The following is a 41616-nucleotide window of genomic DNA, read 5'->3' as shown; positions in this document are numbered from 1 at the left end:
TAAGTAAAAGAAAAAAGGATATCTTATGATTTCAGCTGCGATTGTTGGTGGTACGGGCTATACAGGTATTGAGCTTATTCGCTTATTATCTGCCCATCCAAAAGTATCTATCGATTTGCTAACATCACGTAGTGAAGCGGGTACACGAGCTGATGAGATATTTCCAAGCTTACGTGGTATATCTGACATTGTATTTAGTGATTTAGGTGACAAGACTCTTGCTACGCTACAGCAGTGCGATGTGGTGTTTTTTGCGACGCCGCATGGCGTTGCTATGAAGCAAGCGGAAGCATTGACGCAAGCGGGTGTAAAGGTCATTGATTTGGCTGCTGATTTTCGGTTGCAATCATTGAACGACTTTGAGCACTGGTATAAACAGTCTCATGCTTGCCCTGAGTTGTTAAAGACTGCTGTTTATGGCTTACCTGAAGTCAATCGCGATAAGCTTGCTGATGCTTTGGTAGTAGGTAACCCTGGTTGTTATCCAACCACGGCTATTTTAGGTTTGAAGCCAATAATTGAAGCGCAAAATAAGCAAGCAGAAAGACTGGTTGAGTCTCGTATTGTCATTGATGCAAAGTCAGGCGTTTCAGGCGCAGGTCGTCAAGCAAAGCTTGCGCTTAACTATGCTGAGTCGACTGATAATTTTAAGGCTTATAGTGTCGAGGGGCATCGTCACCTGCCTGAGATTGAGCAGGGTGTTGCACAGTTATTAGACAGTCAATTTACCCATCGTATTCGTTTTTTACCGCATCTGGTGCCAATGATACGCGGTATGCTGAGTTCTATTCATCTAGAGCTTACTGATGCTGGTGCAGCTATTGATTGGCAGCAAGTTTTTGAGACGGTATACGCATCAGAGACATTCATTGATGTGATGCCAAAAGGTATTTATCCAGATACACGTAGCGTGCGTGCTAGTAACCGCTTACGCATTGCCGTGCATCAAGACAATGATCGTGCTGAGTTGACGGTTATCGTGGTGCAAGATAATTTGGTCAAAGGAGCCGCAGGTCAGGCGGTACAAAACATGAACGTGATGTTTGGCTTTGATGAGACAATGGGGCTGAATTTTGCTCCTATTGTTCCTTAATGTAGTTTGTCCTCGCCAAACGGCGCACATTCATGTTGCTAGGTATTGCCTATAAATTCCGTTATAATAAAAAGCCTTTATTATTAAGAGATACTGTTTAAATGCGTGCCAAGTCCGTATTACGTTTTTACTCACAGTTAGCACGTCTATTGTGCAAAAATTCTATTTGTCATAATGATGAGTGTGAACTCCTTTTTATTACAAATAAAAACAGCTTGATTAAAAGTGTGGGTGGTACTCAACAAGGTGCATGCTGAGACCTTAAGTGGTAAGGGTGGCATGCCATTACAGGTATTAGGCGCCAATATTAATCCATTGCCTGAAAATGCTTTTGAATACAAGTTCGATATTGGCATGCTGGCAAATGATGGCAGATCAAAACTTTTGACGCCAACGCTGATATTGCTTAATGATGATAACTTTGTAGAGGTGCCGCTGGATCATCCAGTTGATATGATAGAAGGTATTGTCCGTATTCGTGGCCGTTTTATCATGCCATCAAACTTTAAACCATTACAAGTTAAACTCAGTTTAGAAGCTGATGGACAAGAGGTAGAGCAGCTTTATGATTGGAAGAATGGTGCTCGAGTTAATAATATGCCGCTATCACTTTTAGAGTTACCAGAAGTCGATGATAGTCCAATCGAGCCGTAGCTGTATGCTTATTATCATGTCTGCTAATCTTTCTTATTTCTATTATAAACATACTTATTAATTTGCATTCTAATTATGATAAAACAAATGATATTACAGACCATGCCACTTGTTGCTGACTGGCACTTTCCCCATATGCCAGATGTTCGTGCGCAAGATGGTAATACAGACGATGATACCTCACCACAAGCGGATGTACTAGTAGCAGAGCCTGAAGTGGCTAAACCGCCCATGTATGCAGTTGTGATGTATAATGATAATTATACACCGATGGAATTCGTTGTTTATATTTTGCAGTCAGAATTTCGTCATAGCATGGATTCAGCCGTTGAGATTATGTTGACAATCCACAATAGCAGCAAAGGTATTGCAGGTATTTATCCAAAAGATATTGCTGAGACTAAAGCCAAAAAAGTAAATAGTTTGGCACATCGTGAAGGATATCCATTATTGACTCAGATAGAGCCACATCAAGGCGAATAGAAATATTTTTCAATGTTCAAAAAATGCTAGTATTTGCAACTTTCTCAAAGCTCTCAATTGTCATAACTATTATGAATAACTCGCTTTTATAGTGAGTTTGGTATATGTCCTACATCCCCACATATCGTATCCTTCATGATCAATTCAAAAAGTACACGCACCTATATCAAACACGTTTAGCTTGTACATCGTACGTATGCTCTTTTTTCCACTATGTTTTTTTGGATGTTATCAGCTGACTGCTTTAATAAACTCTAAGTAATGTTTTTACATCCTATCACCCTCTTTTATTATCCTCTCATTTTTTTATCTATGTCATTCTCTACATTTTTATCGCTATTGATGTATAGTCAAAAAAGTCTAAAATAGTTACAAGTCAGCTAAGTTCAGAGTGTGCCAGATAGTATATTTAGAGAGGGTAACGCTGTAGCCATTGCGTGGTTCTCTGACTATAGACTATGCTTTGATACATTTTAATCGATGTTAATAGATTGACTCTCGCTGAGTATCGTGTTGAGATAAAGAACAGCGAATATGCGTTATCAAAAACCTTAATTGATGATAGGTAGGCAATACCGTTATTTATATAGTGTTTTACCAATGCCATTTGGTAAGATGTCTTAATAATACAAACATTACCCTTGAACAATCCATCTATCGCCCTGATTTACTTACTAACTCATTTATAAAGCTATCAATTATAAAGATAGGTATAACCGTAGGAAGTTGTTATGTTAAGTCGTCATCTTGAAGTTTCTTTGCGTTTAGCAATGACACTTGCGCGTCAAAAATCGCATGAGTATCTTACTGTTGAACACTTACTACTGGCATTGTTAGAAAATACACATGCTGCTAATACATTGACTGCTTGCAATGCAAATGTCTCAACGCTGCGTACTGAGCTAGAAGCTTATATTAATAAGCACACGCCAACGATAGATGCAGATACAGAGCAGTCACCACAGCCAACCCAAAGTTTTGATCGTATCCTGCAGCGTGCTATTTTTCATGTGCAATCTATCGGTGGTGGACGTTTGGTAGAAGGTTCGGATATTTTGGTGTCTATGTTCTCAGAGCATGATACGTATGCTGTTTATTTGCTCAAAAAGCAAGGCATCAGTCGCCTTGAGCTGACTCAATACTTGTCACATGGTCAAGATAAAGAAGAGCCATCTGAGCCGCGTGCTTCGATGACTGGTGAGCGCCGTAATGCCTCAGAGAAGACTAGCAAAGACCCATTGGTTGAATTCGCGACCAATTTAAATCAACGTGCTGCGGAAGGTAAAACAGATCCATTGATTGGACGCACCTCTGAGATTGAGCGCGCTGCGCAAGTATTGTGTCGTCGCCGCAAAAATAATCCGTTGTTAGTCGGTGAGCCTGGTGTTGGTAAAACTTCTATCGCAGAAGGCTTGGCATGGTTGATTATCAACGATAAAGCACCGAAGCCACTTAATGGTTGTGTGATTTACAGTCTGGATATTGGTTCATTAATTGCAGGCACTAAATATCGTGGTGATTTTGAAAAACGCATGAAATCACTGTTAGATGCACTAAAGAAAAAGCCCAATGCTATTTTGTTTATCGATGAGATTCACATGATTATTGGCGCAGGGTCGTCAATGAGCAGCAATATGGACGTGTCTAACTTAATCAAGCCAGCACTGGCTAACGGTGAGTTGCGCTGTATTGGTTCGACTACATTTACTGAGTATCGTCAAGTATTTGAAAAAGACCATGCGCTTTCTCGTCGTTTCCAAAAAATTGATGTAAAAGAGCCTAGCGTTGATGACAGTATCGATATTTTACGTGGCCTAAAACCACGTTATGAAGAGTTTCATAATGTTGAATATACTGATGAAGCCTTGATTACAGCCGTGCAGCTATCTGACAAACATATTCACGAGCGTTTTTTACCAGATAAAGCCATTGATGTGATCGATGAAGCGGGTGCATATAAGCGTTTAGGTGTGATTCCTGATGCCAATGATATCGATGTAGAAGAAAGCTTTATTGCGGATATAGAGCAAGACTTTGATGCGCAAATTGACGCTGATGAAGAAGGTCTGAATGAAGAGATCGATAGTGAAATACAGGACCAACCAAATACTGCAAAAGTTGATGATCATCTCCAATCAACTAGTGAAGCAAAAGCGGCTAAGACCAAAAAGAAACCACCAATGAAAATCGATGTGGCGGATATTGAGGCTATCGTGGCCAAGCTGGCACGTATTCCACCAAAGTCTGTATCTAGTGATGATAAGAGTGTTCTCAAGCACTTGGACCGTGACCTTAAGCATCTTGTATTCGGTCAGGATGAAGCAATTGAAACCTTAGCAGATGCCATAAAACTGTCTCGTGCGGGTCTAAAAGCACCAGATAAGCCGATTGGATCATTTATGTTTGCCGGTCCAACTGGGGTTGGTAAAACGGAAGTCTCTCGTCAGTTAGCCAATTTACTTGGTGTCGAGTTGGTGCGTTTTGATATGTCAGAGTATATGGAAGCGCATACCGCTTCACGTCTGATTGGTGCACCTCCAGGTTATGTTGGTTACGACCAAGGTGGTCTGCTTACCGAAAAAATCAACCAGCATCCACATTGTGTGTTGTTGCTTGACGAAATTGAAAAGGCGCATCCTGATGTCTTTAACTTGTTACTACAGGTTATGGATCATGGAACATTGACAGATAATAATGGTCGTGTTGCCGTCTTTAAACAGGTTATCGTTATCATGACCACTAACGTTGGTGCTGACAGCATTAGTCGCTCGTCTATGGGCTTTACTGAACAAGACCACAGTCGTGACAATACAGAATCTCTAAAGCGTGTCTTTACCCCTGAATTCCGCAATCGTCTGGACGCTATTATCCAGTTCAATCCATTGGATACTTCAGTAGTGGTTTCAGTGGTTGATAAGTTCTTGGTTGAGCTACAAGTACAACTTGATGATAAGCAAGTGACATTAGAGATTGATGATGACGTGCGCACTTATCTGGCAGATAAAGGCTATGATCGTCTGATGGGTGCTCGTCCAATGCAGCGTCTGATACAGGATGAGATCAAAAAACCTCTAGCAAGTATGATTTTGTTTGGTGATTTGGTCAATGGCGGCGTGGTGCACTTAACCTTAGAACCTAATGATATTAACGAAACACAGAGCGATACGGTTAAGCTTGGTAAGTCTATAGATAAAGGCACCGAAAACAGTCGCATCACTTTGACGGTGGTTGAGACTCACGAGCCATATTCTGAGTCAGTAGCAAGCTGATTATTGTCTTAGCAATATATTATAAATATTAAACAAGTACGATAAGAACGGTTACCATGTTGTTGCGGTAGCCGTTTTTTTTATTGCTATAATTCACAATAGAGCCAATCTAATATTGATTGTCATATGTATTGATTTTCACATGAGCCATAAGGTACATAGATAAAAGGTTATAACAAATAAAAAAGGATATATGATGGAACTGTTTGATGAGCAAGCAACCAAAACCCCAGAGCAAAAACAAGCAATTTTAGATAATGTTCGATTGCCAATAGATTGGAAGACTGCGTTAGCAGAGGAATTAACGTCTGAAAATATGGATAAGCTGCGAGCATTTCTAAAAAAAGCTTATCAGTCAGAGGATAGTGTTTACCCGCCTGCACCACTAATGTTTAATGCTTTTAATTTGACACCTTTATCTAGTGTTAAGGTCGTGATACTAGGACAAGATCCTTATCATCGCCCAGGACAAGCCATGGGACTGTCATTTTCAGTACCTAAAGCGATTCCTAAGCCACCATCACTAAATAATGTGCTGAAAGAGATGGCCAGTGACATTGGTATTGGTGCGTCTGTACATGGTGATTTAACTTACTGGGCACAGCAAGGCGTATTGCTACTTAACAGTTCGCTGACGGTAAAAGAAGGTGAGCCAAATAGCCATCAAAATCAGGGCTGGGAGCAGTTTACTGATGCAGTGATTGATGTGGTCAATGAACAAACAGAACACACTGTATTTATATTATGGGGTAGTAAAGCACAGAAAAAAGGTAAGTATATTAATACTGACAAACATCTCATTTTAACAGCTGTGCATCCGTCACCACTTGCTGCTAACCGTGGTGGTTTTTTTGGTTCTAAACCATTTTCTAAGACCAATGATTACCTAGTGCAGTATGGTCAAACGCCAATAGATTGGCAACTGCCACAGTAAATGATAAGTATTAAGCATATGAATTTAGATACCTATTCGTTAGTTGATAACCTTACTAATAATACTCTGCCAACCGAACATCAGATAAAAACCAGTATATTTTGGTCTATTGAAGATGCTAAATGGATGCACAAAGCCCTTCAGCTTGCTAAGCAAGGTGCTGAATGCGGAGAGGTGCCAGTAGGTGCGATTTTGGTGCATGATGATGAGATTATTGGACAAGGATTCAATGAGCCGATCGGTCGTCATGATTCGACGGCACACGCTGAAATCATCGCTTTACGAGATGCTTGTACGAGTTTACAGAATTACCGCTTGCCATTACAGACAACACTCTATGTTACCTTAGAACCTTGCACAATGTGTATTGGGGCACTGATTCACGCGCGTGTTGATAGGTTGGTATACGCAGCGAGTGAACCACGGGCAGGTATGGTAGGTAGTCAGATGGATTTATCCATACAGCCTTTTTATAATCATAATATTCGAGTACATAGTGGACTGTGTAGTAAGCATAGTAGTCAGATGCTTAAAGCCTTTTTTCGCGAACGTCGAAAATTAGCAAAAAGCAAAGAGAAAACAAGTAATTAACAAGATAAGTGTCTTGCTGCTAGTGATGCTATGGTTTCTTTGCTATAATATTGCCCTATTTGTTAATGTGATTATATATTTACTATCAAGTATTTGATAAACAAGTAAATATTGATCCATCACTAACAGTAAGCTGTATAAGTATTGTCTATTATTTAAGTGAGCATTATGACCGTTTCTACATCTGATAATTCTACACTTAATGAGGTCAGCCCTGACAATAATACTGACCAAGCGCAATCACTACGTTACCCAGTCATCTGTATTGATGGACCGAGTGGTGCAGGTAAAGGTACAGTCACATGGCGTTTAGCCCAAGCATTGAATTATCAGCTGCTCGACTCAGGTGCTTTATACCGTATTGTAGGACTTAAAGCATTCGAAGCGGGATTAATTGCAGCAGATGCCAGTCAAGCCATCGATGAGGCAGCTGTATTAAAACTGACGCAGAGCTTAGAAATTGCATTTTTACCTAATAACCAGTCAGGGCGTATCGATATTCTTGTCAATGGTGAGGCTGTTGGTGAGCAAGTGCGTAATGAAACCGTTGGCGGTTATGCATCACAAATAGCTATATTTCCAAAAGTTCGCGAGGCATTGCTAAAATTACAACAGGATATGGCAACTCGCTCAGGACTGGTAGCGGATGGTCGTGATATGGGAACCGTTGTGTTTCCAGATGCTGATGTCAAAGTGTTCTTGACAGCGAGTGCTGAAGCGCGTGCGGAACGCCGTGTGGCACAGCTAAAAAATGCGGGGCAAGCGGCAGATTTTGACGCAATCTTAACCACGATTAAAGCCCGTGATGATCGTGATGAAAATCGTACAACGGCACCATCAAAGCCTGCAGCAGATGCCTTACTATTAGACAGCTCAGCATTAGATGCTGATACGGTTTATGAGCAAGTTAAGCAACACTGTCAGATTAAAGGTATATTTTTTAATAGTTAATAAAAACAATATATTAAGCATTAAAAGCTTTGCTATCAGGTTGGGTTTTGGTATAAAATCGTACCTGCGAAAATTGATAGGGTTTAGGTAGCTTGAAAAAGATAGAGTTTGGCACTGTAAATATAAGTCTTTTAATGTAAGACTGTTGTTGTTAATGAGTTTGTCCTATAATGCGCTTATTAACAACAAACGTTTTTATATATGATTGCATGAGATATAAAACCAGTATTCTCGTTTTATGCAATCATAAATTTGATCCGTACTGTGCTGGACAGGATACGGCTATACAAAGGTAGACATAATGGAATCATTTGCTGAACTATTTGAAGCGAGCATCGAAGAAACAGGTCTGGATATTGAGCGTGGCTCGGTTATCACCGGTACTGTTGTAGCCATCGATAGCGACTGGATCACTGTTGATACTGGTCTGAAATCTGAAGGTATTGTCGCTCGTGAAGAGTTTTTAAGCGAAGAAGGCGAACTTGAAGTTGAAGTTGGCGATAGCGTTGATGTCGTGGTTGAAGCAGTTGATAATGGCATGGGTCAAACCTTGCTATCACGTGAAAAAGCCAAACGTGTTGAAACTTGGAACTTCCTTGAAAAAATTGCTGATAATGATGAAATCGTAAAAGGTATCATTTCAAGCAAAGTTAAAGGCGGTTTCACTGTAGATATCGGTTCAGTACGCGCATTCTTACCAGGTTCATTGGTAGATGTACGTCCTATCCGTGATACGACGCATCTTGAAGGCAAAGAGCTAGAATTCAAAGTTATCAAACTTGATCAAAAACGTAACAACGTTGTAGTTAGCCGTCGTGCAGTTATGGAAGCTGAAAATTCAGCTGAGCGCGAAGAGCTATTGAACAAGCTTGAAGAAGGCATCGAAATCGAAGGTATCGTTAAGAACCTTACTGATTACGGCGCATTCGTTGATCTTGGCGGTATTGATGGTCTATTGCACATCACTGATATGGCATGGCGCCGTATTAAGCACCCATCAGAAGTTGTTGAAGTCGGTCAAGACCTAAAAGTTAAAGTATTGAAGTTTGACCGTGAGCGCAATCGCGTTAGCCTAGGTCTAAAACAACTTGGTACTGATCCTTGGGATAACGTTGGCGGAACTTATCCAGTAGGTAGTGTTGTTAAAGCACGCGTAACAAACCTAACTGATTATGGTTGTTTTGCTGAGATTTCTGAAGGTATTGAAGGTCTAGTACACGTATCAGAAATGGATCATACCAACAAAAACATCCACCCATCAAAAGTTGTTCAAGTGGGCGATGAAGTTGAAGTAATGATTCTTGATATCGATGAAGAACGTCGTCGTATCAGCCTAGGTATCAAACAAACTCTTGCTAACCCATGGGATGAGTTTGATAAGAAACATGAGCGCGGTGACAAAATCACTGGTACGATCAAATCAATCACTGACTTCGGTATCTTTATCGGTCTAGACGGTGGTATTGATGGTCTTGTTCATCTATCTGATATCTCTTGGAACGAAACTGGCGAAGACGCTATCCGTAACTACAATAAAGGCGACACCGTTGAAGCAATGGTATTGTCAGTAGATGCAGAAGCTAACCGTATCAGCCTAGGCGTGAAGCAGTTAAGCTCTGATCCATTCAACGAATACCTAGTCAACAATGACCGTGGTGCTATCGTTAATGGTAAAGTAAAAGAAGTAGATGCTAAAGGTGCTACTATCGAACTTGCTGACGAAGTAGAAGCTTATCTACGTGCCTCTGAGATCCAACGTGACCGCGTTGAAGATGCAACTAAGCATCTAACTGTTGGTGATGACGTTGAAGCTAAAATTATCAGTGTTGATCGTAAAACACGCAACATCAACTTGTCTATCAAAGCGAAAGACGAAGCTGAAGAGCGTCAAGCGATTAAAGAACTAAGCAGCACAAGCACTACTGCTGCTGCTCCAGGAACTGACGCACAACCAAAAACTATTGGTGACTTGATCAAAGAGCAAATGCAGTAAGCTGCTAAGCTATTGATACAGAAGTAATAAAAAAAGCGACTCCGGTCGCTTTTTTTTATGAATAACGTTTAATATTACGATTGATTAGTAAGATTTTTGCCTAATATGGACAAACTCTTATTTTCATTTATCGTGATATCCGTTATCATTTGCAGCATTGAGTAACAAGATGTGAGTGGCCACTTATTTAAATCGATAGTAGTGTATGGATAGTCCAGTTTTTATTCTGTTCATATTTCATAAATGTATAAGGTAAGACTCGATATCTCAGAACGTCACTATTGAGCTGACAAATGAATCATTTTTTTGACTCACAATCATTTTATCCATTAATCAACAAGGCAAGCGTAATAATGCAGCAAGCAATTAACAAGTCTGAATTTATTAGTAATTTGAGTGCGAACTGTGACAATATGGCTGATACCGTGGTCGATGATGCAGTGCGTGAAATATTAAATTTGATGACCCATACTCTAGCCAATGATGGTCGAGTAGAGGTTCGAGGGTTTGGCAGTTTTTGTCTACATCATCGTCGTGCCCGTCTAGGACGTAACCCTAAGACAGGAGAGAGCGTGCCAGTACCTGCTAAAGCTATTCCACACTTTAAGCCTGGTAAAGCACTACGTGAAGCAGTTAATGATACTGTTGCAAACGGTTAATACTAATCATTGAGCAAAGCATTTTCTAAGAAATGCTTTGCTCTGTGCTTTTTTTGAAATTGTATCCTAAAAGTATAAATAACACACCAAATTGAGGTAACTGTCTCATGCGTTTTATATTATTTGTATTACTGTTTTTGAGCTTTGCTTATTCACTTGGTTTGGTGTTAACAAACAATACTGAAGTCGGTGTAAATCTATTATTTTCGCAAGCACCTACGATGAATTTAGGGTTACTACTGATACTTTGTTTGATGCTTGGTATTGTGATTGGTATTCTATTGGCATTGCTTATCTTCCGTGTGTTACAGAACAAATGGGAGATTTCTCGTTTGCATAAACTCAATAAGAATCTGAAAGAGCAAGTCGAACAAGCTAATATCGTGATTGATCGTCAAGCAAACGCGGCCACGCTAGATGAGTCTGGTTATGACTTTGCGACAACGAATACAGACGATATCATGGTCAATGATTTAGATGAAGGGTCTACGCTTGCTAAATCTAAGCGTGATTAACGATAAACAAGAAGTTTGCGGCTAAACTATTTACACTTCTTTCAGAACTCTGATATGGCAAAACTATGAATGATATAACTAAGTCTCCAGTCATCGTTGCTCTAGATAATATGACCATGGAGGCGTCTTTAGCACTGGCTGATCAATTAGATCCAGCATTGTGTCGCCTGAAAGTCGGCAAAGAGCTATTTACTCGTTGTGGTCCTGAGATTGTTAAATCACTACATCAGCGAAATTTTGATGTGTTTTTAGACTTGAAATTTCATGATATTCCCAATACTACTGCACAAGCCGTTTTGGCAGCGGCTGAGCTTGGCGTATGGATGGTAAACGTCCATGCCAGTGCAGGCCTTAAAGCCATGTCACTCGCAAAACAGCGGTTGCTAGATGGTGGCTACGAGACATTACTGATAGCAGTGACTGTTTTGACCTCTATGGATAACGAAGCATTGATGCAAACAGGCATTACTGATGGCTTAGATGCACAAGTGAGTCGATTGGCACAACTGACTAAGCAAGCTGGGCTTGATGGTGTGGTTTGCTCAGCACAAGAAGCCAAGGCCCTTAAAGTCTTATGTGGAGCAGACTTCAAACTAATAACTCCTGGTATTCGTTTGCTAGAAGACAATGCGGATGATCAAAAACGCATTTGCACACCGAAACAAGCATTAACGGATGGTTCAGACTATCTTGTTATTGGACGCTCCATCACTAAAGCAGAAAATCCTGCTGCTAAGTTGCAGTTGATACTTAAAGGCATCTGACGGTGAATAGCACAAAGTAACTCCAAGATATAAAAAAAGACAGCCTAACTCGCTGTCTTTTTACTTTTTGTTGGTAAGTAAAAAGGTGCTAAACTATTTGTGTTTACTTGATGATATTGGCATATATGAAATTACAAATTTTGAGTGACTTACATATTGACAGCTATGCTCGTCAGTCACATCCGATAGGACATATTCCTAAAACGAACGCAGATGTAGTATTAGTGGCAGGAGATACAGCAAACAGCGATAGCGGTATGCCATGGCTGCAAGAACAAGCTGCACGCTTACAAGTACCACTCATTACTATTACGGGCAATCACGAGTACTTTGGTGAAGATGTTCTGAGTTTTGATAAAAAAATAGCAACATGGGATAACTATGACGAAGTTTTAGCTCAAGGCCTGCGCGTACTGCAGTGTCAGTATGTTGATATTGGGGATGTCAGGATCTTAGGCTGTACTCTCTGGACCGATTACCAGTATCAAGCCAATGAAGATACCATGGTAGCAGTTAAGAAATTTATGCGTGATTACACCCAAATTTATGCAGGTGGCGCATTTTTTTCCCCTGAAATCTCCATGCAATTACATGCAAAACAACGTCAGTGGTTAAAACAGTCGCTCATAACTGCACAGCAATTGGGCAAAAGAGCAGTGGTAATGAGTCACCATAGTATCAGTCCTTTGTCTGTGTCTGAAAAATATGCGTCCTTACCCAGTAATGCGGCTTTTGTTAGTGATTTCTCGGCATGGATGCAAGAGCCATGGGCGCCTGAATTATGGGTGCATGGCCACACACACGAGGCTTTTGACTACCAGATTGATAAAACACGGGTCGTTGTTAATCCTCGTGCTTATCCAAACGAGGTGAGTAGTACGGCATTAGAGTTTGCATGGGATAGAGTCATTGATATCCATTAGCGTATGTTTATAAGGTGCTAGTTTGTAATTAAGTAATTAGGTGAAGACACAGCTTAGATATCATCTAAGCTATGGATATTACAATTGTACGGATATTTTGTTCATTACTACCAAAAAATCTGCTACGCTTGCTACCATGAGCCAAAATACGAATAGCACACTCTCGCAACTCCCCGCTGAAAAGCTTATGAGTCACACTCGTAATGCGCCAGCGCCTTCGCACCTGCCTGACAGTATGATTCCCTCAGTCAGCTTATTGCCTGATAACAAGCGTTTGATTCTCTTTACTAGACACTCTCTACGTGAGCGTTCGGATGGTAATGGTTTTGCCAGTTATCAGTTACCACTGACGCCGAAAGGTCGTGTATTAGCAAAGTCTTGGGGACGTTGGTTAGGAGGGAATCTACCATACTCACTCGATGTCGATAGTATCTCAAGCCCGATTGGTCGCTGCGTTGATACTGCTGAGTTGATGCAAGAAGGGGCTGGTTTAAAACGTGACATTTCGCACCAGTCATTATTGGTAGAGCCTGGTAGTTTAGTTACAGAGCCTGACATTGCCAATCCCATATTTAAAGAAGTGGGTGTGCTGAACTTTATTAATCGATTCTTAAAAGGCAATCTAGAAGGTACTAAAAATGCTTATCAAGGTGGTCTTGATATTTTGTCACTGTTTTATCAGAATCAACCACAGCACGGGCATTTAATGCTTGCGGTCAGTCATGATACCTTACTGTCTGCATTTTTAGCGGTGATGTTCGATGTCATTGAAATTGATTGGAATGATTGGCCAAAGATGATGGAAGGGGTGTTCTTATGGTTTGATGACAAACCTTTTGAGCAAGCAAGTGCCCATTTTGTTTGGCGCGGTGTGCTCTATACTCGTCCAATTCACACTCTATTAGAAGGCTACTGTGCAGCAGGACATCACCCAAGCAAATTGCTATTACCACCAGAAGCAAAATGGGAGTGATTTCTCTTTATAACACCAATTCCAAACAGTACGATTAGCGGCTTCACACTTGTTTAGTTGACAATGTGTAGTACTTGTTTGCCTTACAACCGTTTTCTCTACAACTCTAATGTTGTGAATGGTATCAGTTTTTAGACACGCATAAAAAAACCTCATCACTAGGATAAGGTCTTTTTTATTACGCTATTACAGCGTGATAGGGTCTAAACGTGACAAATCTTAAGCTTGTAAGCTTTTGATTGTTTTGTTTAGGCGGCTCTTACGACGAGCAGCTTTATTCTTATGAATAATACCTTTGTCAGCCATACGATCAAGAACTGGTACCGCTTTTTTGTAAGCTTCGGTAGCCGCATCATAATCTTTAGCTGTGATAGCCGCATCAACACGTTTTAAGTAAGTACGAACCATAGAGCGTTGTGACGCAGAGTTCTGACGACGTTTGGTGTTTTGACGGGCGCGTTTACGAGCTTGTGCAGTATTAGCCACGCGTATCTCCTTGATAAAGACAGATAAAATATGAATGTTGGGTGTAAAAAAGTTTAACAATCACCGGTGACGAGCAGCCTCTCGTCAAACATGATATCGATGTCTAATATTAAAGTATCTAATATTAATAGTGCATCGCAATCGCCATAACTGTTTGGAATAATTAAACAGCGTTGACGTGTAAAGCCGGTTATCTTATCAAATTATTGCGCTTAGAACAATAAGTTTGATGATTAATAGTAAAAGAAGTTATGCTAGCATATGGATTATCGGTTTCTCTAGTGGCTATTAGGGTTCTGTAGCACATTTAGGCCTAAAAATATTAAGGTGGACTCGTAATTCCCGGCGGTTGATAACAACTTTTACAATATATTTTATAGAATACCGTCAGTTATGTATTAATTTAGGTATGATACTAAGGCAAGTCCTCACTCTGAGTATTACTTTTAAAATGGGGGCACCGCTTAAAGTGATGGACTTATAAAATACAAGATTTATCATCACTATAAAATTTTTAACACTATATAAATGGATAGGGTATGCAGCGAAAAGCAATTGTAATTGGTGCAACAGGGCTGGTAGGGCAGTATCTGGTTAAGCAACTTAGTGAGCTTTATGACACGTTAATTGTGATTGCAAGGCGTCCACCACGCTATATCAATGCCCGTATGCGTTTTTATCAGGTAAACGATTTTGACAACTTAACTGAAATATTTGCAAGCGTTGGTGCCGATCGTAAGACTGATGCGTTTAGTTGTCTTGGTACTACCAAAAAAGAGGCTGGTAGTGATGAAGCTTTTAGAAAAGTTGACCATGATTATAATGTGAGATTTGCTCAATTGTGCCAAGATAAAGGGGTTGAAAACTTCTTTTTATTGTCCTCCATGAATGCTGATATTCGCAGTCGTTTTTTATACAATCGAGTCAAAGCTGAGACTGAACAGTCTATTATATCATTGGGTTTTACACAGCTCGTAATTTTCCGTCCTTCATTGCTGCTCGGTAAGCATAAAGGTCGGCCACTTGAAAGTATTGGTCAAAAGGCTTTCAGGCTAATATCACCTCTTGTTTCAGAATCATTGTCACTACATCCTATTTCCGCTAAACGTGTTGCTAGTGCAATAGTAATGAGCGCGCATGATATCTACGAACGTAGTAAGTATCGTACTGGCCCTACGATCAAAACGACTGATATTATCGAAAATAAACAGATGCTTGCGATGACTAGCGTTAATAAATAGCCTAAGTAAAAAATGAAGTAAATATTTAAAAGTAGCACTGAATTACAAATAACAAGGAGTGTAACCATGCCAAACATGATGCCAGAATCACAAACAGTGAATAAAGGTAATTTTGTGACATGTGATTTATTAGACGCCAACCCTAAGTCGCAGGTCTGCTTGCCAAATATTGAAGGCAAGTCATTTTATAGTTTTGGTGGCAAGGACAAATTTTGCGGTGAAATTGTGACTGTTAAATGCTTTGAAGATAACAGTCGCGTGAAATCATTGTTAAATAGTGATGGCAGAGATAAAGATGGCAATGGCAAAATATTGGTCGTCGATGGTGGAGGTTCGATGCGCTGTGCACTGTTAGGTGACATGATTGCGCAGGCGGCAATCGATAACGGCTGGGCAGGTGTCATTGTATATGGCTGTGTGCGCGATGTGGATGATATGGCGGATATGGCTATTGGGATAAAAGCACTCGGTTGTATCCCGCGTAAATCGAACCGTCGTGACGAAGGGCAGACTGATATTGAAATTAGCTTTGGCGATTTAACCTTAACTTCAGGCATGTTTGTTTATGCAGACAATAACGGCATCATCGCTAGCGATAGGCCGTTAATTTAGAAAAAATATCTTTTATCATGAGTCTTAATGATGCGTAAAATGTGAAGTGACAAACCGTTACGGCATAAGTTTTGGTAATTGCGCAAATATTCGTATAATAGCTATCTGACTCTTAAATTTGATCCTATCCTTTATGCCTATCACTGCTTTGACTGACGCGTTTGACCCGATTAACCAGCAGCTATTTCCTATCCAAAATGCCCAGCGCCGTTGGTTAGCGCCTGTGCATGGAGCCGTCAGTAGTTTATGGCTGGCAAGTTTGATGCAGGCATCGATAGGGGATGTTGCTGACCGACTAAAAGTCGTGGTGACGCGAGACCAAAATCAGCTCAATCAGATAGAGACTGAGTTGGCATTTTGCGGGGTAGATGCTTATGTGTTTCCTGATTGGGAGACACTGACTTATGATGAGTTGTCACCACATCAAGACATTGTCAGTGAGCGCATCAATCTATTAACCGATATGCCAACATCGGGCGTATTACTGATATCAGTACAAGCGCTGATGCACCGAGTTGCGCCGCCTAGCTGGTTGATTGGTCAACATTTTGATTTGAGCGTGGGAGATCAGTTTGATATCAGTACCCAGCGTGGATTATTGGCAAAGGCAGGCTACCGAGCTGTTGAGAATGTTTTTGAGCCGGGTGAGTTTGCTGTGCGCGGTAGTATTATTGATATCTTTGCCATGGGTCAGCCGTTTCCGTTGCGTCTTGATTTATTCGATGATGAGATTGAGACGATTCGATTTTTTAACCCGCAGACTCAGCGTACATTAACCGTCGATGACCTCAAGTCAATGATGAGTGGTAATGATAGTAATATAGGTAAAGAGTCGCTATCACTACTACATAAATTGCCAGACATCTCAAAACCCATTCAGCAATTCCAAATATTACCCGCAAAAGAGTTCCCGCTCGATGAAGGGCGTGAGACTTTTCGTACCAATTTTGCCGCGATGTTCCCTAATAGCAGTAGTCGTAAGTTTGAACTACACAAAGATGTGATGGCAGGTATTGCTAGTAGTGGACTTGAATACTATCAACCATTGTTTTTTGACATAAAAGAGTGGGAAGCTGAAAGCAGCTTATTCTCTTATTTACCAAACGATGCCTTGTTTATCACCGATGAGTTGATAACTGAAAAACAAGCAGATTATTGGTCACAAATCCAGCGCCGCTATGAAGAGCGTCGCCATGATATTGATAAGCCAATCGTCGCTCCTGAGTTACTATACTTGTTATCCAATACCCTTAATGAGCAGCTTAATCACTACCCCCGTGTCATTTTAAGTGCTCGTGACGAGGTTGTGACGAATAAACAACAAGGTGTGGTCACCCTAACCGCCCAAGAACCGCCGCAGCTAGCAGTGAATCATCAAAAAGCTGAGCCGCTTACTGAGCTGTTAGATTTCTTAGAGAGACAAGCACAAACGGCAACGCCAGTATTGATTGTTGCCGAAACAGCTGGTCGTCGTGAGATTCTAACTGAGCTGTTCAAAGGTAAAATCGATATTAAAGCCTATGATAGCTTTGAAGCTTTTCTAGTAGCAGACAAAACGAGTGGTACTGGTCATAAAAAATTACCACAGGTTGGTCTAACCGTTGCGCCTATTGAACGTGGGGTTTATGTCCCTGAGCGCCTAGTACTGATTAGTGAAACGCAACTATTTGGTCGTCAGGTACTGCAAACCCGGCGCCGTCGTCAAAGCGGCGTGTCAGAAGAGTTTCTAGTAAAGAGTGTTACCGAGATAACAGAAGGCAGTCCTGTTGTTCATATTGAACACGGCGTTGGGCGTTATAATGGCTTGATTACGTTAGATGTGGGTGATGGCGATCAAGAATTTATTCACCTAAAGTATGACGATGATGCCAGTATTTATGTGCCAGTGGCTAACTTGCAAATGATTAGCCGTTATAGTGGCGGCGATCCAGCACTTGCACCGCTGCATAAGATTGGTAGTGGTAAATGGGACAAAGCTAAGCAAAAAGCATTGGAGCAAATTCATGATGTAGCAGCTGAATTGCTTAATATGCAAGCAAGGCGCGAAGCCAAAGTGGGTATTCATTTTAAAATAGATGCTTCACAATATGATCTATTTGCCAGTCAGTTTGCGTTTGAAGAAACACCTGACCAAGCAAATGCTATCCATGCAGTGATCGAAGACATGAGGCAAAATCAACCGATGGACCGTCTTATCTGCGGCGATGTTGGTTTCGGTAAAACAGAAGTTGCTATGCGCGCCGCTTTTATTGCGGTGAGTGCAGGCTATCAAGTGGCTGTATTGGTGCCGACTACATTGCTGGCAGGTCAACATGAAGACAATTTCCGTGATCGCTTTGCGGACTGGCCAATACGTATCGAAACACTATCACGATTTGGTGGCAAAAAGCATCAAGATACGGTTTTAGCGGATTTAGCAGAGGGTAAAGTTGATATCGTTATTGGTACCCATAAGTTATTGCAACCTGATGTAAAATTTTCTAATTTAGGTCTCATGATTGTCGATGAAGAACATCGCTTTGGTGTGCGTCATAAAGAGCGTATTAAGGCCATTCAGACCGATGTGGATAGCTTGTCTATGACGGCAACTCCTATCCCTAGAACGCTTAATATGGCGTTGTCAGGCATGCGTGATATGTCGATTATCGCAACACCACCAGCACGCCGTCTGGCGATTAAAACCTTTGTCATGCAAAAGACAGAAGCCTTGATGAAAGAAGCTATCTTGCGTGAGTTGTTGCGCGGTGGACAGGTTTATCTATTACATAATGATGTAGCGAGCATTGAGCGCATGGCAGAGACCATTCGTGAGTTGGTCCCTGAAGCACGAGTAGGTGTTGCACATGGACAGATGCAAGAGCGTCAACTTGAACAAGTGATGCAGCAGTTCTATCACAAAAAATTTAATGTGCTGGTATGCTCGACCATTATCGAAACGGGTATTGATGTGCCCAACTCTAATACCATTATTATTGAGCGTGCTGATAAATTTGGTCTGGCTCAGTTGCATCAGCTACGTGGCCGTGTTGGTCGTAGTCATCACCAGGCTTATTGTTATTTACTTGTGCCTTCTATTAAAGGTCTAAAAGGCGATGCCAAGCGTCGATTACATGCGATTGAACGTGCCAACACATTGGGCGCAGGGTTTATGCTGGCAAGTGAGGATTTAGAGATTCGCGGGGCAGGTGAAATACTGGGCAAGCAGCAAAGTGGAAATATGCAAGTGATTGGCTTTAGCTTATATATGGATATGCTGGAGCGTGCGACAAAGGCGATAAAAGCAGGCAAAGAGCCAGATTTGAGTACGCCATTATCACTCACTAGTGAAATAAATTTACACAGCTCTGCACTGATACCAGAAGAATACTTACATGATGTGCATCAACGTTTGTTATTTTATAAACGCATCAGTAATGCCGATGATAAAGAGGCGCTGACGGATATTCGGACTGAAATGATTGACCGTTTTGGTATGCTACCAGATCAAACCAAGCAACTGTTCGCTATTCATGGCCTACGTTTACAAGCAGAACCACTGAAAATTAATAAAATTGATGCGAATAGCAATAGCATGACACTAGAATTTGCGCCTGATACGCCCGTTGATGCCTTAGCCATCATTAAATTAATTCAGACAGATGGTCAGCAATATCGAATGAACGGTGCGTCTGGCATTCGTTATCAACATGCCGATAAACTCGAAACACCACAACAGCGTGTGACAGTGATTCAAGAATTATTACGCTATTTTAGCGAGCATATAGTGGGAGAGCCTGTCTAGTTATGTATGTGCGTAACAGTATGCGAGTGATGGCGCTATTTTATCGGATAGATAACTGATAAAATAGAAAGATTAAATCTTTCTACGCTTTTATTTAAGCTTCATAACAAGAGAACCGTTATTATGTTCCAACTTCATCATAAACTTGCTGCTGACAGTTTTTTAGTAGGTGATTTTCCATTATCAACTTGTCGTCTGATCAATGATTGTCAGTTTCCTTGGTTGATATTGGTCCCCCGTGTATCGGGTATCAAAGAACTGTATGAACTAACTGAAGCAGACCAAGCGCAATTTTTACGTGAGTCGAGCTGGTTGTCAAGCCAACTTGCCAAGACTTTTCAAGCAGATAAGATGAATGTGGCAGCATTGGGTAATCAAGTGCCGCAGCTACATTTTCATCATATCGTTCGCTATCAAAATGATATGCAATGGCCCAATCCTGTATGGGGTGTTCCCGCTGTTCCTTATACTAAAGAAGTATTGGCGCAGATGCAGCAGACGCTTATGATGGCACTACGTGGCCACCACCAAATGCCGTTTGATTGGCAAATGTAGTTCAGTTATTTCTTAAATGAGGGTCTTTCCAATTACACAGACCCTTTTAGTGCGTCACTGAATATTTATTATCATTTAAGTATAAAAAAGCTAGATATTTATTATCTGGCTTTTCTATTGTCAGTATAGATAATGAATATTATAATTTTATTAATATGACTTTTAAGGCAAGATGAGTGACAAGTGGTAGGCTTTTAGCTATCAATGACATAGTTTTTATCATATTTGAAAAGTATAATAATACGTTGACTAAGTGTTTTTACATCCAAATAACTATAAAGGTGAGTCCTGCATTTCCATTATCTCTCGATTATCCTCATGCCTTCTCGGCTTTCTGATCGTCTGTTCTTCTTAAGCGAATATTTAATATGCCTTTTCTAGATACGCCAACACCGAATCGTCCATTAAAAAATAAAGTGGCCTATCGATTTGACTATCCAGAAGTCTTCGTTTTGATAATGACTGTTGTGTTTCTTGCTTGGCATTTTGATTTCAGAGCCACGGCAATGGCATTGGTTGTTGTTGTTGTCCTGCCTAGTTTACTGATTTTGATTTACAACTACCGTCGCCAAGCCAGCTTTTGGACGTCTAATATTGTTATTATTTTATTGTCTTCAGTTATTGGGTCGATACAGTTTTGTGCAGTAATATCTATTAGCTTAATTGCACTAATAATCTTACGTATTATTCTCAGTGGCCGTGAAAACCGATTTAAGCTGATAATTATAGCGATAGCTGCCATCATCATTTTTTATTATGTCAGCGTGACATTGAATGGTACAGGTGTAGACTGTAAAGAAGGCTGGTTGTCGCCTTTGGTCTTATTGGCGAGTATGGTTGTTATTCTATGGCAGTTCAGGCATATTTATCAAGGATATATTGATTATGAAGTACGTGCTAATCAGGCAACTGGACGATCGACTACGATGGTTTCAGTCATTAATAAGCTAACACGTTTTATTCCACCGCAGATTTGGGAGCCGATTGTACAGTCTGATGTTCCCGTGGCTGTCTCTAATAAACGTGCTAAGCTGACTATTATGTTCTCAGATATCGTTGGTTTTACGGAATTGTCTGACAGTCTGAGTTCTGATAATTTGGCTGATATTTTAAATACTTATATGCATTGTATGACTATGATTGCCAATAAGCATGGAGCAGTGCTTGATAAGTTCATTGGTGATGGTATGGTATGCTTTTTTGGTGAGCCTAATAGCCAAGGTGCGCGGCAAGATGCCTTGGACTGTATTGCCATGGCGATAGACATGCGTCGTGAAATGCGAACGTTAAGACAGAAGTGGCGTCTGATGGGTTTTGAGGGTTTGTATATACGTATGGGTATTACCACAGGGTATTGCCATGTGGGTAATTTTGGTAGTAACAACCGACTTAGTTACACATTGATTGGTAAGGAAGCCAATTTGGCAGCAAGATTAGAGTCGAGTGCTGGGAAAGATGAGATATTAATCAGCGAAAGTACGTACGATTATATTTGTCATAATTATGAGTGTCAGCATGCAGGTGCATTTCAGCTAAAAGGATTTGATAGTAAAGTACATGCATGGCGAGTGTTTGATCCTGATATTAATAAAGTTCATCTGTCAAAATGGGTTGATTACACACTACCTGGATTTAACTTACATTTAAATTTCAAAGACATGGATTATAACGATTATCAAGATATTAGAGCACGGTTAAACTTTGCATTGGAGCGTGTCGAACAAGAGAAAGAAAAAGCGGTCACTGATAGTATCGCAGAGAGTCAACGCAGTGACAGTAATCGTAATTAGATTTCTAGAAATAGTAGCCAAAGCCAAAAACATTATTTAAGTAGCTGATACGTAAGTAATACCATTCACAAAAATTAGAGTAGCAAGGAAAAAGAGTGCAAGTACTACACATTGTAGGCTAAGCGATTTTGACACAGATAATCGTATTCTTGTGAATGGTATAAGTAGTCTTTCAAACGAAGTACAAAAAAGCCAACTACCATTATGATAGTTGGCTTTTTAATCTGATAATAAAGAAATGCTTACTAATTCATGCCTAATGGTTTTCTTTAGCGTGGTTTAGCGTATATTTAGGTACTTCGATGGTTAAGTCTTCATCATCGAGTATCACCTGACAAGATAAGCGTGAATCAGGCTCTAATCCCCAAGCACGATCTAACAAATCCGCTTCGATATCATCCATCTCTTCTAGACTATTAAAGCCTTTACGTACGACCACATGACAGGTTGTGCAGGCTTTTGACATCTCACAGGCATGTTCAATTTTAATGCCTTTTTCTACCAATGCTTTGCACAGGTTGCTCCCTGCCTCTAGCTCGACTTCGGCGCCGTCAGGGCAAATTTCGTGATGGGGTAGTACAGTAATTTTTGGCATAAATCGTCTTTCCGAGGCTAATCAATTTAAAGAAATAAAAAGTGTAATAGGCGTGTTTGGTATCATTGAGCAGCTATATTTTTAAATATATGTATTACTGAGCGCATCTGGCTACCAATCTTGGGCACTAGTACCAGCCATGCTGGTTTTAACGCTTTGATTCATGATACGGGATGCAAAATTATCACTATGGGGCTTAAGTTGTACTTGTTGAGCTTCAATAACAGCTAGATCATCAGTGCCTAGCGCTGTTTTTAACATTTGTATTTGCTCAGATAATACGTTTTGTTCTTCAGGAGATAGTAATGCTGCAAACTCGTGAAGTGCAGACTCTAGCGCAAGTACTTCGCGTTCAGCTTCTACTTTGGTCTCAATTAAAGAGCGTGCATTTTTATCTTCTTCGGCATACTTAAAGCCAGCAATCAATAACTGCTCTTTCTGTTCGTCTGATAAACCATAAGAAGGTACAATCTCAATTTTACTTTCTGTTTTGGTTGTCGTTTCTTGTGCACTGACAGTTAGCTGACCATTTGCATCAATACTAAAAGTGACTTCAATACGAGCAAATCCAGCTTTCATTGTTGGAATACCATACAGCTCAAATCGGCCAAGTGAGCGGCAATTATCTACGGTTTCGCGCTCGCCCTGTACTATATGAATCACCATACCTGTCTGACCATCTTGATACGTGGTAAATACTTGACGTTTTTTAACAGGAATAGGGGTATTGCGGGGTATCAGTACTTCCACTAGGCCACCCATGGTTTCAAGACCAAGCGAGAGAGGTGTCACGTCTAACAACAGTAGGTTGTTGTCACCATCGCCATTAACCAATTGGTGTGCAGTTTGTGCGGCGCCTAGGGCGACTACTTCATCTGGATTAAGACGGCATAAGGGCTGTTTGGCAAAAAAATCAGTTACGACTTGCTGAATAGCGGGCATACGAGTAGAGCCGCCAACTAAAATAACTTCATCCAAATCAGTATTAGAGAGTTTGGCATCACGCAGTACTTGCTCGCAAACGCTTAACGTACGGCGGCTAACAGGCTCTATAATAGTCAGTAAATCTACACGGCTCAATACACCTTGATAAGACTGACTATTGACTGTGATGTCGATATCGACTTGTTCACTATCCGTCAGTGCCTGTTTATAAGCTTTGGCTTGTTGCGCCAATATTGACTTATCATGAAGACTTACCTTTTTAGGGTCGATATTCAATTGCTTAATAAGCCAGTTGGTTATGAGACGATCGATATCATCACCGCCTAATGCACTGTTACCACCAGTGGCCAATACTTCAAAGACACCATCTGTCAATTTTAAGATAGAAACATCAAACGTACCGCCACCCAAATCGTAAATTAAATAATAGCTTTCTTTTTCGCTTGCTTCTGCAGATTGATCAAGACCATAAGCAACGGCAGCAGCGGTGGGTTCGTTTAATAAACGTAAAACTTTGATGCCAGCTGCTTGAGCTGCATCTTTAGTCGCTTGACGTTGGGCTTCATCAAAGTAAGCAGGTACGGTAATAACAGCACCTTCGATACTATCTGCAGGCAATGCACTCGCTGCACGTTGTTCAAGAGTGGCTAATATATGAGCTGATACTTCAACAGGAGATACTTCGCCTTGAGCAGTCACAAATGTAGGCATATCATCCGTGCTGCCACTTAACTCATAAGGATGAGAAAATTTGATGTCAGCTTGGCTACGACCCATAAAGCGTTTAGCCGAGACGATTGTATTTTTTGGATCATCTGCTAAATGGGCTAGGGCATCATAGCCAACTAATGGCTTACCTGTGCTTGGATAGTAGACAACAGATGGTAATAATGTATCTGTTGCTACGCCTGCCTCTAAGACTTGTGCCTTACCTGAACGTACCACAGCGACCAATGATCGTGTGGTACCAAGATCGATACCTATACCAAAACGATGCTGGTGAGGTTGGGCGCTTTGATTGGGTTCAGCAATTTGCAATAAAGACATAAAATAACTCAGAGATAAAATGAATAAGTGAAATGGAGTCAGTGCAGCGTATGTATGCACTAGGGTAGTCCAATGACTATAATCAATGCATGTGTAACTTGGTACGGTCTCAATCTCATTTATTGTACAGCCATATCCTCTGTGTTTGGTTGTTTTGTATCAACCTTACATTGCTTCGACTATAGTTAGTCTACTCTGCAAATAGAAAAGAGTAACGGCTCACAGTTCTGAGATAAGAGATTATACGAGATTGCTACTGCTATTTTAGCCAAATATTTAGAAAACCGGTATTCGACTCTAGTTTATGGATAAGAGGTGCAACTCGCAGATATCTAAACGTATAAGTCATCATCGTCTTGATGCTCTGCTGTTGCTACTTCATCAAGAGCAGTAGTGACATCAGCATCTAGCTTTACTAAGAACTTTAGTTTTTGTGTTGCATCAATCGCCGTATTCCAGCTTTGTGTCTGGTAAGCGTCATTAAATCGTTGCGACTGGTTAGCTAAGCGCTCTGTAATTTGCGGATGTAACTGCTGTAAAGTTAGACGATTTTTATCTTCGGTGGCTTCATCTAAGTCCATACGCATTTCCATAGCGTCTTCTAAGAAGTCTAAGTCTGCGATTGAATGTTCTAGATTTTGAGCTTGATTTGCTATGTCTAATAGATAACTCGCACGACTATCAGGTGAGCTTAGTGTTTGATAAGCTTGATTGATCAGTGCTGAATATTTTTCAGACTTTAGCTGTGCTTGGATAATATTTGTCTGATTTTTGGCGACATTATCAGGGTGATAACGTTTTTGTAGCAGGCGTAAATGTTGATCGAGACTGTCTTGATTAACTTCAAACTGTACTGGCTGCTCAAATAAGGCAAAGAAGTTATCAAACTGTGTTTCTGGTGTAATGTCTGTCATATCATACGCCTTGCTTTTTTATTTGTTTAAAAAGGTCTGTTTGGCTGATGTTTTATAACTGAGTTTACGATGTAAACTGTTTGCCGTTATTTGGGCATCAATATTGGAAGATATAAACCATTAGACCGTGAACGATTCACCACAACCACATTCGCCTTTTTGGTTAGGGTTACTGAATTTAAAGCCTTCGTTAAGACCTTCTTTTTCGTAGTCCATCAGCAAACCATCTAAATATACTAAGCTTTTAGGATCAATAAAGATGCTAACACCACGGCTTTCATAGCGTGTGTCATTTTCGTCAGGTGTGTCTACAAATTCTAAGACATAAGCCAACCCAGAGCATCCTGCTGTACGAATACCCACTCGAATGCCTTCGCCTTTACCGCGATTGTCCAAAAAGTCTCGAACATGCTGAGCGGCGCGTTCTGTCATTTCTATCATGCCAACTCCCATTGACTATTAATCATAAATATCAAAATATGTGTACACTGGCAATCAAAATCATGAGTTTGCCAAAGTAATATGCTAGCGACTATCAAGAAATTCAAGTAGAAAATAAAAGGTGACAATTACATAAGTGTCATTGTCACCTCTTTAGCGTCAGTAGCTGTTTTTAACGTATTACTGCTACCGTACGTGGCCAATCTAGCACCACATACAGACTAGTAGGTTCAGCTTAGATAGTAGCTTCTTCGGTTACTACTGCTGCGCCATGCTTACCTTGATAGTCGCTAATAGCGGCTTTAATAGCATCTTCTGCAAGTACAGAACAATGTACTTTTACTGGTGGTAGTGCCAATTCTTCAGCAATGTGACTATTCTTGATTTCACCAGCTTGATCCAGGCTTTTGCCTTTGAGCCACTCGGTAACAAGTGAGCTTGAAGCAATGGCTGAACCGCAGCCGTAAGTTTTGAAGCGAGCATCTTCAATGATACCGTTATCATCGACTTGAATTTGTAAGCGCATTACATCACCACAGGCTGGGGCACCAACCATACCAGTACCAACGTTTTTAGCGTTTTTGTCAAGGTTGCCAACGTTGCGTGGATTTTCGTAATGATCAATAACTTGGTCGCTATAGGCCATGGGGTTTTCTCCTAGTTAGATAATGAGCAGTGCTAATTGCTTTAAGGTGCTCCACTCATTGGTAATTGGGGTCAAACACTTAATTTTAATTGTCTGATCAATCGTTTAATGGTTATTATTAGATAACCATATCGTTGTTTGCGGTGGCTTTAGTGCTCAGCCCATTCCACTGAATTTAAATCAACACCTTCTTGGTACATATCCCAAAGTGGTGATAAGGCACGTAATTTATCAACGGCTTCGTGCATCTGTTTGATAACAGTATCGATGTCTTCATCAGTCGTATAACGGCCAAAGCTAAAGCGAATAGAGCTATGTGCCAATTCGTCTGGACGACCAATAGCACGTAGTACATATGATGGCTCAAGCGTCGCTGATGTACAGGCTGATCCTGAAGATACAGCGAGGTCTTTAAGTGACATCATGAGTGACTCACCTTCAACAAAGTTGAAGCTGATATTTACAATATTAGGTACGCTATTTTCAAGATCACCATTCAAGTAAATCTCTTCGATGTCTTGTAGGCCATCCCAAAGTCGTTGACGTAATTCAGCTGCGTGTGCATGGTCTTCTTCATAGCGCTCATTGGCTAAAGCAAATGCTGCTCCTAAACCAACGATCTGATGCGTTGGCAAAGTACCTGAACGCATACCACGCTCATGACCACCACCATGTTGCTCTGCTTTCAAACGAATACGTGGCTTGCGACGAACAAATAATGCGCCAATACCTTTAGGGCCGTATGCTTTATGGCCTGAAAAGCTCATTAAATCCACTTTCATCTTTTCAAGGTTAACAGATATTTTGCCTACAGATTGTGCACCATCGACATGGAATACGACACCAGCTTCACGAGTGATTTCACCAATTGCGGCAACATCAGTAATTGTACCAAGCTCGTTGTTTACCATCATCAACGACACTAGAATGGTATCATCGCGTAATGCTGCTTTCACTTGCTCTGGCAAAATAAGACCAGTGCTTGGCTGTGGCTCAAGATAAGTAATCTCAAAACCTTCTTGCTCAAGCTCACGGCAAGTATCTAGTACTGCTTTATGTTCAATTTTGCTGGTGATGATGTGCTTACCACGAGACTGATAAAAGTGTGCAGCGCCTTTAATAGCTAGGTTGTCAGATTCAGTTGCACCTGAAGTAAAAACGATTTCGCGTGGATCGGCATGGATAACTTCAGCCACTTGCTGACGCGCCGTTTCTACTGCTTCTTCTGCTTGCCAGCCATAGCCATGCGAGCGTGAGGCCGGGTTGCCAAAGACACCATCTACAGTCAAATACTCGCTCATTTTGGCAGCAACTGACTTAGCAACTGGTGTAGTGGCGGCATAATCTAAGTATATAAGGTTGTTATGTTGGCTCATGCTGGGTTTGCCTCGCTGTTCGATAGAGTAATAGTATTTATATCTTTTATGGAAATCTCTTTAGTAGAGCTATGCTGGCGTTCTGAGACCGACTGCACATTTTCCATATCTAATAATTGTGCTAATGTTATATTATTCAAGTACTGTTCGATATGATTAGACAGTGCACACCACAAATCATGGGTTAGGCACATTGTACCACCTTGACAATCACCGCGTCCTTCACACTGCATCGCATTAACTGACTCATCGACGGCTGATATGATGCTCATGACATCTATTTCATGTAATGGCTTGGCTAAATAGTAACCACCTGCGGCACCACGAATACTGGTAACAAGTCCACGTTTGCGAAGTTTGGAGAATAGTTGTTCAAGGTAAGAGATAGAAATCGATTGCCGTTGAGCGATATCAGATAAAGATACTGCGTTTTCTTGTTGGCTCGTTTGTAATGCCAAATCTAGTAACGCAGTAACGGCATATCTGCCTCGAGTAGTCAAACGCATGTGTTATCTCCAAACTTTTACATTATTTTTATTTAACAACGATCTTAGCGGAATGATATTTGTCATAACTTATATCAATGTATAAGTTGCTGATATAAAGTCTGAATAGCTAAGTTGTGTCTTATCGCTATTAAACAACAGATGGTTAACCCGATGTGTGCAACGATTAAGGTAATTATACTTAATCCTGAGTAAATTAGTCAAGATTAAAATGTGGTTGAATGGTTAATCAATCTTATTACTATGATTGATAAAAACAATGGTCGGAGAGAAGGGTGGAAATCAGGTTGTGCGTAGTAAAGGTCAACCCATTTAAATGACCATTGGCTGAATCAAAGGTAGGTTGAACATTGTTATCAATGTTAAATAAAGGAGGCACCCATACAACCATGTGATACTGGCATACATCTTCCTTGCTATGACTGCGGAAACAAAGCCTACGCAAAATGCACCCAGTGTTGCTGTATTTTTTTTATAGTGAGTCAAATATATGATGACTGAATATGCACCATGTTTCACTCATAAAAAAGCCATAGCGTCGGGTTAAGTGAGCTAAATCAGCTAATCAATAATGCAGTGATTGCGATAATCATGATAATAAGTGCAGCGATGGTTACGATAATAAGTGTTTTTTGCTTGCTTTGTAATTCTTTGGTCGTGGTTTCAAGCTCACGATTTTTCATGGTTAGGGTGTTGATTTGGGTTTGCTGTTCTTTAATACGTAATTTGTAGTTTTCCTTTTTTTCTTCGGTTTCAGCTTCGGTAGGTTTAGACTTACCTTTGCCGCCTTTAAATTTCTTAACCAAACCTTGAATCAAGCTGGCAACTCCGAGCTGCATAATAAACTGTTTAACCAGCTGTACTTGCACGGATTCCCCGCGCATTTGTAATTTTTCAGTGGTTTCACTGTCGTGTGTGGTAATGGCATTGATGACCTGGATGCTATAGGCATTGATGACGACATCAGGCTCACTGCGTCCCACTGGTAACTGCGCATCTAATAACACGCCTTTGGTACTAAAAGTAGCAAAAATTTCAACATGAGGTAAATATAAGCGTAGTGCGACGACAGTACCCTGCTTAGCAAGGGGATAAGCGGCTTTACGTAGTTCAGGATCTAAACGTAACAATAATGTCAACGCCGACTCGGTGAACATCAGAACGATATTAGAAAAAGAGTGAGACAACGTAGAACGCTTCATGTAGATAGTCCGTTTTTGTATGTATTGCATTAAAAATTAGAGATAAACAAGCGTCACAACACATCTGAAATATATCGTTCGACTGTCAATGTGCAGTGATATTTTGCCTATAGTAACGTCTTTATAATAAAAAGTAACGCTAGTTTCTGTCAGTGCTTAAGTTATTACTTTACAATTTACAAGTCAACAAAGACACTGGTATTTATGACTGATAATGTATTAGTATTAGCTGCCAAGTCTTTGACCCGAGAGGACGACATATAGTCAGCTATTTCAAAGACAACCAAGTCTCTCTAATATTAAGCATTGATAGAGCAATTGCAGATACTTTGCGTAACATTGAGTGTCAAATACGTAGTACAGTAGACAAAAATATGTAAAATCGCTTGCGCTCCTTATGCTGCCTTGATATAAAGACGATAACAAAGCGAGACCTGTTAGTACGTTAATCAGGCGGTTTTTATTGCTTAAATGCTATGAGAGCGTTAAAATGCTTGGCGTGAGCGTTTATTATCCCCCTTAAACTTGAAGGAAATTTTATGAATAAGTCAGAATTAATCGATAGCATCGCAGACAAAAGTGGTCTAAATAAAACCCAAGCTGGTGATGCATTGAATGCTGTTATGGAAAGTGTTGGTGAAGCGCTAGAAGCTGGCGATAGCATCTCATTAGTTGGTTTTGGTACTTTTAGTGTAAAAGACCGTAAAGCCCGTACTGGCCGTAACCCTAAGACTGGTGAAGAGCTTAGCATTCCAGCAAGCAAAGTACCAAGCTTCAAAGCTGGCAAAAACTTAAAAGAGCGCTTGAACTAAGCCGTTTTATTATAAGCAGACATTGTATGATGACGTGATATACGACAAAGTAAGGTCTGTAAATAGTGAAATAATAGATGATGTATCGTATCGCTTTAAGCTATAATATACATTGTCAAAAAGCACCTAATATCTAGGTGCTTTTTTTATTGCGATAGTTTGTAGCATGCAGCGTGAATATTTTGAGTCTGCATCAAAAATCACGTATCATAGGGCGCGCGCGATAGATGCGTTGTTTAGATGAGGTAACTTTGATTCGCCTTGTTTTTTATATCAAATGCACGCGTTCCTACCATTGCCAGTTTAAATAGCATTGATTTTCATATTAATATTACAATGGTTTTTCATCAATATAGGTTAATAAAGCAGAGATAACTATGGATAAGTTGCGCGATTTTTTAAAAACCTGGCCAGGTCGCATTTTATTGATTTTATGCCTATCGCCGCTCGCTCTATTGGGTATCGAAAGCTATTTGGGCGCCGGAGTAGATCCTAACCAAGTTGCTCAGGTAGGTGATGCAAGCGTAGGACTGACTCAATATCAGTCTGCTGTCAATAGCCGTCGTACTGAGGTATTAGAACAAGTTGATGATGCCAGCTTATTAAATGAAGATGTGTTGCATGAGCAGGTATTAAAAGGTCTGATTGATCGTACGCTACTAGAGCAGCAAGCTGGCAAGTTGGGTATGACCGTCTCTGATGACACAATTAATCGTTTATTGCGTCAAGAAGAGGTTTTTCAGGATGCTGACGGTAACTTTTCTAACGATCAATTTGCCAGCTTTTTGCGTCAGCGCAATATGACGAAGAACCAACTGTTTGCTGAGTTTCGTAATCAGCTCAGTCTGGACCAGCTCAATGCCAGTATCGTTAGTACTGCAGTATATCCCATGCAAGCGGTCAGTCAATTAATTGACCTGCAGCTTGAGTCGCGCAATATCTGGTTGTACCGTTTTAATTGGCAAGATTATACGGATCAGGTTAACGTAAGTGAGGGTGATATCCAAACTTATTATGATGCCAATAAAGAGACACTCAAAAGTGCGGCAATGGTAGATTTGGCTTATCTGCAACTCAGCCCTCAAACTATTCAGGTAACTGACATTACGACAGAAGATTTGCAGCAGCAATATGAGGCTTACAAGCAAGAGCAAGCAATCGTTGATGAGCGTCAAATCAGTCAAATTCTATTAACCGGTGATGATGCTAAAGCAAGAGCAGATCAGATTAAAACTCGTCTAGATAATGGAGAGTCTTTTGTCGCCTTAGCAAAATCAGAGTCAGATGACCCATCAGGAGAAACAGGTGGTGCTATCGGTCGCTTTAACCCTTCGGTATTTGGTAATGACGCAGTAGCCGTTGAAGATGCCTTAAAAGGACTGAGTGTTGGCGATGTGACAACTCCTGTTAAGACCAGTTTTGGTTATCAGATATTTACGGTTACTGAAGATAATGGTAGCGCCATACCAACGCTAGAAAGCATGCGTGATGAGTTAACGGCTCAAGCGACAGAGTATAAGCGTCAAGAGATGTATGCGGATAAAGTGACAGCGATTAATGATATGGCAGCAGATGGATTTAGTATCGAAGATATCGCTGAGCAAGAGAACGTGACATTGAAAAGCATCAAAGATTATCGTAAAGAGAATAATAGCTCAGTATTGCCTCAACCAGCAGTGATTAAGCAAGCATTTGATGAATTTACCCTTCAGGATCAGGCTGTGACTGCCGGTATTGAAGTAGGTACTGGAACAGTATGGGTGCAACCAAGTAACTACCGTCCTACTAAGACGCTGACTTTAGAAGCTGCCACGCCAAGAGTGACACAGATACTACGTCAGCAAAAAGCCACAGCATTGGCACTAAAAGAAGCCAAAGCACTGGCCACTGGTATTAAGATTCCAGCTGATATTAGTCAGCAACCAGTTGCACTTCAGGCATTAGGTACAGTAAATCGTCAAACACCATTATTGACAGAAAAAGAGCGCGGATTGGCGTTTAGTCAGCAAGCTGCTAACAATGGTGTCGTTGCTATCGCGAGTGAGACTGAAATAGGTGCTACTCTACTGGTTGGTGATCGTATTAAAACAGAACCGCAGTCTCAATTGACTGATGACCAACGTGCGCAAACGGCGACTATTATTCGGGATAATTTGGGTCAAGATCAACTGCAAGATTATCTGGATTATCTACGTTTGGTATATAAAGTTGAGATCAATGACGCCAATGTAGCGAATGCGCAAGGGCGTTAAGCTAAGTATTGATAAGTATACAAAAAGCCACTGTAGATATATCTACAGTGGCTTTTTTATGCCCGTACTATCCACGTCAGTCTTATTGCGTATGACGTGGACTCTGGTTTCTTAATGGCGGAAATGGCGCATACCAGTGAAGACCATCGCGATACCATGCTCATTTGCTGCAGCAATGGTTTCGTCGTCACGCATAGAGCCACCTGGCTGGATGATAGCAGAGATGCCTACTGCAGCAGCGTTATCGATACCATCACGGAATGGGAAGAAAGCGTCTGATGCCATAACAGCGCCTTCAGTCGCTAATCCAGCATGCTCTGCTTTTATAGCAGCGATACGAGCTGAGTTAACGCGGCTCATCTGACCTGCGCCCACACCGATCGTGCGCTGTCCTTTAGCATAGACAATGGCGTTAGATTTAACGTATTTGGCCACATTCCAGCTGAACAATAGATCAGCAATTTGTGCTTCAGTTGGTTGTACGTCTGTGACGATTTTTAAATCGTTAGCCGTAATCAAACCAAGATCTTGTTCTTGGACTAGTAAGCCGCCGTTGACGCGCTTATAGTCAAGTTGAGAGTCACGTTGATTTGGTGCTGGTAGCTCACCGCATACCAATACACGTACGTTTTTCTTAGCAGCCGTTGCTTCGAGCACACCATCTTCGATACTAGGCGCAATAATCACTTCTACAAATTGATTGTCGATAATGGCTTTTGCCGCTGCAAGTGTTAATGGGCGGTTGAAGGCGATAATACCACCAAATGAAGACTCAGGATCGGTGCTAAATGCAGTGTTATAGGCAACTACTTGGTCATTGTCAACCGCGACACCACAAGGGTTGGCGTGTTTTACGATGACACAAGCTGGAGTGCTGAAAGCTTTAACGCATTCAAGAGCTGCATCAGTGTCAGCGATATTGTTATAAGAGAGTGCTTTACCTTGTAGCTGCTTAGCAGTCGCTATAGAGGCCTGTTGGCTTTTTAGAGGTTGGTTTTCGATGTAGAAAGCAGCGTTTTGATGTGGGTTTTCGCCATAGCGTAAGTCTTGTGCTTTCTTAAGCTGTACATTGAATGTACGTGAGAAATTTTCTGGTTCTTGGTTTTCGTTCACACGGCTACCTAAGAAGTTGGCAATCATGCCATCGTATTGGGCTGTATGTTCGAAAGCTTTAACTGCTAAGTCATAGCGTAGAGCAGAAGTCAGTTTGGTGCTATCGCCTAAAGCAGTCAGGATACGATCGTAATCTGTTGGATCAGTGACGATACCTACATGGGCGTGGTTTTTTGCAGCCGAACGTACCATAGTAGGGCCGCCAATATCGATATTTTCGATAGCATCATTCATAGTCACATCAGCACGAGCAATGGTTTCAGCAAATGGATATAAATTTACTACCACCAAATCAATGCGCTCAATGGCGTGTTCGCTCATGACGGCATCGTCTGTACCACGGCGCCCTAAGATACCACCATGGATTTTAGGGTGTAGCGTTTTTACACGACCATCCATCATTTCAGGGAAACCAGTATAGTCTGAGACTTCGGTGACAGCGACGTTGTTTTCTGTGAGCAGTCGATAAGTCCCGCCAGTAGACAGTAAGCCAAAACCTGCTTTGATAAGGCCTTGAGCAAATTCAACAATATTAGTTTTATCGGAGACCGATAATAGAGCAAGTGGGGTAGTACTCATAAAAAAACTTCCATAAAAAAAGCCTGACGTAAACGTCTGGCAAGGTGATCAAGACAATTATTGTAGACAGTATCAGGATAGATAATGTCACGAATATTAAATTGCCGTGCATAATGAGGGTCAGTGAAGATAAGTGTACTCATGGAGCTTGGGCTACATTAAGTCATAAGTTTTGAGTTTTTTGCGTAAAGTACCGCGGTTGAGACCTAGGATTTGCGCACATTTGGTTTGATTGCCACGAGTTTTTTCAAGGACAACGGATAACAGTGGCTCTTCTACTTGTTTTAAGATTAGATCGTATAAGTCGGTGGGTATCTCATCGCCTAGCATCGTAAAATACTGCCGTACCACGCGTTCAACATGCACCCGTAGTGGCTCGTGCGCATAGCCATCTTCTGAGCTGCTAAGACGGTGCTGAGAATAATGAGGGTGGTTTTCTTTATTATAGTCGGCAGGATGCTCAGAGCTTGTAGCAAAATGAGGCGCATAATGCTGTGCATGAGGTGCCATAAGATAATGTCCTTGGGATTGGTGAGAATCAAACCATAAGATATTGAGGTATTATATCAAATTAATATCATTTGGCACTGATAGATTGACAGTTAGTTTTGCAGTATAGTCATGCCACTATAAAAATATTATGGCGTTACCCTATAGTCAGTCCTAAATAAAAAAGATACAAATGTAATCATGCGATACAGGCATACATTTTCCTTGCTTGCTGTGATTGCGCAGACAGAGGCGACGCAAAATGCACCCAGTATCGCTGTGTTTGTTTTATAGTGGAACGACTATACTTAAACGTACAATCTACAGTTGGCTGTCTGTATTACTTTTGAATTACCCTGACTATAGAGCTTGTCCTCATTGCAAAAATGGAAAAAACTGTCATCAAACGAGAAAGATAGCGTAGGTAATATCGAGATATCGACCAACTATTTGACGATGTTTGGCCACATTCAGTCCAGTTAGATGATGACTATCGTTTGAACCAAAAATAGGCCCTAATATACATGGCTTACGCTAATGTCACGAATTTTTGCATTAGAAACAGGCACAGTAAAAAGTATATTGCGGCTACTCTCTGCAGCCAGTTGGCTTTGTTTGCTTAATAAATAGTCACCTGGATCAGCGATAAACTCACCAATTAGTTCGTTTTCACCATATACACTGACTTTAACACTCGGATATAGCTGTGTATTTGCGCTTTGATTACTTAATGTAGCGCTAATATCGCTGAATTTTCCAGACCTTTTTATTTGACTGGATTTATGAGTGGCATGAGTAATTGTCCAAGCATTTATGTCAGCATTCGGCAAACTGCAAGCAGCTGCTGAACATATTGCTTGTAGCCTTTCAGCATAAGCGGGGTTTTTTACTAAGGTTTCTAAGTTGAAAATGACATACTGTGCAAAAAGTAGCAGCGCCAATACCAAGCATCCAAGTATCCACAATAACGATGCTGCTGAACGTTTTTTCGGCGTTGGTATGAAGCTTTCCTGTGTTTTTCTTCTACGTTCGTTAAGGGCTTTATCTTCATCTTTGAGAGGCACACCCATATCGAGCAATAGTCGAGACAGGTCTGTATCATCCTTTGGCATGTCTTCATGTTTGTTTTGGTCTTTTAGCAGTTTTTCGAGCCATAAGTCGTCGTTCTTTTCATCAACATTGGCATGAATATCATTTGATACTGCTGAACTGGTGCTTTGATTGATAGTTTCAGATGCGCTCTTTGAGGGTTCATTAGCTGAAAGGGTGGATGCATTATTTATTTGATCTAGCCATGCATCCATACTCTCTAAAGAATCATACTCTAAAGGGGGTTCTTCTGGCTCATAGGCATCCATGTCGTCATAGATTAATATATCAGAAGAAGGTTTCTTTGGACGTTGTTTATTGAGTGAAGATTTAGAATCGTTTGAGCCATTTTTATTATTAATATCAGTTTTCACGGTGTCTGCTTGATTAGGTGCTGTGGTGGTATCAGACGTCACAACAAGATTTTTGTTTACCAAAAAACTCTGTTGGCATTGATTGCAGCTTACAGTGGAGTTTGCTTTATTTAACTGGGTTGGTTGTATTTTAAAGCAAGCTTTGCAATGAGGACACTGAGTTTTTATGGGCGTGGTCATAGGGTCGAATCCAAAAAAGTATGGTTATCAATACCGATTCGCCACTCAATAAAGGTCGCCCATGACGCTAAGAGAGTTGTTGAAAAGCTCTTAAAGGCTGCGAGTCATGGGCAAGAATAGAGTGGCATCAAACACATAATATCTGACTGCCCTCTATCGTAACAGATGTAATTAAATGTTGCTAGCCTGTAAATGTACCAGATAAACGTTGCCAATGTTGGTCTTCTTGTGATGTAAAAGCATGCTTTGCATCAAGCGCAAAGTAAGGTTGGTAAGCAGCAGTCACTTCATCTGTTTGTGACTCGATCAGTCCTGCTAAAACAATACGACCTTTCTGTACAATTAAAGTAGCAAAGTAAGGTGCTAAGCCAATGAGGGGTTTTGCTAAGATATTGGCTACAATGATATCGACTGGAATAACATCATTTTGCGAGCAATAATCGGTAAACTCTTCTGGTAAAAAAGCTTGCAAACGATCATCGACATGATTGCGTGCTGCATTTTGATTGGTAGCTAGTACCGCTTGTGGGTCGATATCAACCGCATAAACTTTACGTGCACCTAACAGTAAAGCAGCGATACCTAAAATCCCTGAGCCGCAGCCATAATCAATAACCACTTTATCTTTTATCTCTTGCTCCGTTAACCAATCTAGACATAAGCGAGTAGTGGCATGATAGCCGGTACCAAAAGCCAAACCTGGATCCATAATGATATTAGTGGCTTCAGGATTGGGTGGTGTTATCCAGTTGGGTACAATCCATAGATTATTGGCACATTCTATTGGATGATAGTTGTTCATCCATTCACGTTCCCAGTCTTTGTCATCGACAGCACTTAACCAAATACGAGTGGCTTGTACTTGTGCTGCGATTTCATGGCTTAATTTCTCGACAGCTTGGCGACTGCCAGCATCGGTCGTGGCATCAAACAGTCCTGTAAGTATGACCTCATCCCATAATGGAGACTCACCTGGTAATGGTTCAAATAAAGGTTGGTCACCAGCGTCATCTAAGGCGATGGATAGTGCACCTGCTTCTAGTAGCAATGCCTCAGCCAAATCGACGTTTGCTTTTTCACATTGTAAATGTAGTTGTTGCCATGCCATAACGATAACCTTAAGCTAAATTAAAAATAAATATATATTTTGGATGAATTATGAATGTAGAGAATACAAAAAGTGAATAGGTTGTAAACTTGAAACCTATTCACTCAGACATGCTGCTAGATCTACTATGTTATTAGCGCAAGGCTTGTTTCGCCTCACTAATCACACGTGAATTGCCTTGTGCTTGTCCTGATTGCAAGATGATTTGCCATAGTGCGCGTCTACGGCTGGTGTCTTGCGACACACTAAGGCCACGACGTGCCATAGCCTCTGCCTTACGGGGTTGGTTTTTTTTCAATGCGACTTGTGCCAAATAGAAATACACAGCCGATGATTTGGGTGCTAGGCGCTGTGCACGGGTAAAGCTGTTTTCAGCGTTGGTCAACTGGTTTGCTTTAAGCTGACTGATCCCCGTCTGCATTAAACTCCGAAATGCTGGTAGATTACTATTATTAGAGGCAGCTTGTTGCGCTCGTTGCTGTGAGTTACTTCTAGCACGTTCCAACATTTCGCTGTGTGACGGTAGAGACGGCTCAGGGACGACGTATTCCTCACGAGAAGGAATAATAATAACGGTGTCAGGTTGTTGAGTTGGTATAGGATCGGATGGGACGAAGATTGGAGTTTCTTGCGTCAGCGGGTTTGTCTGATTCGTTTGTTCAGATGAGATGTCCGGTTCAATGGCATATTGGCCATCGTCATCCGCTTCAGTGACAGTTGTTGGTGTCACAGTTGCCGCAGGTGTCTCGGGTATCTGTGATGATGGCGCTGTCTGAATCGGTGTGGTATTCATCGTCGTGGGTGCGGTCTGACAAGCGCTGAGGCTCAACATGCTGATAAGCGTACCAGTTATCAATACTGTATTGGTTGGGATGGTGTTTTTGGGAAAACCAATAACAGCTTGCTTAACTGACATAGTTTGTTTGGAAATTGACAACATGTTGAGACCTTTTGTAATGTGTAAAAGCAACTTTAGAACCATTCAACCGCACGGTCAAACCAAGTATCCGCATCGTTTTCATCTTGCTCGTTGCCTTCTTGGTTTTCCGAATCAATAGCGTCACCATCGGTGCTGCCAAAACCGCCATTATCGCCTTGCTGGTTTTGCCATTGTGACAGTTCACGCGCACGATCTTGTTGATACAAGCCTATCGCACAACTACTGGCTTCTTGTGGCAAGTGAGATGATAGTACTGGTAAATAGCGTGCATCAGCACAGCGTTCATTGGACAGCTTTCCTGAGTTGTTCTCTAGCCATAACCATTCAATCCCTTCAGGCTCTGGTAGCGATACAGGCGTCAGCTTGAGACGGTCCATATAGTCGATCCAAACTGGTAATGCGCCACTACCACCGCTCAAACCAATGGGTTGGTTATCATCACGACCCACCCAAACCACGCTGACATAGTTACCACTGTAGCCTGCAAACCATGCATCACGATAATCATTCGTAGTACCTGTTTTGCCTGCTAAGTGTAAATTGCTACCTAGCGATTTTGCGCGTTTAGCCGTACCAGTTTCTACCACTTGCTGCAATGCATAGTTGGTCAAGAAGTTGGCTTCAGGTGGAATGCTACGCTGAGTGTTAAGACCAGTACGTTGTAAGATACTGCCGCGATCATCAATAACAGTACGAATACTATGAATAGGTGTACGAAAGCCACCTGTGGCAAAGACTTGGTATACACCCAACATATCCATTGGGCTAAGGTTGACAGAACCTAGCAATGCCGAAGGGTAAGGCGGGATTTCTTCTTTGACGCCCATACGCTGCAGTTGTTTGACAAAGGTATCGACACCGAACTCCATACCCAGATGTACCGCCGCTTGGTTATATGATTGTGAAAGTGCTGTTGTCAGAGGTACATAACCATGGTCACGGTTGTCGTAGTTTTTAGGATTCCACTTAGAGCCATCACCGAGGTTGACTGTGATAGGGGAGTCATCGACTGGGCTTGCTAGGTTATAGCGACCACTTTCGAGTGCTGTCATATAGATAACAGGTTTTAGTATCGAGCCTACTTGGCGTTTGGCATCGACAGCACGGTTAAAGCCAGTAAACTCACTACCACTACCTACCACAGATACCAGTTCACCAGTTTCAGGGTTGGCACTGACGAGCGCACCTTGTAAGTCTTTGGTTTTACTGTTTTTACCACGTAGCTCACCCAGTTTTTTATCCACCGCTTTGTCTGCTGCTAATTGGGCAATAGGATCCAAGGTACTGATGATCGTCAGACCTTCGTTTTTGAGGTCGTCAGAATAGTATACTTCATTCAACTCACGTTTAACGATGTCCAAAAAGTCAGGGAATTGACTCTTGCCTTCGACTGCCTTTTCAGCGATACCTAGCGGCTGCTCTACGGCTTCATCGTAATCTTCTTGAGCCAGTGACCCCACTGTTAACATGTTGTTAAGCACAATATTACGACGTTCTTTTGAGTCGTTTGGATTGCGGCGTGGATTATAAAGACTTGGGCCTTTTGCCATACCTACCAACAGCGCTTGTTGGTCTAGGCTGAGCTCTTTGAGGGGTTTGTTAAAGTAAAACTGTGACGCCAAGCCAAAACCATTAATAGAGCGTTTACCGTTTTGACCTAAGTAAATCTCGTTGAGATAGGTTTGTAGAATTTCGTCTTTGCTATAATGTAATTCAAGCAATACAGCCATTAACGCTTCGTTGGCTTTGCGTTTGAGCGTACGGTCTGAATTGAGATAGAAGTTTTTAATAAGCTGCTGAGTAATCGTTGAGCCGCCCTGACGAGAGCCGCCAGAGAAGTTGTTTATGACAGCACGTGCGATCCCACGTATAGAAACACCTTTGTGCTCATAAAATGCACGGTCTTCAGTGGCTATCAGTGCATCGATAAGCGGTTGTGGCACATCCTCTAACGAGACGACCATACGATCTTCATTGCTGTCTGGGTAAATACCACCGATATTAACGGGCTCTAAACGGATAATGCCACTTTTGGCAGGTAACGTGCTTTGGACAGATGCAATTTTATTACCATTAATAGTCATTTTGATGACTTGCTCTTTATCCACATCATTAGCGCTATAAGTAAAGCCACGCGTATGAATAAAGTAGGTATTACCAGTCTTATGATAAGTGCCTGTATGGTCGTAGGCTTTGTTGCTCTGGTAGTTGAGCAGCTCAAGCCACGTCTTCATCGTACCTGTATCGACATTTGCACCTTGATATAATTCAAGTGGCTGCGAGTATACTTTTGCAGGGATATCCCAGCGCTTACCCTCAAATTTTTGGGTAATGGTGCGATCAAGTTTAATCAAGTATAGTGCCAACAGCACCATACCAACGATAATAATAATTAATATGAGACTACTAAGTACTAAACCACGCTGTTTTGAAGGTAGCGTATTTGTCATAGCCTTAGAAGACTGTGATAATTTAGTATTTGGTAGCTTTGGATTTGATTTTTGCACTGATATCGCACCATTTTGGTATAAAAAACTGCTTCATAATGACGTAAATTGACAAATTTTTCAATCTATCATCGATGAAGCATGCATTCATGAGTATTAGACTGTGAGTAGTGAACCTACTTACAGCGCTTGCTTGTAGTATAATCTTTATAAAAACGTTCGTATCAATACCTTTGTATTAGTATTAAAGCTTTTAGCGCTTTTAATTTAGGTTATGAGCGCCATATAAAATTG

General features: G+C 41.2%; 35 protein-coding genes. 20 read left to right on the top strand and 15 right to left on the bottom strand.

Going from position 1 to position 41616, the window contains the following annotated elements:
* The first annotated feature begins 25 nt into the window (after window positions 1-25).
* The 13 genes from argC to ACT3SX_RS03045 all read left to right on the top strand — a co-directional run bounded on the left by argC (window position 26) and on the right by ACT3SX_RS03045 (window position 13802).
* Entirely contained in the window at window positions 26-1093 is a 1068-nt protein-coding gene (gene argC, locus ACT3SX_RS03105; RefSeq protein ID WP_192518410.1) for an N-acetyl-gamma-glutamyl-phosphate reductase, read from the top strand.
* 231 nt (window positions 1094-1324) lie between these two features.
* On the top strand, window positions 1325-1747 hold the full coding sequence (locus ACT3SX_RS03100) for a hypothetical protein (protein WP_442069648.1): 423 nt from the start codon (window positions 1325-1327) through the stop codon (window positions 1745-1747).
* A gap of 75 nt (window positions 1748-1822) precedes the next feature.
* Window positions 1823-2230, top strand: a complete 408-nt coding sequence (locus ACT3SX_RS03095) for an ATP-dependent Clp protease adaptor ClpS (protein WP_226945084.1) — start codon at window positions 1823-1825, stop codon at window positions 2228-2230.
* Window positions 2231-2961: 731 nt separating this feature from the next.
* Window positions 2962-5499 carry an AAA family ATPase gene (locus tag ACT3SX_RS03090; RefSeq protein ID WP_442063068.1) on the top strand — a complete coding sequence of 846 codons (2538 nt, stop codon included), beginning with the start codon at window positions 2962-2964 and terminating at the stop codon, window positions 5497-5499.
* A 196-nt stretch (window positions 5500-5695) separates the two neighbouring features.
* Complete coding sequence (locus ACT3SX_RS03085; RefSeq protein ID WP_442063070.1) at window positions 5696-6433, top strand: uracil-DNA glycosylase; 738 nt, start codon at window positions 5696-5698, stop codon at window positions 6431-6433.
* Window positions 6434-6451: 18 nt separating this feature from the next.
* On the top strand, window positions 6452-7024 hold the full coding sequence (gene tadA / locus ACT3SX_RS03080) for a tRNA adenosine(34) deaminase TadA (RefSeq protein ID WP_442063072.1): 573 nt from the start codon (window positions 6452-6454) through the stop codon (window positions 7022-7024).
* Window positions 7025-7192: 168 nt separating this feature from the next.
* The gene (gene cmk, locus ACT3SX_RS03075; protein WP_442063077.1) at window positions 7193-7975 is read left to right on the top strand and encodes a (d)CMP kinase; all 783 of its coding nucleotides are present in this window, start codon (window positions 7193-7195) and stop codon (window positions 7973-7975) included.
* A gap of 301 nt (window positions 7976-8276) precedes the next feature.
* A complete protein-coding gene (gene rpsA, locus ACT3SX_RS03070) occupies window positions 8277-9968 on the top strand; it encodes a 30S ribosomal protein S1 (protein ID WP_442069650.1) in 1692 nt (563 codons plus the stop codon).
* Between the two features lie 353 nt (window positions 9969-10321).
* Window positions 10322-10627, top strand: a complete 306-nt coding sequence (locus tag ACT3SX_RS03065; protein ID WP_192518417.1) for an integration host factor subunit beta — start codon at window positions 10322-10324, stop codon at window positions 10625-10627.
* 107 nt (window positions 10628-10734) lie between these two features.
* The gene (locus tag ACT3SX_RS03060; RefSeq protein WP_442063085.1) at window positions 10735-11142 is read left to right on the top strand and encodes a lipopolysaccharide assembly protein LapA domain-containing protein; all 408 of its coding nucleotides are present in this window, start codon (window positions 10735-10737) and stop codon (window positions 11140-11142) included.
* A gap of 65 nt (window positions 11143-11207) precedes the next feature.
* A complete protein-coding gene (gene pyrF, locus ACT3SX_RS03055; protein WP_442063088.1) occupies window positions 11208-11906 on the top strand; it encodes an orotidine-5'-phosphate decarboxylase in 699 nt (232 codons plus the stop codon).
* 125 nt (window positions 11907-12031) lie between these two features.
* Window positions 12032-12829, top strand: coding sequence for a metallophosphoesterase (locus ACT3SX_RS03050; protein WP_442063091.1), 798 nt, complete (start codon window positions 12032-12034; stop codon window positions 12827-12829).
* Window positions 12830-12965: 136 nt separating this feature from the next.
* A complete protein-coding gene (locus ACT3SX_RS03045) occupies window positions 12966-13802 on the top strand; it encodes a histidine phosphatase family protein (protein ID WP_442063093.1) in 837 nt (278 codons plus the stop codon).
* Window positions 13803-14021: 219 nt separating this feature from the next.
* Here ACT3SX_RS03045 and rpsT read toward each other — a convergent pair whose 3' ends face one another.
* Window positions 14022-14288 carry a 30S ribosomal protein S20 gene (gene rpsT / locus ACT3SX_RS03040; protein ID WP_192518422.1) on the bottom strand — a complete coding sequence of 89 codons (267 nt, stop codon included), beginning with the start codon at window positions 14286-14288 and terminating at the stop codon, window positions 14022-14024.
* A gap of 539 nt (window positions 14289-14827) precedes the next feature.
* Between rpsT and ACT3SX_RS03035 the strand changes: the two genes are divergently transcribed.
* The 5 genes from ACT3SX_RS03035 (at window position 14828) to ACT3SX_RS03015 (ending at window position 22267) form a co-directional block, all read left to right on the top strand.
* Window positions 14828-15529, top strand: coding sequence for an NAD-dependent epimerase/dehydratase family protein (locus tag ACT3SX_RS03035; protein WP_442062477.1), 702 nt, complete (start codon window positions 14828-14830; stop codon window positions 15527-15529).
* 78 nt (window positions 15530-15607) lie between these two features.
* Window positions 15608-16141, top strand: a complete 534-nt coding sequence (gene rraA / locus ACT3SX_RS03030) for a ribonuclease E activity regulator RraA (RefSeq protein WP_442062483.1) — start codon at window positions 15608-15610, stop codon at window positions 16139-16141.
* A 133-nt stretch (window positions 16142-16274) separates the two neighbouring features.
* Window positions 16275-19922: a transcription-repair coupling factor gene (mfd, locus tag ACT3SX_RS03025; protein ID WP_442062474.1), complete on the top strand. Its 3648-nt coding sequence runs from the start codon at window positions 16275-16277 to the stop codon at window positions 19920-19922.
* A gap of 123 nt (window positions 19923-20045) precedes the next feature.
* The gene (locus tag ACT3SX_RS03020; RefSeq protein ID WP_192518425.1) at window positions 20046-20477 is read left to right on the top strand and encodes an HIT domain-containing protein; all 432 of its coding nucleotides are present in this window, start codon (window positions 20046-20048) and stop codon (window positions 20475-20477) included.
* Window positions 20478-20845: 368 nt separating this feature from the next.
* Window positions 20846-22267, top strand: a complete 1422-nt coding sequence (locus ACT3SX_RS03015; RefSeq protein WP_442062470.1) for an adenylate/guanylate cyclase domain-containing protein — start codon at window positions 20846-20848, stop codon at window positions 22265-22267.
* Window positions 22268-22523: 256 nt separating this feature from the next.
* Here ACT3SX_RS03015 and fdx read toward each other — a convergent pair whose 3' ends face one another.
* The 8 genes from fdx to ACT3SX_RS02975 all read right to left on the bottom strand — a co-directional run bounded on the left by fdx (window position 22524) and on the right by ACT3SX_RS02975 (window position 29939).
* Window positions 22524-22862: an ISC system 2Fe-2S type ferredoxin gene (fdx, locus tag ACT3SX_RS03010; RefSeq protein ID WP_192518427.1), complete on the bottom strand. Its 339-nt coding sequence runs from the start codon at window positions 22860-22862 to the stop codon at window positions 22524-22526.
* 111 nt (window positions 22863-22973) lie between these two features.
* Window positions 22974-24854, bottom strand: a complete 1881-nt coding sequence (gene hscA, locus ACT3SX_RS03005; RefSeq protein WP_442062467.1) for a Fe-S protein assembly chaperone HscA — start codon at window positions 24852-24854, stop codon at window positions 22974-22976.
* Between the two features lie 332 nt (window positions 24855-25186).
* The gene (gene hscB, locus ACT3SX_RS03000) at window positions 25187-25768 is read right to left on the bottom strand and encodes a Fe-S protein assembly co-chaperone HscB (protein ID WP_192518429.1); all 582 of its coding nucleotides are present in this window, start codon (window positions 25766-25768) and stop codon (window positions 25187-25189) included.
* A 120-nt stretch (window positions 25769-25888) separates the two neighbouring features.
* A complete protein-coding gene (gene iscA, locus ACT3SX_RS02995; protein ID WP_192518430.1) occupies window positions 25889-26209 on the bottom strand; it encodes an iron-sulfur cluster assembly protein IscA in 321 nt (106 codons plus the stop codon).
* 235 nt (window positions 26210-26444) lie between these two features.
* Window positions 26445-26855, bottom strand: coding sequence for a Fe-S cluster assembly scaffold IscU (gene iscU, locus ACT3SX_RS02990; RefSeq protein ID WP_192518431.1), 411 nt, complete (start codon window positions 26853-26855; stop codon window positions 26445-26447).
* 149 nt (window positions 26856-27004) lie between these two features.
* On the bottom strand, window positions 27005-28231 hold the full coding sequence (locus tag ACT3SX_RS02985) for an IscS subfamily cysteine desulfurase (RefSeq protein ID WP_442069762.1): 1227 nt from the start codon (window positions 28229-28231) through the stop codon (window positions 27005-27007).
* On the bottom strand, window positions 28228-28737 hold the full coding sequence (locus tag ACT3SX_RS02980; protein ID WP_192518433.1) for an Rrf2 family transcriptional regulator: 510 nt from the start codon (window positions 28735-28737) through the stop codon (window positions 28228-28230). The genes ACT3SX_RS02985 and ACT3SX_RS02980 overlap by 4 nt, the downstream gene beginning before the upstream one ends.
* A gap of 557 nt (window positions 28738-29294) precedes the next feature.
* The gene (locus ACT3SX_RS02975) at window positions 29295-29939 is read right to left on the bottom strand and encodes a hypothetical protein (protein ID WP_442069760.1); all 645 of its coding nucleotides are present in this window, start codon (window positions 29937-29939) and stop codon (window positions 29295-29297) included.
* Between the two features lie 539 nt (window positions 29940-30478).
* On the opposite strand from ACT3SX_RS02975, the gene ACT3SX_RS02970 reads away from it, so the two are divergent.
* Window positions 30479-30751: an HU family DNA-binding protein gene (locus ACT3SX_RS02970; protein ID WP_045445077.1), complete on the top strand. Its 273-nt coding sequence runs from the start codon at window positions 30479-30481 to the stop codon at window positions 30749-30751.
* A gap of 377 nt (window positions 30752-31128) precedes the next feature.
* A complete protein-coding gene (locus ACT3SX_RS02965; RefSeq protein ID WP_442069758.1) occupies window positions 31129-33003 on the top strand; it encodes a SurA N-terminal domain-containing protein in 1875 nt (624 codons plus the stop codon).
* 111 nt (window positions 33004-33114) lie between these two features.
* Here the strand turns inward: ACT3SX_RS02965 and purH are convergent, their stop codons facing one another.
* The 6 genes from purH to mrcB form a co-directional block, all read right to left on the bottom strand.
* Window positions 33115-34695 carry a bifunctional phosphoribosylaminoimidazolecarboxamide formyltransferase/IMP cyclohydrolase gene (purH, locus tag ACT3SX_RS02960; RefSeq protein ID WP_442069756.1) on the bottom strand — a complete coding sequence of 527 codons (1581 nt, stop codon included), beginning with the start codon at window positions 34693-34695 and terminating at the stop codon, window positions 33115-33117.
* A 153-nt stretch (window positions 34696-34848) separates the two neighbouring features.
* A complete protein-coding gene (gene fis / locus ACT3SX_RS02955; RefSeq protein WP_442069754.1) occupies window positions 34849-35205 on the bottom strand; it encodes a DNA-binding transcriptional regulator Fis in 357 nt (118 codons plus the stop codon).
* Window positions 35206-35699: 494 nt separating this feature from the next.
* Window positions 35700-36827 (bottom strand): DUF3426 domain-containing protein, encoded by a 1128-nt coding sequence (locus ACT3SX_RS02950; protein ID WP_442069752.1) that lies wholly within the window; start codon window positions 36825-36827, stop codon window positions 35700-35702.
* A 181-nt stretch (window positions 36828-37008) separates the two neighbouring features.
* On the bottom strand, window positions 37009-37935 hold the full coding sequence (gene prmA, locus ACT3SX_RS02945) for a 50S ribosomal protein L11 methyltransferase (RefSeq protein WP_442069750.1): 927 nt from the start codon (window positions 37933-37935) through the stop codon (window positions 37009-37011).
* A 133-nt stretch (window positions 37936-38068) separates the two neighbouring features.
* Complete coding sequence (locus ACT3SX_RS02940; protein ID WP_442069748.1) at window positions 38069-38875, bottom strand: tetratricopeptide repeat protein; 807 nt, start codon at window positions 38873-38875, stop codon at window positions 38069-38071.
* A 32-nt stretch (window positions 38876-38907) separates the two neighbouring features.
* Complete coding sequence (gene mrcB / locus ACT3SX_RS02935) at window positions 38908-41325, bottom strand: penicillin-binding protein 1B (protein ID WP_442069746.1); 2418 nt, start codon at window positions 41323-41325, stop codon at window positions 38908-38910.
* Window positions 41326-41616 lie beyond the last annotated feature (291 nt).

The sequence above is a fragment of the Psychrobacter sp. AOP31-B2-9 genome (assembly GCF_052378005.1).
GTDB lineage: Bacteria > Pseudomonadota > Gammaproteobacteria > Pseudomonadales > Moraxellaceae > Psychrobacter.
The sequence above is the reverse complement of the archived record's forward strand: the minus strand, read 5'-3'. Positions and strand labels throughout refer to the sequence as shown.

What these genes read in the sequence shown, in the direction of transcription:
- argC (WP_192518410.1), top strand. Translation starts at nt 26, where the DNA reads ATGATTTCAGCTGCGATTGTTGGTGGTACGGGCTATACAGGTATTGAG.
- ACT3SX_RS03095 (WP_226945084.1), top strand. Translation starts at nt 1,823, where the DNA reads ATGATAAAACAAATGATATTACAGACCATGCCACTTGTTGCTGACTGG.
- hscB (WP_192518429.1), bottom strand. Translation starts at nt 25,768, where the DNA reads ATGACAGACATTACACCAGAAACACAGTTTGATAACTTCTTTGCCTTA.
- ACT3SX_RS02965 (WP_442069758.1), top strand. Translation starts at nt 31,129, where the DNA reads ATGGATAAGTTGCGCGATTTTTTAAAAACCTGGCCAGGTCGCATTTTA.
- pyrF (WP_442063088.1), top strand. Translation starts at nt 11,208, where the DNA reads ATGAATGATATAACTAAGTCTCCAGTCATCGTTGCTCTAGATAATATG.
- cmk (WP_442063077.1), top strand. Translation starts at nt 7,193, where the DNA reads ATGACCGTTTCTACATCTGATAATTCTACACTTAATGAGGTCAGCCCT.
- fdx (WP_192518427.1), bottom strand. Translation starts at nt 22,862, where the DNA reads ATGCCAAAAATTACTGTACTACCCCATCACGAAATTTGCCCTGACGGC.
- rpsA (WP_442069650.1), top strand. Translation starts at nt 8,277, where the DNA reads ATGGAATCATTTGCTGAACTATTTGAAGCGAGCATCGAAGAAACAGGT.
- ACT3SX_RS02940 (WP_442069748.1), bottom strand. Translation starts at nt 38,875, where the DNA reads ATGTTGTCAATTTCCAAACAAACTATGTCAGTTAAGCAAGCTGTTATT.
- purH (WP_442069756.1), bottom strand. Translation starts at nt 34,695, where the DNA reads ATGAGTACTACCCCACTTGCTCTATTATCGGTCTCCGATAAAACTAAT.
- hscA (WP_442062467.1), bottom strand. Translation starts at nt 24,854, where the DNA reads ATGTCTTTATTGCAAATTGCTGAACCCAATCAAAGCGCCCAACCTCAC.
- ACT3SX_RS03050 (WP_442063091.1), top strand. Translation starts at nt 12,032, where the DNA reads ATGAAATTACAAATTTTGAGTGACTTACATATTGACAGCTATGCTCGT.
- ACT3SX_RS03020 (WP_192518425.1), top strand. Translation starts at nt 20,046, where the DNA reads ATGTTCCAACTTCATCATAAACTTGCTGCTGACAGTTTTTTAGTAGGT.
- ACT3SX_RS02970 (WP_045445077.1), top strand. Translation starts at nt 30,479, where the DNA reads ATGAATAAGTCAGAATTAATCGATAGCATCGCAGACAAAAGTGGTCTA.
- ACT3SX_RS03035 (WP_442062477.1), top strand. Translation starts at nt 14,828, where the DNA reads ATGCAGCGAAAAGCAATTGTAATTGGTGCAACAGGGCTGGTAGGGCAG.
- ACT3SX_RS03015 (WP_442062470.1), top strand. Translation starts at nt 20,846, where the DNA reads ATGCCTTTTCTAGATACGCCAACACCGAATCGTCCATTAAAAAATAAA.
- tadA (WP_442063072.1), top strand. Translation starts at nt 6,452, where the DNA reads ATGAATTTAGATACCTATTCGTTAGTTGATAACCTTACTAATAATACT.
- ACT3SX_RS03045 (WP_442063093.1), top strand. Translation starts at nt 12,966, where the DNA reads ATGAGCCAAAATACGAATAGCACACTCTCGCAACTCCCCGCTGAAAAG.
- ACT3SX_RS02985 (WP_442069762.1), bottom strand. Translation starts at nt 28,231, where the DNA reads ATGAGCCAACATAACAACCTTATATACTTAGATTATGCCGCCACTACA.
- mfd (WP_442062474.1), top strand. Translation starts at nt 16,275, where the DNA reads ATGCCTATCACTGCTTTGACTGACGCGTTTGACCCGATTAACCAGCAG.
- ACT3SX_RS02975 (WP_442069760.1), bottom strand. Translation starts at nt 29,939, where the DNA reads ATGAAGCGTTCTACGTTGTCTCACTCTTTTTCTAATATCGTTCTGATG.
- mrcB (WP_442069746.1), bottom strand. Translation starts at nt 41,325, where the DNA reads ATGACAAATACGCTACCTTCAAAACAGCGTGGTTTAGTACTTAGTAGT.
- ACT3SX_RS02950 (WP_442069752.1), bottom strand. Translation starts at nt 36,827, where the DNA reads ATGACCACGCCCATAAAAACTCAGTGTCCTCATTGCAAAGCTTGCTTT.
- ACT3SX_RS03065 (WP_192518417.1), top strand. Translation starts at nt 10,322, where the DNA reads ATGCAGCAAGCAATTAACAAGTCTGAATTTATTAGTAATTTGAGTGCG.
- iscU (WP_192518431.1), bottom strand. Translation starts at nt 26,855, where the DNA reads ATGGCCTATAGCGACCAAGTTATTGATCATTACGAAAATCCACGCAAC.
- ACT3SX_RS03090 (WP_442063068.1), top strand. Translation starts at nt 2,962, where the DNA reads ATGTTAAGTCGTCATCTTGAAGTTTCTTTGCGTTTAGCAATGACACTT.
- fis (WP_442069754.1), bottom strand. Translation starts at nt 35,205, where the DNA reads ATGGCACCTCATGCACAGCATTATGCGCCTCATTTTGCTACAAGCTCT.
- rraA (WP_442062483.1), top strand. Translation starts at nt 15,608, where the DNA reads ATGCCAGAATCACAAACAGTGAATAAAGGTAATTTTGTGACATGTGAT.
- ACT3SX_RS03085 (WP_442063070.1), top strand. Translation starts at nt 5,696, where the DNA reads ATGGAACTGTTTGATGAGCAAGCAACCAAAACCCCAGAGCAAAAACAA.
- ACT3SX_RS03060 (WP_442063085.1), top strand. Translation starts at nt 10,735, where the DNA reads ATGCGTTTTATATTATTTGTATTACTGTTTTTGAGCTTTGCTTATTCA.
- ACT3SX_RS02980 (WP_192518433.1), bottom strand. Translation starts at nt 28,737, where the DNA reads ATGCGTTTGACTACTCGAGGCAGATATGCCGTTACTGCGTTACTAGAT.
- prmA (WP_442069750.1), bottom strand. Translation starts at nt 37,935, where the DNA reads ATGGCATGGCAACAACTACATTTACAATGTGAAAAAGCAAACGTCGAT.
- iscA (WP_192518430.1), bottom strand. Translation starts at nt 26,209, where the DNA reads ATGATAGAAATGACAGAACGCGCCGCTCAGCATGTTCGAGACTTTTTG.